The 57,671-nt window shown below is 66.7% G+C and carries 48 protein-coding genes and 1 pseudogene (1 of these 49 running past the window's edge); 40 read left to right on the forward strand and 9 right to left on the reverse strand.

Features of this window, described 5'->3' with window-relative positions:
* From AB4Z27_RS22085 to aceA, 12 genes and pseudogenes are all read left to right on the forward strand, one after another.
* Positions 1-305, forward strand: a pseudogene (locus tag AB4Z27_RS22085) (hypothetical protein); the annotation flags it as partial.
* Positions 306-351: 46 nt separating this feature from the next.
* Positions 352-1,206 carry an EAL domain-containing protein gene (locus tag AB4Z27_RS22090; protein ID WP_092289396.1) on the forward strand — a complete coding sequence of 285 codons (855 nt, stop codon included), beginning with the start codon at positions 352-354 and terminating at the stop codon, positions 1,204-1,206.
* Positions 1,203-1,892 carry an RBBP9/YdeN family alpha/beta hydrolase gene (locus AB4Z27_RS22095; RefSeq protein ID WP_441645267.1) on the forward strand — a complete coding sequence of 230 codons (690 nt, stop codon included), beginning with the start codon at positions 1,203-1,205 and terminating at the stop codon, positions 1,890-1,892. Before AB4Z27_RS22090 ends, AB4Z27_RS22095 begins: the two co-directional genes overlap by 4 nt.
* Before the next feature lie 107 nt (positions 1,893-1,999).
* Positions 2,000-2,932, forward strand: coding sequence for a sulfate ABC transporter permease subunit CysT (cysT, locus tag AB4Z27_RS22100; RefSeq protein WP_092289392.1), 933 nt, complete (start codon positions 2,000-2,002; stop codon positions 2,930-2,932).
* A gap of 1 nt (position 2,933) precedes the next feature.
* Entirely contained in the window at positions 2,934-3,854 is a 921-nt protein-coding gene (cysW, locus tag AB4Z27_RS22105) for a sulfate ABC transporter permease subunit CysW (RefSeq protein ID WP_441593587.1), read from the forward strand.
* Entirely contained in the window at positions 3,851-4,933 is a 1,083-nt protein-coding gene (locus tag AB4Z27_RS22110; protein WP_441645268.1) for a sulfate/molybdate ABC transporter ATP-binding protein, read from the forward strand. Before cysW ends, AB4Z27_RS22110 begins: the two co-directional genes overlap by 4 nt.
* A 36-nt stretch (positions 4,934-4,969) precedes the next feature.
* A complete protein-coding gene (locus AB4Z27_RS22115) occupies positions 4,970-5,917 on the forward strand; it encodes a CysB family HTH-type transcriptional regulator (protein WP_441645269.1) in 948 nt (315 codons plus the stop codon).
* Between the two features lie 324 nt (positions 5,918-6,241).
* On the forward strand, positions 6,242-7,399 hold the full coding sequence (locus AB4Z27_RS22120) for a sensor histidine kinase (RefSeq protein WP_441645270.1): 1,158 nt from the start codon (positions 6,242-6,244) through the stop codon (positions 7,397-7,399).
* 29 nt (positions 7,400-7,428) lie between these two features.
* The gene (locus AB4Z27_RS22125; protein ID WP_092289383.1) at positions 7,429-8,244 is read left to right on the forward strand and encodes a LytR/AlgR family response regulator transcription factor; all 816 of its coding nucleotides are present in this window, start codon (positions 7,429-7,431) and stop codon (positions 8,242-8,244) included.
* 80 nt (positions 8,245-8,324) lie between these two features.
* On the forward strand, positions 8,325-8,741 hold the full coding sequence (locus AB4Z27_RS22130; protein WP_092289381.1) for a gamma-glutamylcyclotransferase family protein: 417 nt from the start codon (positions 8,325-8,327) through the stop codon (positions 8,739-8,741).
* Between the two features lie 120 nt (positions 8,742-8,861).
* Entirely contained in the window at positions 8,862-9,857 is a 996-nt protein-coding gene (locus tag AB4Z27_RS22135) for an alpha/beta fold hydrolase (protein ID WP_441645271.1), read from the forward strand.
* Positions 9,858-10,156: 299 nt separating this feature from the next.
* On the forward strand, positions 10,157-11,452 hold the full coding sequence (gene aceA / locus AB4Z27_RS22140; RefSeq protein ID WP_092289378.1) for an isocitrate lyase: 1,296 nt from the start codon (positions 10,157-10,159) through the stop codon (positions 11,450-11,452).
* Positions 11,453-11,542: 90 nt separating this feature from the next.
* Here aceA and AB4Z27_RS22145 read toward each other — a convergent pair whose 3' ends face one another.
* From AB4Z27_RS22145 to AB4Z27_RS22160, 4 genes are all read right to left on the reverse strand, one after another.
* Positions 11,543-12,226 carry a hypothetical protein gene (locus AB4Z27_RS22145; RefSeq protein ID WP_441645272.1) on the reverse strand — a complete coding sequence of 228 codons (684 nt, stop codon included), beginning with the start codon at positions 12,224-12,226 and terminating at the stop codon, positions 11,543-11,545.
* Between the two features lie 42 nt (positions 12,227-12,268).
* Positions 12,269-13,774 carry a DUF3131 domain-containing protein gene (locus AB4Z27_RS22150; RefSeq protein WP_441645273.1) on the reverse strand — a complete coding sequence of 502 codons (1,506 nt, stop codon included), beginning with the start codon at positions 13,772-13,774 and terminating at the stop codon, positions 12,269-12,271.
* A gap of 331 nt (positions 13,775-14,105) precedes the next feature.
* Positions 14,106-14,540, reverse strand: a complete 435-nt coding sequence (locus AB4Z27_RS22155) for a universal stress protein (protein ID WP_092289374.1) — start codon at positions 14,538-14,540, stop codon at positions 14,106-14,108.
* Between the two features lie 136 nt (positions 14,541-14,676).
* Positions 14,677-15,633 carry a LysR family transcriptional regulator gene (locus AB4Z27_RS22160; protein WP_092289372.1) on the reverse strand — a complete coding sequence of 319 codons (957 nt, stop codon included), beginning with the start codon at positions 15,631-15,633 and terminating at the stop codon, positions 14,677-14,679.
* Positions 15,634-15,788: 155 nt separating this feature from the next.
* Here AB4Z27_RS22160 and AB4Z27_RS22165 point away from each other — a divergent pair, with 155 nt between their 5' ends.
* Positions 15,789-16,490, forward strand: coding sequence for a haloacid dehalogenase type II (locus AB4Z27_RS22165; protein ID WP_441645274.1), 702 nt, complete (start codon positions 15,789-15,791; stop codon positions 16,488-16,490).
* A 49-nt stretch (positions 16,491-16,539) separates the two neighbouring features.
* Positions 16,540-18,126 (forward strand): malate synthase A, encoded by a 1,587-nt coding sequence (gene aceB / locus AB4Z27_RS22170; RefSeq protein ID WP_092289369.1) that lies wholly within the window; start codon positions 16,540-16,542, stop codon positions 18,124-18,126.
* 73 nt (positions 18,127-18,199) lie between these two features.
* On the opposite strand, the gene AB4Z27_RS22175 is transcribed toward aceB, so the two are convergent.
* Entirely contained in the window at positions 18,200-18,610 is a 411-nt protein-coding gene (locus tag AB4Z27_RS22175) for a VOC family protein (protein WP_092289367.1), read from the reverse strand.
* Positions 18,611-18,895: 285 nt separating this feature from the next.
* On the opposite strand from AB4Z27_RS22175, the gene AB4Z27_RS22180 reads away from it, so the two are divergent.
* Positions 18,896-19,366 (forward strand): SRPBCC family protein, encoded by a 471-nt coding sequence (locus AB4Z27_RS22180; protein ID WP_092289366.1) that lies wholly within the window; start codon positions 18,896-18,898, stop codon positions 19,364-19,366.
* The gene (locus AB4Z27_RS22185; protein WP_255370646.1) at positions 19,363-20,820 is read left to right on the forward strand and encodes a DHA2 family efflux MFS transporter permease subunit; all 1,458 of its coding nucleotides are present in this window, start codon (positions 19,363-19,365) and stop codon (positions 20,818-20,820) included. The genes AB4Z27_RS22180 and AB4Z27_RS22185 overlap by 4 nt, the downstream gene beginning before the upstream one ends.
* 7 nt (positions 20,821-20,827) lie before the next feature.
* Here AB4Z27_RS22185 and AB4Z27_RS22190 read toward each other — a convergent pair whose 3' ends face one another.
* Positions 20,828-21,097, reverse strand: a complete 270-nt coding sequence (locus AB4Z27_RS22190) for an acyl-CoA-binding protein (RefSeq protein WP_092289362.1) — start codon at positions 21,095-21,097, stop codon at positions 20,828-20,830.
* A gap of 175 nt (positions 21,098-21,272) precedes the next feature.
* Here AB4Z27_RS22190 and tsaB point away from each other — a divergent pair, with 175 nt between their 5' ends.
* The 6 genes from tsaB to AB4Z27_RS22220 all read left to right on the forward strand — a co-directional run bounded on the left by tsaB (position 21,273) and on the right by AB4Z27_RS22220 (position 30,575).
* On the forward strand, positions 21,273-22,052 hold the full coding sequence (gene tsaB / locus AB4Z27_RS22195) for a tRNA (adenosine(37)-N6)-threonylcarbamoyltransferase complex dimerization subunit type 1 TsaB (RefSeq protein ID WP_092289361.1): 780 nt from the start codon (positions 21,273-21,275) through the stop codon (positions 22,050-22,052).
* Complete coding sequence (gene rimI / locus AB4Z27_RS22200; RefSeq protein WP_369823364.1) at positions 22,049-22,585, forward strand: ribosomal protein S18-alanine N-acetyltransferase; 537 nt, start codon at positions 22,049-22,051, stop codon at positions 22,583-22,585. The genes tsaB and rimI overlap by 4 nt, the downstream gene beginning before the upstream one ends.
* The gene (locus AB4Z27_RS22205) at positions 22,582-23,421 is read left to right on the forward strand and encodes a uracil-DNA glycosylase (protein WP_441645275.1); all 840 of its coding nucleotides are present in this window, start codon (positions 22,582-22,584) and stop codon (positions 23,419-23,421) included. The genes rimI and AB4Z27_RS22205 overlap by 4 nt, the downstream gene beginning before the upstream one ends.
* Positions 23,402-24,535 (forward strand): DUF1853 family protein, encoded by a 1,134-nt coding sequence (locus AB4Z27_RS22210; RefSeq protein WP_441593596.1) that lies wholly within the window; start codon positions 23,402-23,404, stop codon positions 24,533-24,535. The genes AB4Z27_RS22205 and AB4Z27_RS22210 overlap by 20 nt, the downstream gene beginning before the upstream one ends.
* Positions 24,536-24,626: 91 nt before the next feature.
* The gene (locus AB4Z27_RS22215; RefSeq protein WP_441645276.1) at positions 24,627-27,581 is read left to right on the forward strand and encodes a putative mucin/carbohydrate-binding domain-containing protein; all 2,955 of its coding nucleotides are present in this window, start codon (positions 24,627-24,629) and stop codon (positions 27,579-27,581) included.
* Between the two features lie 42 nt (positions 27,582-27,623).
* Complete coding sequence (locus AB4Z27_RS22220) at positions 27,624-30,575, forward strand: putative mucin/carbohydrate-binding domain-containing protein (protein ID WP_441645277.1); 2,952 nt, start codon at positions 27,624-27,626, stop codon at positions 30,573-30,575.
* A gap of 60 nt (positions 30,576-30,635) precedes the next feature.
* Here AB4Z27_RS22220 and lplT read toward each other — a convergent pair whose 3' ends face one another.
* Positions 30,636-31,955 (reverse strand): lysophospholipid transporter LplT, encoded by a 1,320-nt coding sequence (lplT, locus tag AB4Z27_RS22225; protein WP_092289351.1) that lies wholly within the window; start codon positions 31,953-31,955, stop codon positions 30,636-30,638.
* 485 nt (positions 31,956-32,440) lie between these two features.
* On the opposite strand from lplT, the gene alr reads away from it, so the two are divergent.
* The 6 genes from alr (at position 32,441) to AB4Z27_RS22255 (ending at position 39,567) form a co-directional block, all read left to right on the forward strand.
* The gene (gene alr, locus AB4Z27_RS22230) at positions 32,441-33,550 is read left to right on the forward strand and encodes an alanine racemase (RefSeq protein WP_092289349.1); all 1,110 of its coding nucleotides are present in this window, start codon (positions 32,441-32,443) and stop codon (positions 33,548-33,550) included.
* Positions 33,551-33,596: 46 nt separating this feature from the next.
* A complete protein-coding gene (gene radA / locus AB4Z27_RS22235) occupies positions 33,597-34,964 on the forward strand; it encodes a DNA repair protein RadA (protein WP_092289347.1) in 1,368 nt (455 codons plus the stop codon).
* A 25-nt stretch (positions 34,965-34,989) separates the two neighbouring features.
* Positions 34,990-35,769, forward strand: coding sequence for a GntR family transcriptional regulator (locus AB4Z27_RS22240; protein WP_441645278.1), 780 nt, complete (start codon positions 34,990-34,992; stop codon positions 35,767-35,769).
* A gap of 215 nt (positions 35,770-35,984) precedes the next feature.
* Positions 35,985-37,553, forward strand: a complete 1,569-nt coding sequence (locus AB4Z27_RS22245) for a gamma-glutamyltransferase family protein (protein WP_441645288.1) — start codon at positions 35,985-35,987, stop codon at positions 37,551-37,553.
* A 103-nt stretch (positions 37,554-37,656) separates the two neighbouring features.
* The gene (gene oxlT / locus AB4Z27_RS22250) at positions 37,657-38,952 is read left to right on the forward strand and encodes an oxalate/formate MFS antiporter (RefSeq protein ID WP_441593598.1); all 1,296 of its coding nucleotides are present in this window, start codon (positions 37,657-37,659) and stop codon (positions 38,950-38,952) included.
* 129 nt (positions 38,953-39,081) lie between these two features.
* Complete coding sequence (locus AB4Z27_RS22255; protein WP_092289341.1) at positions 39,082-39,567, forward strand: disulfide bond formation protein B; 486 nt, start codon at positions 39,082-39,084, stop codon at positions 39,565-39,567.
* Between the two features lie 511 nt (positions 39,568-40,078).
* Here AB4Z27_RS22255 and AB4Z27_RS22260 read toward each other — a convergent pair.
* A complete protein-coding gene (locus AB4Z27_RS22260; protein WP_441645279.1) occupies positions 40,079-40,438 on the reverse strand; it encodes a Rap1a/Tai family immunity protein in 360 nt (119 codons plus the stop codon).
* Positions 40,439-40,589: 151 nt separating this feature from the next.
* Positions 40,590-42,524 (reverse strand): ATP-binding cassette domain-containing protein, encoded by a 1,935-nt coding sequence (locus AB4Z27_RS22265; protein WP_092289339.1) that lies wholly within the window; start codon positions 42,522-42,524, stop codon positions 40,590-40,592.
* A 279-nt stretch (positions 42,525-42,803) separates the two neighbouring features.
* On the opposite strand from AB4Z27_RS22265, the gene AB4Z27_RS22270 reads away from it, so the two are divergent.
* The 12 genes from AB4Z27_RS22270 to AB4Z27_RS22325 all read left to right on the forward strand — a co-directional run.
* Positions 42,804-43,718, forward strand: coding sequence for a MurR/RpiR family transcriptional regulator (locus AB4Z27_RS22270; RefSeq protein WP_441593600.1), 915 nt, complete (start codon positions 42,804-42,806; stop codon positions 43,716-43,718).
* 8 nt (positions 43,719-43,726) lie between these two features.
* Complete coding sequence (locus AB4Z27_RS22275) at positions 43,727-44,701, forward strand: isoaspartyl peptidase/L-asparaginase family protein (RefSeq protein ID WP_092289336.1); 975 nt, start codon at positions 43,727-43,729, stop codon at positions 44,699-44,701.
* 89 nt (positions 44,702-44,790) lie between these two features.
* On the forward strand, positions 44,791-46,683 hold the full coding sequence (locus tag AB4Z27_RS22280; protein WP_441645280.1) for a dipeptide ABC transporter ATP-binding protein: 1,893 nt from the start codon (positions 44,791-44,793) through the stop codon (positions 46,681-46,683).
* Between the two features lie 66 nt (positions 46,684-46,749).
* Positions 46,750-48,306 (forward strand): glutathione ABC transporter substrate-binding protein GsiB, encoded by a 1,557-nt coding sequence (gene gsiB / locus AB4Z27_RS22285; RefSeq protein ID WP_092289332.1) that lies wholly within the window; start codon positions 46,750-46,752, stop codon positions 48,304-48,306.
* A gap of 193 nt (positions 48,307-48,499) precedes the next feature.
* Positions 48,500-49,420, forward strand: a complete 921-nt coding sequence (gsiC, locus tag AB4Z27_RS22290; RefSeq protein WP_092289330.1) for a glutathione ABC transporter permease GsiC — start codon at positions 48,500-48,502, stop codon at positions 49,418-49,420.
* Positions 49,421-49,429: 9 nt separating this feature from the next.
* Complete coding sequence (gsiD, locus tag AB4Z27_RS22295; RefSeq protein WP_092289329.1) at positions 49,430-50,335, forward strand: glutathione ABC transporter permease GsiD; 906 nt, start codon at positions 49,430-49,432, stop codon at positions 50,333-50,335.
* Between the two features lie 7 nt (positions 50,336-50,342).
* Positions 50,343-51,371: a DmpA family aminopeptidase gene (locus AB4Z27_RS22300; RefSeq protein WP_441645281.1), complete on the forward strand. Its 1,029-nt coding sequence runs from the start codon at positions 50,343-50,345 to the stop codon at positions 51,369-51,371.
* A gap of 1 nt (position 51,372) precedes the next feature.
* On the forward strand, positions 51,373-52,200 hold the full coding sequence (locus tag AB4Z27_RS22305; protein WP_092289325.1) for a M55 family metallopeptidase: 828 nt from the start codon (positions 51,373-51,375) through the stop codon (positions 52,198-52,200).
* Between the two features lie 70 nt (positions 52,201-52,270).
* Positions 52,271-53,017 carry a hypothetical protein gene (locus tag AB4Z27_RS22310; protein WP_092289323.1) on the forward strand — a complete coding sequence of 249 codons (747 nt, stop codon included), beginning with the start codon at positions 52,271-52,273 and terminating at the stop codon, positions 53,015-53,017.
* Positions 53,018-53,435: 418 nt separating this feature from the next.
* Positions 53,436-55,826, forward strand: coding sequence for a filamentous hemagglutinin N-terminal domain-containing protein (locus AB4Z27_RS22315; RefSeq protein WP_441645282.1), 2,391 nt, complete (start codon positions 53,436-53,438; stop codon positions 55,824-55,826).
* Positions 55,811-57,565, forward strand: a complete 1,755-nt coding sequence (locus AB4Z27_RS22320) for a ShlB/FhaC/HecB family hemolysin secretion/activation protein (protein ID WP_441645283.1) — start codon at positions 55,811-55,813, stop codon at positions 57,563-57,565. The genes AB4Z27_RS22315 and AB4Z27_RS22320 overlap by 16 nt, the downstream gene beginning before the upstream one ends.
* Positions 57,566-57,576: 11 nt before the next feature.
* Positions 57,577-57,671 carry the beginning of a peptidyl-prolyl cis-trans isomerase gene (locus tag AB4Z27_RS22325; protein WP_441645284.1) on the forward strand. The gene runs 712 nt beyond the window's last position, so only the first 95 of its 807 coding nucleotides appear in the window; its start codon is at positions 57,577-57,579; its stop codon lies beyond the right edge, outside the window.

The following is a 57,671-nucleotide window of genomic DNA, read 5'->3' on the forward strand; positions in this document are numbered from 1 at the left end:
CTTCACGGCACTGCTGGTTACGCACGATGTGTCCGAGGCGCTTCACGGCACTGCTGGTTACGCACGATGTGTCCGAGGCGATTGCGCTGGCCGACCGCGTGGTGCTGATCGAGGACGGCCGCATCGCGCTGGACCAGCGCGTGGACCTGCCCCGGCCCCGCCAACGCGGCGCGGCGGCGTTTGCGGAACGGGAGGCGGCGGTGCTCGACCGCGTGATGCGGAAGGCAGAGCCGGCCGCGGACACGCCCGCCGACCCACAAACCTCGCAGAATCTTCATGCCCCGTTGGCGGAGGAGCTTCTATGATGATCCATCAGGCCATCCACACACCGGCGTTGCCGGCGGAGCTGCCATGACCCTTTCGACGCAAGCCCTGTCTTCGTCGGCCAGCCCGCTGGCCACCTATCTCGACACCCTGCCGCGTGAGCCGGTGCCGGGGCGCGAGCTGTGGCGCGATGCGCGCGGGCAGGTGCAGGGCCAGTACTTCAACTGCTCGCTGACCAGCGCGTTCGAGCCGCTGGTGACGCTGGCGGCGCGCGAGGTGGTGGCCCATGAGGGCTCCATCCGCACCTATGCCGAGGACGGCGTGGGGCTGGCGGCGTGGAAGCTGTTCGCGATGGCGGCGGACGATGCCTCGCTGGTCTCGCTGGACCGCCTGTCGCGGCTGGTGCACGCCATCAACTACTTCGCGGCCGATGGTTCCCATCAGCTTGTCTTGAATGTTCACAATCGGCTGCTGGCCGCCGTGGCGGACGACCACGGCGCGGCGTTCCGGCGCGCGCTGGAGTCCTTGGGGCTGCCGATCGACCGTTTCGTGATCCAGGTGCCGGCTAGCGCCAATGACGACCTGCCGCTGCTGCTGCACGTGGTGGGCAACTACCGGCGCAACGGCTTCAAGGTGAGCCTGCAGGCATCGGACCCGGCCGAGGCCGGTGCGCTGATGGCGCACGCGCTGCCGGACTGGCTCAAGCTCGACATGCGCCGCACCTGGACCGACCGCCAGCTATCCGGCCTCCGTGCGAGCGCCGATACCGCCGGCGTGACGCTGATCGGCCGCCGGCTGCAGGACGACGTGGCCGTGGCGCGGCTGCAGGACGCGGGCATCGCGCTGGGGCAGGGCGTGGCTGTGGCCGGGGAGCCGGTGTCGGCACGTCACTTGCATGCAACGGAACATTCATCGACTGCCGCGCCAAGGGAGCCCGCATGACTGCATCGATCGCTTCGTTGTCTGCGTTGTTGCCGGATAGCAAGGCCGCGCCGCGCCTGGCGGTGCCGCGCGGCTTGCAGATCCTGACCGTGCCCGGGCTCCACGGCAGCGGGCCGGCCCACTGGCAGAGCCGTTGGGAAGCGAAGTTTCCGGAYTGGCAGCGCATCGATCAGCATGATTGGGGGCGCCCCAGCCTGCCGCTCTGGGCGGAACGGGTCTCGGAAGGCATCTCGCGCGCCCAGCGCGTGGCGCCGCGCGGGGCGGTACTCGTCGCGCACAGTTTCGGGTGCCTGGCCACGCTGCGCCAGGCGGTGCTGGACCCGGCCGGCGTGGCGGGCGTGCTGCTGGTGGCCCCGGCCGACCCGGACAAATTCGGCGTGGCCTCGCTGCTACCGACCTCCCGGCTGCCGTTTCCGACGATTCTCGTCGCCAGCCGCAACGATCCATGGATGCACCAGCGCACCGCCTTCTGCTGGGGCACGCTGTGGGGCAGCGAGCTGGTCGATGCCGGTCATCTCGGTCATATCAATGCCGATTCGGGGTTGGACGAGTGGCCAGAAGGGCAGGCCTTACTCGCCACTTTGCTGCAAAGAATTGAGTCCGATGGACAAATTTCGGCTTCAGGTGACGGGTCAGACACCTGGGAGGCCTCCGCCGAGGTCAGTCCGACCTTCCCTTATATTTAAAACGATTAAAGAAATTCGTAAAGATTCGTTCTGTTTATAAGGGCGTATCTGCAAAATTTGTCTCGTACACCGGCGCCTTATGCGCCGGCTTCATAAGACGAGACGACATGCCCCCATCGATCACCCTGGCGGCCCCCGCGCCCACCGACGCGCCGCGTCGGCCGGCCCGCTCCGGCACGCAACGGTTTACCGTGCTGCCCGGCTTCGGCCTGTCCCTGGGTTTCACCATCTTCTATCTGACGCTGATCGTCCTGATCCCGCTGTCGGCCACGTTCCTGAAGACGTTCACGATGACGTGGGACGCGTTCTGGACCACGGTGACCGCGCCGCGCGTGGTGGCGTCCTATCAGTTGAGCTTTGGCGCCTCGCTGGTGGCGGCCATCATCAATACCGTGTTCGGACTGGTGGTGGCGTGGGTGCTGGTGCGCTACCGCTTTCCGGGCAAGCGCCTGATCGACGCGCTGGTGGACCTGCCGTTCGCACTGCCCACCGCCGTGGCCGGTATCGCGCTGACGGCGCTGTTCGCGGGCAATGGCTGGATCGGCAAGTATCTGGAGCCCCTCGGCATCAAGGTGGCGTTTACGCCACTTGGTGTGGTGGTGGCGCTGACCTTCATCGGCCTGCCGTTCGTCGTGCGCACGGTGCAGCCGGTGCTGGAAGACGTGGAGCGTGAGCTTGAGGAAGCCGCTGCCAGCCTGGGCGCCTCCCGGCTCCAGACCTTCTGGCGCGTGATCCTGCCGGCCATCCTGCCGGCGCTGCTGACCGGCTTCGCGCTGTCGTTCGCCCGGGCCACGGGCGAGTACGGCTCGGTGGTGTTCATCTCCGGCAACATGCCGATGGTGTCCGAGATTGCCCCGCTGATGATTTATTCGAAGCTGGAGCAGTACGACTACGCCGGCGCCACCGCCGTGGCGGTGGTGATGCTGGTGATCTCGTTCGGGCTGCTGCTGTTGATCAACCTGTTGCAGGCGTGGACGCGCCGTTCCCAGTCGGGCCGCCGCGCTGCTGCGCTGCCTGACGGCAATCCGGAGGCGAACTGACATGGCCGGCGCAATTTCCCGACTCGGCGCCAACACCGGCGCCCCGCACCGCCACGACGCCACCGGCGAAGCCCCGTGGGTGCGCTACACCCTGATCACAGTGGCGGTGCTGTTCCTCGGCCTGTTCCTGTTCATCCCGCTGGCTTCGGTGTTCTACGAGGCGCTGAAGAAGGGCGTCGATACCTACTTCGCCGCGCTCGTGGAGCCGGACGCCGTTTCGGCGATCCAGCTCACGCTGCTGGTGGCCGTCATCGCCGTGCCGCTGAACGTGGTGTTCGGCGTGGCCGCCGCCTGGGCCATCGCCAAGTTCGAATTCCGGGGCAAGCAGCTGCTGACCACGCTGATCGACCTGCCGTTCTCGGTCTCGCCGGTTATCTCGGGCCTGATCTACGTGCTGATGTTCGGCGCGCAGGGCTGGTTCGGCCCGTGGCTGGAGGCGCACGATATCAAGATCATGTTCGCGGTGCCGGGCATCGTGCTGGCGACGATCTTCGTCACCTTCCCGTTCGTGGCGCGCGAGCTGATTCCGCTGATGCAGGCCCAGGGCAGCGAGGAAGAGGAGGCCGCCATCGTGCTGGGCGCCTCCGGCTGGCAGACCTTCCGCCATATCACGCTGCCGAACATCCGCTGGGGGCTGCTGTATGGCGTGATCCTGTGCAATGCGCGGGCGATGGGCGAGTTCGGCGCGGTGTCGGTGGTCTCGGGCCATATCCGCGGCCTGACCAACACCATGCCGCTGCACGTGGAAATTCTTTACAACGAGTACAACTTCGCGGCCGCGTTCGCGGTGGCGTCGCTGCTGACGCTGCTGGCGCTGGTCACGCTGGGCATCAAGACGCTGGTGGAACTCCGCGCCAGCAAGGAACATCAGGACGAGGGCGCGAGCCGCCCCGCGCCGACACTGCAAGGGCAGCCATCATGAGCATTCAGGTCAGGAACGTACAGAAGCATTTCGGCGATTTCGTCGCGCTGGACAACGTCTCGCTCGATTTCGACGAAGGCGAGCTGACCGCGCTGCTGGGGCCCTCGGGCTGCGGCAAGACCACGCTGCTGCGCATCATCGCCGGGCTGGAGCGCGCCGATGCGGGCCAGGTGGTGCTGGGCGGGCAGGATGCCTCGGCGCAGCATGTGCGCCAGCGCAACGTCGGCTTCGTCTTCCAGCATTACGCGCTGTTCAAGCACATGAGCGTGTTCGAGAACGTGGCCTTCGGACTGCGCGTGAAGCCGCGCGCCGAGCGGCCTTCGGAGGCGAAGATCCGCGAGAAGGTGAAGTCGCTGCTGGAGCTGGTGCAGCTCGACTGGCTGGCCGACCGCTACCCGGCGCAACTCTCGGGCGGGCAGCGTCAGCGGATTGCGCTGGCCCGCGCGCTGGCCGTGGAGCCGCGCGTGCTGCTGCTCGACGAGCCGTTCGGCGCGCTGGATGCCAAGGTGCGCAAGGAGCTGCGCCGCTGGCTGCGCCGCCTGCACGATGAACTGCACGTGACCAGCGTCTTCGTCACGCACGACCAGGAAGAGGCGCTGGAAGTGGCCGACCAGGTGGTGCTGATGAACCACGGCCGCGTGGAGCAGTTCGGCACGCCCGAGGCGGTCTACAACCATCCGGCCACGCCGTTCGTGTTCGGCTTCCTCGGCAATGTGAACCTGTTCCATGGTCGGCTGGAGGTGGGCGATACCGGCGGGCTGCTGCACACGGGCGATTCGGTGCTGCCCGTGGTGGGCAGCGGCCACGAGACCGCCGGCGACGCGGTGGCCTACGTCCGCCCGCATGACCTGGACGTGGAGCGCTACGCGCCGGGCACCGATGGCATCGCCGTCACGCTGCGCCGCGCGCTGACGCTGGGCCCGGTGGCCCAGCTCGAACTGGAACGCGAGGACAACCAGGACGTGATCGAGGTGGCGCTGCCGCTCGAACGCTTCCKCCATGCGGGCTTCCGGGAAGGCGAGTTGCTGGCGGTGCGTCCGCGCCAGTTGCGCGTCTTCACGGCCGGCACCCGTAACTGATCGCCCCCTATAAACAGAGCACCCAGGAGCGCCCCCATGAACTTCCAGCAACTGAGATCGATCCGCGAGGCGGTGCGCCGTCAGTTCAACCTGACGGAAGTGGCCAATGCGMTCTATACGTCACAACCGGGCGTGTCGCGCCAGATCCGCGAACTCGAGGAAGAACTCGGCGTGGAGATCTTCGAACGCTACGGCAAGCGGCTGACCGGGCTGACCGAGCCGGGCCGCGAGATCGTCCGCATCGTCGAACGGCTATTGCTCGAGGCCGAGAACCTGCGCCAGGCCGGCGATGAGTTCGCGGGCCGCCATACCGGCCGCCTGACCGTGGCCACGACCCACACGCAGGCGCGCTATGCGCTGCCGAAGGTGGTGCAGAGCTTCCGCCGCGAATATCCCCATGTGACGCTGGCGCTGCAGGAGGCGTCGCCGTCCCATATCGTCGAATTGCTGCTGACCGGGCAGGCCGACATCGGCATCGCCACGGAGGCCGTGGCCAACGAGGCCGGGCTGACCTCGTTCGAGGCCTATAGCTGGCAGCACGTGCTGGTGGTCTCGCCCGAGCATCCGCTGACGCGGCTGCCCGAGCCGACGCTGGAGGACATCGCCAATTTCCCGATCATCACCTACGACGCCGGTTTCACCGGGCGCCGCAAGATCGACGGGGCGTTTGCCGATGCCGGTCTCCAGCCGGAAATCGTGCTGACGGCAATGGATGCCGACGTGATCAAGACCTATGCCGAGCTGGACCTGGGCGTGGGGATCATCGCCTCGATGGCCTACGACGCCCGCAAGGACGCCGGCCTGGTGCGGATCTCCGCCGACCATCTGTTCGAGCCGAACACGACCAGCGTGGCCGTGCGGCGRGGCGCCTACCTGCGCGGCTACGCGCACGCGTTCATCAATATGTTCGCGCCGCATCTGTCGCGCGACACGGTGTCCACGGCGCTGGCCGAGAGCGTCAACCGTCCGGCGCTGGCCGCCTGATCCTGCGCGAACGGCTTTCAAACGGCCGTTCGCGGGGTCGCCAACAACAGATCTCCCCAAAATCCTGCCTCCCGGTCGGCCCGGCGCACACTTCGCGCCGTGTGCCGCCGTTTCGTCGCACGATGCTTCCTTCCTCGCCGCGTCCGGCGTAAAGTGCCCTCACGCAGACCGCCTTTTAAGCAAATTGCGATAACAGGCGGATGCATGCTGCAGTGCATCATCAGAATGCCACGCGGCCATTGCCGTGAATCAACGAGGAGGGAAGACCATGCGGCAAATCCATGTCGCCGGGGACGGGTGCGTCATCCTGGCGGACGTCCGCCTATGAAGCGCTGCCTCTCCACCGCGCTGCCATCGCGGCTGAATATCCTTGGCCGCGACCTGCTGTTCGTGCTTTGCATGAACACGGTGATCGCCGTCAGCCTGAACTACGGCTTCCAGACGGGTGGCACCTTCGCGCACAACTTCCTCTATAGCCAGCTGATTGGCCTGTCGATCTGGGTCTTTATCGACGTGCCGCGCGTGCTGATCTGGTGGAACGACCGCCCGCGCCGCTGGCCGTTCATGTGCCTGGCCGTGGTGGCCGTGCCGCTGGGCGTGGTGCTCGGTAGCTGGGCCACGCGCGCGCTGCTGGGGCTGCCGGTCAAGTCGCAGGCCGAGACCGGCGACATGCTGCGCATGTGCCTGGTGGTGGGCATGCTGGCCTCGGCGAGCATGATCTATTTCTACTGGTCGCGCGAGAAGCTGGCCTACCTGGAACGGCAGGCCGCGCTGGACGCGCTCCAGCGCGAAGAATCCGAGAAGCAGCTCGTGCGCGCCCAGCTGATGGCGCTGCAGGCGCAGATCGAACCCCATTTCCTGTTCAACTCGCTGGCCAACCTCGACGGGCTGATCGCCACCGATCCGCGCGCGGCGCGGCAACTGCTGCAGCGGCTGATCGGCTTCCTGCGCATGTCGCTGCAACACACGCGGGCGGAGCAGTGCACGCTGAAGCAGGAGTTCGAGCTGCTGCGCAGCTATCTCGATATCCAGGGCATGCGCTTTGGCGCGCGGCTCGACTTCCAGATCGACCTGCCGCCGGCGCTGGCCGAGGCCGAGATTCCGCCGATGCTGATCCAGCCGCTGGTGGAGAACGCGGTGACGCACGGCATCGAGCCTTGCATGCGGGGCGGCAAGATCACGCTGTCTGCCCGGGAAGCCGGCGACGGCAGCGTGCAGGTCATCATCGCCGATAGCGGCGTGGGCTTCTGCCAGGGCCACAGCAAGGGCTCGGGCATGGGTCTGACCCATGTGCGCGAGCGCCTGGCGCGGATCTTCGGCGCCACAGCCAGCATGCAGATGGAAGAAAACACCCCGCGCGGCGTGGTGGTGCGGGTGACGCTGCCGCTGGTACGGCGGACCGATCCCACGCTCGCCCCCGTGCGCGCTCCCGCGCAAGGTAGCGCGCCGGCCATGGCCGCGCCTGCCGTTTCCAGTTCCTGATTCCTTTCTGCCTCCCCGAGTCCGACCCCATGAGTCCGACCCTGCTGATCGCTGACGACGAACTGCTGCTGGCCCGCGTGCTGGCGTCCGAACTGGCCGGGCTCTGGCCCGAGGCGAATATCGTCGCCGTGGTCCATGACGGCGTGGCGGCGCTCGATGCCGCGCGCGAACATCGGCCCGACGTGGCCTTCCTCGACATCCGCATGCCCGGCATGAGCGGCATGGACGTGGCGCGCGAACTGATCGAGTTCGACGACCCGCCGCTGGTGGTCTTCGTCACCGCCTACGACCAGTTCGCGCTGGAAGCCTTCGAGCGCGCCGCCGTGGACTACGTGCTGAAGCCGGTGCAGCGCGAGCGGCTGGAGGCCACCGTCTGCCGGCTCAAGGCGCGCATGGAGGCSCGGGACAGCAGCCACGAGACCCACGACGTGGGCGCSATGGTCGATGCAGACAAGCTCGCGCAACTGCTGCACCGGCTGGAGTCGCTCGAGAACCAGACCCCGACGCGTTCCGCCGGGCAGTATTTGCGCTTTATCAAGGCGCTGGTGGGGCAGGAGGTCCGCATCATCCCCGTGGACGAAGTGGTCTACCTCGAAGCCACCGACAAGTACGTGAACGTGGTCTCCACCAGCGGCGAGGCGCTGATCCGCACCAGCCTGCGCGAACTGGCGCAGCAGCTGGACCCGGACCGCTTCTGGCAGATCCATCGCGGCACGGTGGTCAATATCGACTGCGTGGCCAGCGCGATCACCCAGTCGCTGGGTCGGCTCTCGCTGCGGCTGCGCGACCGCGAGGAAGTGCTGCCGGTGGCGCGGCAGTACGCGCACCTGTTCAAGCAGATGTAAGGCGGCAGGCCGCCTCAATCCGCCATATTTCCTCTACCATGGCCGCTTCCCGAGTGGCTATTTTCCGAGGAGACGTCCTGATGCCCCGCGTTTTCGTCTACGGTACGCTGCGTGCCGGCGAGGTCAACGACCTGAACCGCGCGGCTGCGCGCCATGGCATTGCCGCGCCGACGCTGATCGGCACGGGCGTGCTGGCGGGCCGGCTGTATGACTTCGGCACCTATCCGGGGCTTGTGCCTGACGCGGCGGCCGGGCCGGTGACCGGCGATCTCTACGACATCCCCGACGCGCTGCTGCCCGTGCTCGACGAGATCGAGGAGGTCTACCCGGGTCAGGCCACGCTGTTCCTGCGCGAATCCTGCATCGTCGACTGCAACGGCGCGCCCATCGAATGTCTGCTGTATCCGGTGGCCGATGCTGCCGTGGCCGGGCTCGCCCGTATCGACAGCGGCGACTGGGTGGCCTACCGCAAGGCCCGCGACGGCGTGGCGGCCTGATCCAGACTTGTCACGTTTCAAACACCGTCGCGCGGCTCGCGGCGGTGCGGCGTTCGGCGTAGCATGGATCGACGATGACAGCACCGGCTGTCATCGCGCCATCCCCGGAGCCTGCCGCCGATGCCTGCCAGCCATCCCCTGCATATAGATATAGAGCGAGACGGGCCGCAGCCGTATCCCTATCCGGCCTGCCAGTTCCACGTCCAGTCCGGCACCGTACGGCTGGCGGCAACGGCGTGGGGCGATCCCGCCAAGCCAGTGGTGGTGCTGGTGCACGGCTACCCGGACAACAGCCACGTCTGGCACGGCGTGGCCGAGGCGCTGGCCGACCGCTTCTATGTGATTGCGTACGACGTGCGCGGCGCTGGGGCCTCGGACGTGCCGCCGCGCGTGGATGACTACCGGCTGGAACGGCTCGCCGATGATTTCATCGCGGTCATCGACGCCGTGGCGCCAGATCGGCGCGTGCATCTGGTCGGCCACGACTGGGGATCGATCCAGGGCTGGGAATTCGTGACCGACCCGCGCCTCTACGGGCGCATCGCGTCGTTCACCTCGTGCTCGGGGCCGTGCCTCGACCATGCCGCCAGCGCGCTGCGCACATCGGAGCGGCGCACGTGGGCGCAGCGGCGCGCCACGCTGCGGCAGGCGCTGGCCTCGTGGTACATCGTCTTCTTCCATATTCCCAAGCTGCCCGAATGGCACTGGCGCCTCTGGCTCGGGCGCGGCTGGACACACTGGCTGCGCCATACCGAGGGGCTGTTCGCGCCGCCCAATCCCACGCAGACCGCCGATGGCATCCATGGCCTGCGGCTCTATCGCGCCAACTTCCGCGCCCGGCTGCGCGCCCCGCGCGAGCGCCGGGCCCATGCGCCGGTGCAGGTCATCGTGCCGACGCTGGACCGCTACTTGCGTCCCGCACTCACCGAGAACCTCGGCAAATGGGTGGCGGACCTCTGGCGCCGGCAGGTGGAGGCCCACCACTGGTTGCCGCTGGCCCAGCCCCGGCGCATGGCGACGATGGTCAGCGAATTTGTCGACCATCTGGAAGGCGCACCGGCGTCGCCGGACCTCGCAAAAGCCCGAGTGTCGTCCTCGGCTGCCAATATTTCATGATGTGGAAAGCTGTTTTGGTGCGCAAAAATACATGGGTGCGCGGCACAACGGGCATTTCTCATCATGAAAGATTGCGTGCCGCATCGTGAAAATTGTTTTTCAACATACTGATTATTAAGGRWTAAAAATCTCTGCCTGACGATGAATGAGCGCTGTTGCGACGCGGGAAGCTTCCCTACACTCTTATATAAGACACATGACCTGAGACGCCAAAATCACGGCGACGCAGGGTGTCACAAGATCCGAAGCCAAGTACCCGAATTTTCGCCAACTACCCATCTGTCATCAGGAGAGTGAACATGACTTCCCGCCAACAACAAATCGACGCCCTGCAAAAAGACTGGGACACCAACCCCCGCTGGAAGGGCATTCAACGTCACTACACCGCCGAAGACGTGGTGCGCCTGCGCGGCTCGGTCCAGATCGAGCACACGCTGGCCCGCCGCGGCGCCGACAAGCTCTGGCACCTGCTGAACACCGAGCCGTTCGTCAACACGCTCGGCGCGCTGACCGGCAACCAGGCCATGCAACAGGTGAAGGCCGGCCTGAAGGCCATCTACCTGTCCGGCTGGCAAGTGGCCGGCGACGCCAACCTGGCCGGCGAGATGTACCCGGACCAGTCGCTGTACCCGGCCAACTCGGTGCCGATGGTGGTCAAGCGCATCAACAACACGTTCCAGCGCGCCGACCAGATCCAGTGGAGCGAAGGCAAGGGTGACACCGACTTCTTCGCCCCGATCGTGGCCGATGCCGAAGCCGGTTTCGGTGGTGTGCTGAATGCGTTCGAACTGATGAAGTCGATGATCGACGCGGGCGCCGCCGGCGTTCACTTCGAAGACCAGCTCGCCTCKGTGAAGAAGTGCGGCCACATGGGTGGCAAGGTGCTCGTGCCGACGCGTGAAGCCGTGGCCAAGCTGACGGCCGCGCGCCTGGCTGCCGACGTCTCGGGCACCCCGACGCTGGTGATCGCCCGGACCGACGCCGAAGCCGCCGACCTGCTGACCTCGGACGTGGACGAGCGCGACCAGCCGTTCCTGACCGGCGAACGCACCGTGGAAGGCTTCTATCGCACCAAGCCGGGCATCGAGCAGTCCATCGCCCGTGCACTGGCCTACGCCGAAGTGGCTGACCTGGTGTGGTGCGAAACCGGCAAGCCGGACCTGGAGTTCGCCAAAAAGTTTGCCGAGGCCGTCCACGCCAAGTTCCCGGGCAAGATGCTGGCCTACAATTGCTCGCCGTCGTTCAACTGGAAGAAGAACCTCGACGACGCCACGATCGCCAAGTTCCAGAAGGAACTGGGCGCGATGGGCTACAAGTTCCAGTTCATCACGCTGGCTGGCTTCCACTCGCTGAACTACTCGATGTTCAACCTGGCCCACGGCTACGCCCGCAACCAGATGAGCGCGTTCGTGGAACTGCAGGAGAACGAGTTCGCCGCGGCCGAGAAGGGCTTCACCGCCGTCAAGCACCAGCGCGAAGTGGGCACCGGTTACTTCGACGCCGTGACGCAGGCCATCGAAGGCGGCCAGTCGTCGACGACCGCGCTGAAGGGCTCGACCGAAGACGAGCAGTTCTTCGACAAGAAGGTGGCCTGATACCTGGCTAGTCGTCGATAAGGCGACAAAACGCCGCGCCGTCCGGTAGGGGACGGCGCGGCGTTTTTCATTCCGGGGACGGCAGCCGGACTAGGGCTGCTGCGCCGGGATGCTGAATTCCTCGATCTCCAGCAGCGGCTGGAGGATGTGGCCCCATTCCTTGTCGACGTAACCACGCAGCTTGCCATCGGTTAGATAGTTGGCCACGGCGCCCAGTGCCAGCGAGTTGTCGAGGTACAGCGCGCAGTTGGATACGACGCCGGTCTGCACGTCGACACTGTCCATCAGGCCGTATGTCGGATGGTTCAGGGTGGGGAAGTTGGCCGTCAGTTTGCGCATGGCGTCGATCACGGCTTCGGGCGATACCACCGGGCCRGCACGGGTGGACTCGCGCTGCCCCACCGGACGGTAGCCGCCAGCCACGGACAGCGGCGGTGCGCCGTACTCGGTGTACCCGCCCGTGGCCGGAATGGTGGCGGGCGAGAAGCCCCAGTAGCCGAACTGGTCGAGCCCATACTGGATCTGCGCCTTGGCCATGTTCGGATGCGAGCGCGCCCAGCTGTTGATGCCCCATTTCTGCTCGTTGATCATGATCGGCACGGCAAAGGTCTCGAACACGGAGCCGCCCCAGGTCGGGATGAAGGACCGGCCGCCGAAGCTGCGCGAGGCCTCGTAGACGCGCACGCCGTCATAGGTGCGGTACTTCGTCTGGTCGATGCTGCGCTCGGACCATTCCGGCACGCGGTCAAGGTGGAAGTACTGGCTGCGCGGCACATTGCCGAGCGCGATGGCCGCATAGCTGATCAGCCACCATTTTTAGCCCTGCTGCGCAGGCTCCGCCGGGATGCTGAATTCCTCGATCTCCAGCAGCGGCTGCAGCATGTGGCCCCATTCCTTGTCCACATAGCCGCGCAGCTTGCCATCGGTCAGGTAGTTGGTCACGGCGCCCAGCGCCCAACCGACGTTGCCGGCGAGCAGGCACTTGGAAACGGTGCCGTTTTCCACGTCGACACTGTCCATCAGGCCGTATTGCGGGTGGTTCAGCGTGGGGAAGTTGTCGAGCAGCTTCTTCATGTTGGCCATCACCGCCTCGGGGTCCTCCTCGATCAACAGCAGGACCGAGTAGAGCGACACCACCGGGCCGGCACGGGTCGCCACGTGTTGCCCGCGCGGGTTGTAGCCGGAGCCGCCCAGCGAAGCCGGCGGCGTGCCGTACTCGGTGTATCCGGCGTTGGCCGGCACGGAAGCGGGCGAAAAGCCCCAGTAGCCAAAGGTGTCGAGGCCGTACTTGATCTGCGTCTTGGCCATGTTCGGATGCGAGCGCCCCCAGCTGTTGGGGCCCCATTTGGATTCGGAAATCACCACGGGCACCGCGAACGATTCGAACACCGAGCCGCCGTTGGTCGGCATGAAATGCCGGCCGTCATAGGAGCGGGTGCCTTCATATACCCGGACGCCCTCGTAGGTGCGGAACTTCGCCGGGTCCTGCGAGCGCTCGGCCCAGGTCGGTACGCGGCCGATGTTGAAATACTGGCTGCGCGGCACGGTTCCGAGGGCGATGCCGACATAGGCCAGCAGCCGTGTCTCGCCGAGCAGGCCGTAGGTCATCCCCGAATATGTCTGCGTCTTGGGATTGAAGGAGATCTCGTATTGCTGTTTTTGCGGATGCACCATGGTCTCGAAGCGCATCTGGCCGAGGATGGCGCCAGCCTGCGCGGCGAGCTCGGGGTACGCCTGTTTGGCCATGGCGAGGCTGACCGCCAGCCAGGCATTCTCGATCGAACCCACATCGCCGGAGGGTATGGCTGTCCGGTTGTCCGTGGTGCCATGGAACAGGCCACCGGGCGCGCCATTCTGCCGGGCTGTTGCTTGCAGCACGGCGAGGGMGTCCAGATGGCGCGCCACGCGCCGCTGGGCTTCGGCGGCGTCCAGCAGGCCAAGATCACGCGCGGCAGTCACGTTCCAGATGAACTGGCCGAGGTTGCCGGTGAACACCCAGCCCACCGGGCTGGCTACGCCTTGCGCGTTCATGCAGGACTTGTTGACCGGCAGCGCGCGGCCAGGGTCCAGCGTTTCGGCGGACTTCCATAGGGCTTCGGCGTATACGCGAGCCTGCGTTTTCAGTACCGAGTCCCGCGTGATCACTTCTGTCTCGGTGGGCGGTCCCGGGTGGGGAATGGGCGGGATCGGCTGCGGCTCGGGCGGGACGGGAACAGGGGCCGGTGGCGTGGGCGCAGGCGCGGGTGGCTCCGGCGTGGGGGGCGTTGGCGCGGGTTCGACGTTGGGCGGCAGCGGGGCCGGGCCCGCCTCGGGTTGGGTCACGGAGATGTCCGTGCCAATCGGTTCCGAATCGTCGCCGCCCCCACCGCAGGCGGCCAGCAGCGCACTGACGCCAAGACAGATTGCTCGGCGGGTCAAGGGGCGGACGTAAAGATCGATTGCCATCATGCTCTTCCCAGTTGGAAATGGATGATGGATTCTCGTCAACGGCGGGGATCAAGAGAATCGTAGTTCGTCCAATTCCTAGGGCCAATCGGCACAATCCTGGCGGAATTGCGATGCGGCGATGACATATGAAGCAACAAGGCCGCGCATGTTGCCGTGCGCGGCCTTGATGTGAACTGACGCGGCGGGATGCCGCTGGTTCAGCGTGTCATCGATAAACGATGACCGGGATGTCGGTGTGAGTCAGGACCTTCTGGGTTTCGCTGCCGAGCAGCAGGCCGGACAGTCCGCGCCGGCCGTGCGAAGCCATGAAGATCACGTCGCAGCCATGGCGTTCGGCCGCGTCGATGATGCCGAGGTAGGGCACCGCGAAGGTGGTCATGTCGGCGTCGAACGGCAGGCCATCGGCCACGGCGGCGGTCTCGATCTCCTTCAGGTAGAGCCGCGCCTGATTCTCGATCCGGTCCCGGAAGGCTTGCGGGGCCTCGACGACAATCTCGCTAAACGGCGTGTAGGGGTATTCCTCCAGACAGACATAGGCGGTGACCCGGGCACCAATCGCCTTGGCCAGCTCCAGGCCGCCATTGATGGCCTTTTTGGAGAGTTCCGACCCGTCGGTGGGCAACAGGATGTGCTTGAACATGCCATACCTCCTTTCACGAATTTAAAGATTTCACGATAAGGYGGGGCAGGCCAGACGGCGCCTGTCTGATTGGATTGTAGTCAGTGTGAAGCAGTCGCCATTGCGGAATATCAATGTTTACAGTGGGTGAAACCACCTATGCCACGGCGGCGGACGCCTCGGCGGCGGCGCTGGTCGGCGCCTGCTCGGCGCGGCGCCAGTAGGCCGGGTTGCCGTAGGTGTGCTTCAGATGGTCGATGAACAGCCGTACGCGCAGCGGCAGGTGCTTGCGCTGGGGGAACACCGCGTGGATGCCGATGGGCGGCGCCTGGAAGTCGTCGAGCACGGTGACAAGCCGGCCGCTGGCGATTTCCTGGCCCACCTCCCACCAGGACCGCCACGCCAGCCCATGGCCTTCGAGGCACCACGCGTGCAGCACGGCGCCGTCGGTGCATTCCATATTGCCGCCCACCTTGACCGTGACCGCGCGCCCATCCTGCTGGAACACCCAGCCGCGCTGCACGTTGGCACTGGCGCCGAAAGCCAGGCAATTGTGGCGTGACAGGTCCTCCGGCAGCTTCGGCGTGCCGGCGCGGGCCAGATAGCCGGGGGAGGCCACCACCACGCGGCGGTTTTCCGCCAGGCGGATCGAGACGAGGCTGGAATCGGGCAGGTCACCGAGGCGGATGGCGCAGTCAAAGCCTTCGTTGACGAGATCGACCACCCGATCGGAGAGGTCGAGCGTAAGCGTCACGTCCGGGTGCGATTCGATGAACAGCGGCACCACCGGCGCCACATGCTTGCGGCCGAAGCCAGCCGGGGCGGTCACCCGCAGGTGGCCGCTGGCCTTGACGCCGCCGGCCGAGACGCTGGCCTCGGCGTTGTGCAGGTCGTTCAGGATGCGCTGGCAGTCCTCGAGGAAGGCGGAGCCTTCGAACGTCAGCGTGATCTTGCGTGTGGTGCGCACCAGCAGCTTCACGCCGAGCCGTTCTTCCAGCGCATCGATGCGACGCCCGATGATCGCCGGCGCCACGCCTTCGGCGGCGGCGGCAGCCGAGAGGCTGCCACGTGACGCGACCGATACAAAAGTCTCCAATTGCTTGAAATGATCCACGAAAGCTCGCCGGTTAATACACAGTCTTGTGCGGATCGGCCAAGATTAGTTGCCCAAAAGTAAAAGATCAAGTGACCCGGTGCGACTTTGCCGCACTGCAACGACTGACTACAATCGGATGCATTCAACGGTGTACAGGCCCATTCAGTCCCTCCATGAACAAGATCCGCGCGGTGGTGTTCGATGCCTACGGCACGCTGTTCGACGTGTATTCGGTCACGGCGCGCGCGGAGCAGTTGTTTCCCGGCAAGGGAGAGGCCCTGGCGCTGTTGTGGCGCGAACGCCAGATCGATTACACGCGGCTGCGCACCATGGCCGCGCCGGACGGCGCGCTGTACAAGCCGTTCTGGGCGCTGACCGTGGATGCGCTGCGCTACGCCGCGGAGCGCCTCGGGCTGAAGCTGGCCGAGGCCACCGAGGCGCAACTGCTCAAGGAGTACGCCTGCCTTTCGGCCTTCCCCGAGAACCTCGGCGCGCTCAAGCGGCTGCGCCGCGCGGGGCTGCCGCTGGGCATCCTGTCGAATGGCAACCCCGAGATGCTCGACATCTCGGTCAAGAGCGCAGGCATGCACGGGTTGTTCGACCAYGTGCTGTCGGTCGATGCGGTGCGCCAGTACAAGACCGCGCCGGCCGCCTACGCGCTGGGGCCGCAGGCCTTCGACCTGCCCGCCGGGGACATCGCCTTCGTGTCCTCGAACGGCTGGGACGCGTGCGGCGCCACCTGGTATGGCTACAAGACTTTCTGGATCAACCGTGCCGGCCACCCGGCGGAGCGCCTGGACGTGGCGCCCACCGGCACCGGGCACGACATGAACGACCTGCTGGCCTTCCTCGCCGCCTCCGGCGTCGCGGTCTGACGGACGGGTCCACCCAACAACACACCATCGCACACACAGGAGAAGACTGATGGCTATCACGCTGCCCGCGGGCATGAAGATTACCGGCGACATCCTGCCGGCCTACGAAGACATCCTCACGCCGGAAGCCCTGGCCCTGGTCGACAAGCTGCATCGCGCCTTCGAGCCGCGCCGCCAGGAACTGCTGGCCGCCCGCGTGGCGCGCGCCAAGCGCCTGGATGCCGGCGAACTCCCGGACTTCCTGCCGGAGACCAAGAGCGTCCGCGAAGGCGAATGGAAGGTGGCACCGGTGCCGCAGGCGCTGGAGTGCCGTCGTGTGGAAATCACCGGTCCGGTGGAAGCCAAGATGGTGATCAACGCCTTCAACTCGGGCGCTGACAGCTACATGACGGACTTCGAGGACTCCAACACCCCGAACTGGCACAACCAGATGCAGGGCCAGGTGAACCTGAAGGCCGCCGTGCGCCGCACGCTGACGCTGGACTCCAACGGCAAGCACTACAAGCTCAACGACAAGATCGCCACGCTGCAGGTGCGCCCGCGCGGCTGGCACCTGGAAGAGAAGCACGTCACCATCGACGGCAAGCGCATCTCGGGCGGCATCTTCGACTTCGCACTGTTCCTGTTCCACAACGCCCGCGAGCAGATCGCGCGTGGCGCCGGCCCGTTCTTCTACCTGCCGAAGATGGAAAGCCACCTGGAGGCCCGCCTCTGGAACGACATCTTCGTGATGGCCCAGAACGAGATTGGCCTGCCGCAGGGCACGGTCAAGGCCACGGTGCTGATCGAGACCATCCTGGCCGCGTTCGAGATGGAGGAAATCCTCTATGAACTGCGCGACCACAGCGCTGGCCTGAACGCCGGCCGCTGGGACTACATCTTCTCRTGCATCAAGAAGTTCAAGGTGGACAAGGACTTCTGCCTGGCAGACCGCGCCAAGGTCACGATGACCGCGCCGTTCATGCGCGCCTACGCGCTGCTGCTGCTGAAGACCTGCCACAAGCGCGGTGCGCCCGCGATTGGCGGCATGAGCGCCCTGATCCCGATCAAGAACGATCCGGAAAAGAACGCCATCGCCATGGAAGGCATCATCAGCGACAAGCGCCGTGACGCTACCGATGGCTACGACGGCGGCTGGGTGGCCCACCCGGGTCTGGTCGCGCCGGCGATGAAGGAATTTGTGGAAGTGCTCGGCGACAAGCCGAACCAGTTCGAGAAGCAGCGTCCGGACGTGAACGTGAAGGGCGCCGACCTGCTCGACTTCAAGCCCGAGGCCCCGATCACCGAGCACGGCCTGCGCATGAACATCAACGTGGGCATCCATTACCTGGGCGCCTGGCTGGCCGGCAACGGCTGCGTGCCGATCCACAACCTGATGGAAGATGCCGCCACGGCCGAGATCTCGCGCTCGCAGGTCTGGCAATGGATCCGCTCGCCGAAGGGCAAGCTGGAAGACGGCCGCAAGGTGACCGCCGAGCTGGTGCGCGCGCTGATTCCGGAAGAACTGGCCAAGGTGAAGGCACTCGTGGGTGGCGATACCAGCACTTATGATCGCGCCGCGCAGATCTTCGAGGAAATGTCGACGTCGGAAGACTTCGCCGAATTCCTGACGCTGCCGCTGTACGAGGAAGTCTGAGTTTCTTCAGGCTTGCAATGAAAAACCCCACGGTTCGCGCCGTGGGGTTTTTTGTTTGTGGCTGGCTCGTGGGTCAGGGGCCCGCCACGGCGCCGTAGCCCCGGCCCCGCCATTCGATGAAGCACAGGCCATGGCCGAACGGGTCGGACAGGCGGGCCTGCCGGCCCCAGTCGAAGTCCTGCGGCCAGTCCTCGATCTCGGCGCCGGCGCCCAGCGCGCGCTCGATGGCCGCTTCGAGGTTTTCCACCACGAAGTCCAGGTGCACGGGGGTCCAGTGCCGCGCGTAGTCGCGCCGCGCATCGGCCCGCGCCGTGGCCACCGTGCCGGCCTCCTTGGCCAGCAGGTAGATCGGCGCGCAGGCGCCGTGCATTTCCGCCACGCTGTTGTCGAACAGCCGGCGGCCCAGCCGCAATCCCAGTCCTGCTTCGTAGAAGCCGATGCCGTGTTCGAGGTCATCGACGTCGATATTGATCAGCAACTCCATGCCAGCCTCCTGCTTCATGAGCGTTCTCGGGCGTGGCGGCGGCCAGTGTCGGTTCGTGCTTTTCCRCTTCTGTCCGCTCCTGACGGCTCCTGACGCCTTCCTTGCCCGGGCCAGCATTGTGCGCCGGCACTCCTGACAATAGCTGTCAGGAGTGATGCCAGTCCGGACAGGATCATCGATGCGCTGCATGGCGGCTATGAGATGACTCTGAAAASGAAAGCGCGGACCGCCGCGGCGCGCAAGGAGCCTTCATAATATGGACATTCACGAGATTGGAGAGTCAAGTTGCGTTTTGAACACCTGGTGGAGATCAATGACCCAGGCAATCCCACGCTGGAGCCGCTGACCGCTGAACAGCTGTGGCAGGGCCTGGTGCTGCGGGCCGAGTCGCCCGAGTTGTTCGTCCTGGGGCTGGAGCGCGCCGAGGTATTGGCGCGGGGCGATGGCTGGCTGGACCGCGTGCTGCATTTCGGAAAGACGTCGATACAGGACCGCGTGGTATTCGAGCCACGGCGCGCGGTGCGCTATGAGACTGCGGCCACGGCCGAGCATGCCGGCGGCAGGCTGTCGATGAGCATCGAGACCCCCGCGCCGGGCGCGCTGCTGGTGCGTTTCATCTATGAAACGACCCTGCCCGACACGGATGACAGCGGCGACGACCGCTATGCGGAGATCGTCAAGTCGGCATACCACGAGGCGGACCTCGACACGGTGCGCAAGATCCGGGAGATCGCTCACACCGGGCGGCTCGGGTGACGGGCTCGCAGCCGGCCGGCGGGCCGACACGCGCCGTGCTGCGCGCCCGCTATGGCGAGCGCCTGCGCTGGCTGATCCTGGTCACGCTGATGCTGGGCACGATGTCGTCCATCGTGTCCTCGACCATCGTCAACGTGGCCGTGCCGGACCTGAGCCGGCATTTCCACCTTGGCCAGGAGCGCGCGCAGTGGGTGGCGGCCAGTTTCATGATCGCCATGACGCTGTCGATGCTGCTCACGCCGTGGCTGCTGAACCGATTCGGGCTGCGCCGCACCTTCGTCGGCAGCCTGTTGCTGCTGGGCGCGGGCGGGCTGATTGGCGGGTTTTCGCCCACCTTCGGCGTGATGCTGGCCATGCGCGTGGCCGAGGGCATCGCGGCCGGCATCATGCAGCCGCTGCCCAATATTTTCATCCTGCGCGTGTTCGAAGAACGCGAGCAGGGCAAGGCGCTGAGTCTGTTCGGCTTCGGCGTGGTGCTGGCGCCAGCCATCGGCCCAAGCGTGGGCGGCTTCCTCGTGGAGACCTTCGGCTGGCGCTCGATCTTCTTCGTGGTGGTGCCGCTGACCCTCATCGGCCTGTGGATGGCGCGCCGCTATATGGCCGTGGACTCGGCGATGATCGGCGAGCGGAAGGCACTCGACTGGCGCGGGCTGGCGCTGGCCGGCGTGGCCACCGTGACGCTGCTCAACGGGCTGGTGGAAATGCGCGAGAACGTGCCGGCCGGACTGGCGCTGGCCGGGCTGGGCGTCTTGCTGCTGGCGGGCTTCGTGGTCTGGCAGCTGCGCGCGCCCGAGCCGCTGATGGATATGCGGCTCTACAGCTACCGCCAGTTCTCGGCCGGGGCCGTGGTGGCGTTTATCTATGGCGCCGGGCTGTTCGGTTCCACCTACCTGCTGCCGGTCTACATGCAGATGGCGCTGGCCTATACGCCGTCGCAGGCGGGCATCGTGCTGATGCCGGCCGGCATTGTGCTGGCGGTGACGATTGCGGTGGCGGGGCGGCTGACCAACTACATCTTGCCGCACCGGCAGGTGTCGTTCGGGCTGGCGCTGCTGGCGGCGTCGTTCCTGCTGATGGCCACCGGGTCGATGGCCACGCCTTACCTGCTGCTGGTGCTCTATGCGGTGATTGGGCGGATCGGGCTCGGCTCCATCCTGCCGTCGCTGACGCTCGGGTCGATGCGCGGGGTGGATTTCTCGCTGATCGCCCAAGGGTCGAGCTGCATCAATTTCCTGCGGCAGCTTGGCGGGGCGATCGGGGTGAGTCTGGCGGGGGTGGGGCTGCAGTGGCGGCTGGCGGAGCACGGCGCGGTGCTCGGGCCGGGTGGCGATCCGGTCGCCCGGATCGCGGCATTCGATGAGACCTTCCTGGCCGTGGGCGTGGTGATCGCCACGGCGATCCTGGCCGCGTGGCGTATCCGGCCGAAGCCGATGCCGGTCGGGGCAGGGGCCTAGCGGCGGCTTAGCTGGCGGTGCCTGCCAGCAGTTCGCCGACCAGTTCGACGTATTTCTGCTTGGCGTCGTCCTGGCTGGTGCCCTTGAGGGCTTCCCAGGCTTCGAACTTGTAGCGGCCGACGAAGTCGGTCATGCCGGGCTTGTCGCCGTGGGCGTCGCCCTCGGCACCCTGCTTGTAAAGCGCGTAGAGGCGCAGCAGCGTCATATTGTTGGGACGCTCGCTCAGGGTCTTGACGTCGATTAGGGCCTGGTCGAAGCGGGCCTGCAGGTCGCTCATGGTGTCTCCGGGTAATGAGTGGGCGTAGAAGTGCGATGATAGCCGCCGCGCCGCGCCGTTTGCGGCGGAAAAACCGAAGAAGCCYTCGGTCCGCGCGCGGCGGCACGGTCTGTCGCGCACGGTGCCGGCGTGCCTGCCAATACAGCTTTGGCCGCGCTCCGGATACAATCGCGCCATGTCCTGGATTCTTGCTGTCGAGACCTCCACCGAGTGGTGCTCCGTCGCACTGGGGCGCGCCGCCACTGACGGCGCCCTCGAGTGTTTCTCCCGCCATGAGCATACGGGCGCGCGGTCGTCTGCGCGCGTGCTGCCGGCCGTGGCCGAAGTGCTGGCCGAGGCCGGCATCACGCTGGCCGACTGTGCCGCCATCGCGTTTGGCGCCGGCCCCGGCTCGTTCACTGGCCTGCGTACCGCCTGCGGCGTGGCCCAAGGGCTCGCCTTCGGCGCTGATCTGCCGGTAATTCCCATCAATGTATTGACGATGTGCGCGGAAAGCGTCCGATCCGGCACTTCATCGTTGCCGGCGGACACGCGCGTGCTGGTTGCGCTCGACGCCCGCATGGACGAGACCTATGCCGCCACGTTCCGCTGGGACGCCGCCGCAATGGAGTGGTCGATGGAGGGCCCGGTGCAGGTGGGACCGCCCGAAGCCGTGGCGCAGCCCGATGGCGCGTTCTGGCTCGCCGGCAATGGTTCGACCGTGTTTGGCGAACGGCTCCAGGTGGCCGCGCAGGCCGGCCGCGTAATGCCCGAAGCCATGCCGGACGCCCGCGCCGCGGTGGCCATCGGCCTGCGGGCGCTGGCGCGCGGCGAGACCATCGACGCTGCCGACGCCATGCCGATCTATGTGCGCAACAAGGTTGCCCACACCATCGTGGAGCGCGAGGCGATTGCCGCCGAGAAAGCTGATAAAGCCGCCAAGGCCGCGAAGGCCGCCGCAGGGGAGGCCGCGTGAGCGCCGCGCTGCTGCCCGAGTCGCCCCAATGGCCGGCCGTGCCGGTCATGCCCGAGCTGGGCGATGGCTGGACGCTCGGCCGCATGAGCGCGCTGGACCTGCACGCCGTGGCCGATATCGAGCAGCGCGCCTACAGCCATCCCTGGACGCGCGGCAATTTTGAGAATTCCCTGAAATCGGGCCATATCGGCCTGACGCTCCGTGATCCAGCCAATACGCTGGTCGGCTATGCCGTGTTGATGCCGGTGGTCGACGAAATGCACCTGCTCAATATCACCGTGGACCCGCGCCGGCAGCGGCAGGGCCATGGCCGGCTGCTGCTGGCTGTGGCGCTGGCCACCGCCCATGCCCACAACCTCGGCACCATGCTGCTGGAAGTGCGCCCGTCCAATGTGGGCGCGCTGACGCTGTACGAGGAAGCCGGGTTTGCCGAGATCGGCCGCCGCAAGGGCTACTATCCGGCCACGGCCAAGGGGCGCGAAGACGCGCTCGTGCTGCGCCGGGCCTGGCACGAAGGCAAGGAGTCCGCATGAATCGCCGCGCGCAGTTCCTCGAAGTGCTCGGCATCCCGTCGGAATGGGTGCCGCGCCGGTTGGCTGGGGCGCCTGTAGAGGCCGAAGCCGACGTCGAGGTCGAAATCGAGGTCGCCACGGTAGCCGTGGCCGAAATCGAACCCGAAGTCGACGTGGTGATGACCACCCCGGCCGCCACCCCGCGCCCCGTGGTGATCGAAGCCCTGTCGCCGCCGCCGCAACCCGCCGTGCAGGATGAGGCCGCTCTGGCCCGGGACGCCGCCATCGCCGCCATGGACTGGGCGGCGCTGGAAGCCGCCGTGGCCGAGTGCACCGCCTGCGGCCTGAGCGACACCCGCACCAATACGGTCGTCGGCGTGGGCGACCGCCGCGCCGAATGGATGCTAGTGGGCGAGGCCCCGGGCGAGAATGAAGACCTCCAGGGCGAGCCGTTCGTCGGCCAGGCCGGCAAGCTGCTCGACAACATGCTCGGCGCGCTGGGCCTTGCGCGCGACCGCAATGTCTTTATCGCCAATGTGCTGAAGTGCCGCCCGCCCGGCAATCGCAATCCGGAGCCGGAGGAGGTGGCGCACTGCGAGCCGTTCCTGCGCCGCCAGATCGCGCTGATCCGGCCGAAGGTGATCGTGGTGCTGGGGCGTTTCGCGGCGCAGTCGCTGCTGCGCTCGACGACGCCCATCGGCAAGCTGCGCGGCACCGTGCACCGGTACGAGGGGATTCCCGTGGTGGTGACCTATCATCCGGCCTACCTGCTGCGCACGCTGACCGACAAGGCGCGCGCATGGGAAGACCTGTGTCTGGCCCGCGAGGTACACGACCGTGCGGGAGCTGAAGCCTGATCCCGCGCAGGCCATCCGCCCGGGCGGGCCGGTAGCAGCCGGCGCCGACGGGCCGGCGCCCCTGTGGCGCACCGCCGCGTCCCAGCGGGTGCGCGATCTCGCGTGGTGCTCGCTCTCGCCGCCGCTGCTCTCGCACCTGCCGGCTGGCTACGGCGCCGGCGCCGCGTTGGCCTACTGGCCGCCCGGCGCGCAGGCCGCGTGGCAGCGCTGGCTKGAGCGCGCCGACCCCGCCACACTTCCCGAAACCATCGCCGAACTGAGCGGCCACCCGGACCCCACGGGTAGCCGCAGCCTGCGCCTGGGCCGCCATGCCGAGCGGCTGCTCCACTTCGCGTTGCATCGGGCCGATGGGATCGAACTCGTCGCCGCCAATGTGCCGATCCGGCGCGCCAACGGCCATGGCATCCAGACGCTGGGCGAACTGGACGTGATCTGGCGCGATCCCGCCAGCGCGCAGACCGTGCACTGGGAGATGGCGGCCAAGTTCTACCTGATGGTGGATGGACAGCCGGGCACGCCACCCGACCGCCGCAACTTCGTCGGCCCCAATCTCGTCGATCGGTTAGGGGACAAGCTCGACCATATCGTCGGCCGTCAGCTGCCGCTGGGCCGCGCGGCCGAAGCGCAGGCGGTGCTCACCCATCCCATCGACCGCAGCGAGGTCTACCTGCTGGGCTGGCTGTTCTATCGCGATGGCCGCCTGCCGGCCGGGCTCGATACGCTGGGCATCGCGCCCGATCACCTGCACGGCTGGTGGTCCACGCTGGAGGACTGGGCCGCGCGGGCGCAGGCCCACCCGGCGGCGGCCACCACGCGCTGGTGCCGGCTGCCGCGCGCGGACTGGCTCTCGGGCGCGCGGGTGCCCGAGTCGCAGACGGAGTCCGCCGCCGCGTTGCACACCGCGCTGGCGCAACGCTTTGCCGATCCGCACCAGGCGCATAGCTGGCGGCGTGAAGCCCCGGTGATGGTCTGCGAACTGGCGCCCGCCGGGCCCGAGCAGCCCGGCATCTGGCAGGAACGCTCGCGCGGCTTCGTGGTGCCGCCGGGGTGGCAGGCGCGCGCCGCCGAGCGGGCCACTGCCGACAAATCCCCTCCCGCACCCGCCTCTCGCTAATCCATTCCGGCCTCCGCACCGCACCGCGATACTTCCCCTCACGCTGCATCGAAACGTCCGATCCGGACGTCGCGACGAAGGGGGATGGCAGATGTCGGACATCGAGAAGGTCAAGACGCTCCACTGGCTCACGGACCCCGAGTGGTTCCACAAGGCCGGACTCGACAAGGGTCTCGGCCATGACCGCCAGCATCTCGGCGTGGTCCTGGCGGCGGGCGGCGAGCTGACGATCAGCCAGATCGACATGGATTTCATGGGCGAGCTGACACTGCGCCTGCTCAACAGCGACGGCCGCACCGAGCGCGTGTTCAGTTTCGGCGAAATGCCACTTACGATCACGGCGCACACCGCCTCGGTGCCGTTTATCGAGACCCCGTACCTCGGCGGCGGCACACCGCCCACGGTCTGGTACACCTGCTCGCCAACCAGCAAGACGCTCCCCGTGTTCGAAGCTGGCGGTGCGGAATCCCCATTTTTTGCGACGTGGGACCAGCAGGCGGCCGAATTCGCGCTGATCCAGTCGCGCTACGTCCGGATGCTGGTGCCCGAGGCCGACAAGCCCATGCTCAGGACCTTGCCGGGCGGCCTCGCCGCACTGACGGCGTACTACGACAACGTGGTTTCCACCTTCAACGCGCTGTGTGGCATAGCGTTCGATCCCGAACGGGCGACGGATCTCAACATCCGCAACCAGTTCTTCATCAAGGCCGATGCGGAGGGCAGCGGCAGCGCCTACTACGGCCCCGCGTGGGCCGCATCCACCTCGGCGTCCATGACGGCGGACTGGTTCGCCGGCCTGCGCACCAATTGGACCCCGCTGGAAACRCTGRGCCACGCCTACCTCGGCACCTTCATGGCGGCTGGCTCGGTCAGCTTTCTCGAGGTCTGGAACAAGCTGTATGCCGCCACCTGGCAGGACAACGCGCTGGGCGCCGCGGTGCACACCGATGGCTGGCTCTATCAGGACGAGGTGGCCCTGTTCAGCGGCGTGATCGGCCGGATCACGAGYGGTACGCCGCTGCAGGAGTGGAGCATGCGCGAGAAGCTCTACTTTTTGATGCTGCTCAAGTACAAGGCTGGCAACACGGCGTTTGCCAGCTTCAACCGGCAATACCGGACCTATGCCAACGCGCTGCCGTTGCCGCCGATCGCGCCGCCCGTGATCGACATGATGGCCGAGGTTTATGCCGCCGAGGCCGGGGTGGATGTGGCGCCATTCATCGGCATGGTGGGCGCCAGGATGGCGTCGGTGCGGACGGTGCTCAATATGTTCAGCGACGCGCGCGCGGTGTACCCGCTCTATGCGCTGGTCAGCGCGGCCAGCCTGGGCCCGGCGCAGGAGGCGCTCCATGCGGCGTCGCCGCTGCAACTGGTGGACCCGGCGGAGATGCGCCGTACTGGCCTGCGCGGCAGCGTGACGCTGCAGTTTGCCATCGACCAGTTCGTGCAGATCTACGACGAACCGCTGTTCGTGATGGAAGGGCCGAGGGAGGTGTCCTCGGCACGCATCATCGCCACCGGGGTGACGTTCGCCGATTTGCCGGTTGGCGTGTACACGTTGCGCCCACCCACCGGCAAGAATCGTAAATATGCGATTGACTCGGCCTACCTGATTGTGAAGGAGGGCACCAGCACGCAGGCGCTGGCCTATCTCTTCAAGCAGGCGTCCGCCATCGTCACGCAGACCTTCATGCTGTTGGGGGCGGATAACGGCCTGTACGGCACGATCCGCGTGGACGCGCCCACGCGCCAGATCATCGTGGACCTGTTGAGCAACCCCAATACCGCGTTCATGGATACCGTCTACATCGGCGTCACGATCCGGACGGCCGATGGCGATCCGGTCTATCAGCGGGAYTTCCACGGCAACCACCCAGCCCCGGAGCATGCCGACATTCCGTTCGAGGTCGGCTATCGGATCGAGGTGCGCCATGAGGAGCCATCGCGGCTGCGGGTGCTGCCGGCCGCCCCCGGACTGATTCGGCCGCAGGCGACCAACGACTTCGTGATCACGGCGCACGGGCTCGAGAACCTGCAGGCGATGAACAGTCCGGTGGCGGACCTGTCGTTGCGCATTGCGGAAGCGGCGGCACTGGTGCGGGAGCGCCTGCCGATTGCCACGGCGCCCTATGCCACGGTCAAGGATGACATCTACCTGGCCGTGATGGCGCTGCCGGAGCCGGCGCGCGCCCAGGCGGTGGCCGACTACGCCGACGTGATGTCCCTGCAGAACACGGCGCCGGGCACCAATATCGGAAACAATTTCGTCGTCTCGCTGAAGGGCATCAGCAATTGGACGTTCTTCACCATGACGCTCGACCTGGTTCGTCTCGAAGTGCGCTTCCAGACCTTCAGCGGCAAGCCGCACAGCTATTTTGGGAGTACTTACGGCTACGTCAGCTTTCGCGACGCGGACGGCCAGGAATTGTTCTCCTATGACTTCATCGGCGACCTGACCGTGACCGCCATGGTCCGCACGTTTCCGCTGTCCCGCTACGGTGGCGAGCAGTTCTACTCGTTCAAGGAGGAACTGGGTCAGCGCTACACCATCGAGAACAGGATGCAGGGCGTCACGTGGAACGGGTTGGCCAATACGATGCTGGACCTGCCCGGCAACGGCGTGGTGATGACGGCCACGGCATCGGAAATCTCTCAAACGCCGTCCGTGCGGGGCAACATGTTCACGTGGAATCTGCTCGGTAATGCGGATCAGCCGGTCGCCACGCTGGAACTGGACCTGGTGATCAATGTGCTGAGACTGACGCTACACGCTGCCGTGCCGAATCCCGGCGTGCCGGCGGTCTATATCAGCATCGGCGTGGCAAACCGCTACGGCGATCCCGTCTATGACATCGCCATGCCGGGGAATGCCGCGGTGTCCGCCGATAACCAGTTCTTCCCGCTGCAGAAGGGCTATACGGTCACGGTCTTCCACCAGGACCCCACGCGCTCCCAACTGATCAACGCAGAGACGTCGGCGCGGACCACCGTGGCGGCCACGGCGCGCTACCAGACCATGCCGCGCGGCTTGCGGGCGGTGGCGTGACGCGCCGTCGCCTCCGATTGCATCCTTCACGAGGTATCCAAGATGGCGGAAATCCTACAGACCAAGTCCGTGTACACGCTTCAGGATCCGGGATGGATTCGCAAGGCGGGGTTGCGGAAAGGGCTTGATCACGACAAGCAGGCGCTCGGCATCATCCTGCCGACTGGTGCCACGCTCCGGCTCCGGCAAGTATCGCCCGACTTCACTTCGTCGGTAATGGTGACATGCGCCAGCGACGGCACGATCCCGGCGCAGTGGGTGGGAGTGGGTAATGCGTGGGTCAATGTCACCATGAACGCGGTGCGCGTCCCGTTTGTCGTGACGCCCTATGTGGCAGGCACCCCTCTGATCGAGTTTGCCTTCCCCTCGACGAGCAAAATGCTGCCGATCTATCGGGCGGGCAATGCCGAGGCGCCATTCTTTGCCACCTGGGACGCGCAGGATGCCGAGTTTGGCCTGATCGAGGGCGACTATATGTACATGCTGGTGCCGGCGCGGGACAAGGCCGTGCTGCGGGCCTATCCCGGCGGTCTCAATGCGCTGGGTGCGTACTACCAGGACATGTTGACCTCCTTCAATGCCCTGATGGGGGTGTCATTCCAACCCCAGCGGCCCACGGATCTCAACGTCAGGAACCACTACTACCTGGCGGCCGATGACATCGCATCGGATGCCGAACCTGCCTACTATGGCCTACGCGTGGCCGCCACGACGTCGGCGTCGGTCGCGCCGGTCTGGCTCGACAACCTGCCGACCAGCTGGAATGCGCCCAATGTCATCGCTGGCGGCTATCAGCGCCGCTTTTCCGAGCAGAATGTGGCCGATCCGGATTCCGTATGGGGCAATGTTTTTGCGGCCACCTGGCAGGACTTCGTGATGGGCGCCAACGTCTACACCCAGGGTTGGCTCTACCAAGGGGCGCCGGCGTTCTTCGCGAGCGTGATGGCGCTGCTCCGCAGCGGCACGCGGTATGAGTCCTGGGATGTCCGGGCGCAGGTCTATCTGGTGATGCTGCTGAAGTACAAGGCTGGCGATGCCTCGATCACCCGCCTGAACCAGCAGGATCGGATCCATATGAACACGTCGCCCTCGCCGGCGGTGCGGCCGGCCGGGTTCGATGAGATGGCTGCCGCCAGCGCCGAACGTTGCGATGTGGATGTTGCGCCATTTCTCGCGCTGGCCGGCGCGCCGGTGACGCCGCTGCGCGCCATGCTCAACGCCTTCAGCCACGCCCGCGCGGTCTATCCGCTCAGCGAACTGGTCACGGCGGAGACGCTGCCGACAGTGCAATCCGCGCTGCATCTCGACTCGCCGCTGCGCCTGGTCGATACCGTGGAGCTGCAGGGTACCGGCGTCACGGGCAGCCTTTCCCTGCGGTTCGTGATCGACGAATTCAAGCAGATCTACGGCGAACCGCTGGTGCTGATGGAGGGCGCCCGGGAGGTGCTCCACGTTCCGGTCCGCGCGCCGGAAATGATCCTGGACAACCTGCCGATTGGCGCTTATACGATCCGGCCACCGACGGGCAAGAACCGCAAATACCTGGTGGATGCCGACTATCTGGTCGTCAAGGAACAGACGGCCAGCCAGTCGCTGACATACACCTTCAAGCAGGGGTCGGGCACGATTTCCCAGACGCTGGTGCTGCTCGGTTCCTCTCGCGATGTAAGCGGGACAATCCGCGTCGACTTCACCACCATGCAGGTGCGCATCGATATCAAGGCCCAGCCGCTCGATGCCTTGGGCACGGGGTTCTACGCCGCGATCGGGGTGAAGAACGGCGTGGGAGCCTACGTCCTTGCATGCGAGATTAGCGGCCAGGCCGCGGCGCCGTTTCACCGCGCCGCGGCCTTCGAGATCGGCTATCAGCTTGAGGTGCACGTGGCGTATGCCAACCTGCTGGCCGTCGAGCCCCCCACGCCCGGCTTGCTCCTGGACCAGCAGAGTCACTTGCTGACGATCACGGCGCTGGGTCTGCAGAACGCGGCGGCCAGCAACGATCCCGAAGCGGACCTGCAGGCGCGCATCGCCGCTGGCGCGACGATCGTGCGCGACCACCTGCCGATGGCTCATGCGCCCTACGCGCAGTTGAAAGATGACCTCTACCTGGCGGTCATGGCGCTGCCGCCGGCGGCCCGCACCGCGGCGCGGCGCGAGTACATGGACGTRATGTCCACCTTCAACTTCGAACCGGATGCCTACGTTGGCAACCTCTTCACCCTCAAGATGAAGGGCATCAGCGACTTCCAGTTCTGTACCGTGACGATCGACCTGGCGGCGCGGGAGATCCGCTTTCAGATCATTGGCGGGAAGCCGCACTATTACTTCTCAGATACCTACGGCTATGTCAGTTTCTCCGACGTCACCGGCAATGAATTGTTCTCATATGACTGTATCGGCACATTGAATTCGACCGCCATGAACGTGATCTTCCCGTTGTCCCCCTATGGCGGCGAGCGGTATTACTCGTTCAAGGAGGAGGCGAACATTGGCCGCTATCCGATCGAAAACGTGATGCAGGGGCAGGTCAAGGCCGGGGTAAAGAACATGGTGGCCGAGGTGCTTGCCGATGGCCTCATCACCTATGCGTCAGCATCCGAGATCGCGGTGGTGCCGACCGTGCGCGGGAACATGTTCCTGTGGTCGCTGTTCGACGGTGCTGGCAATCCGGTGGCGACGCTGAACCTCAGCCTGGTCTTCAATACGCTGACGGTTTCCGTTTCCGCCGGGACGCACGAAGGGGGATTGCGCGTCAGCGTGCATGTGGAGGATAAGTATCAGCAGGTGGTCTACGACCTGGATGTCCATGGCGGGGCGCCGGTGGCCCCCGAGACTTCCACCTTCTCGTTGCAGAAGGGCTATACSGTCACGGTGTTCCACAGCGATCCGACCCGTTCCCAGTTGGTCAACACGGAAACCAATGCACGGACCGTGGTCGGCGAGACCGCGCGCTACCAGACCATGGCGCGCGGCCTGAAGGCGCTGCCAGCATGAAAAACGCCCCGCCGGCGCAGGYCGGGCGGGGCGTTTCCTGTTTCGCTGCCCGCGCGCGGGTCAGTGGTGCTTGTCCTCGCCGATCATCGCCAGCGAGTTGTGCATCTTGATGTTGTGCTTGTGCAGGCGCATGACCAGCAGCATGGTGGCCGAGATGAACAGGCCCAGCGCCACGATCACGAAGCCGATCGGCACATTCAGCTTGATGAGCAGCGCGTAGAGGCACAGCATCAGCAGAACTGAAACATTTTCGTTGAAGTTCTGGACGGCGATCGAGTGCCCGGCGGACAGCAGCACGTGCCCGCGATGCTGGAGCAGGGCGTTCATCGGCACCACGAAGTAGCCCGACATGGCTCCGACGATCATCAGGAACACATAGGCGATGGCCATGTAGAGCGGCATGGGATAACCCAGCACGTTCAGCATCACGGCCGGCATGGCGTCCTTGGTGTAGAAGGCCATGATCATGACGGTGATCCCCATCGCCACGCCGAACGGCAGCACCGACAGCGAGCGGCGCAGCGGGATCCGGGCGGCGGCCATGATCGCGCCGACCGCCACGCCCACCGCCACCACGGCCTGGAGCAGGGCGCCCTGGGACAGGTTCAGCCCCAGCGACTTCTCCGCCCACTTGAGCACGATGAACTGCAAGGTGGCGCCCACGCCCCAGAACAGCGTGGTCACGGCCAGCGAGATCTGGCCCAGCTTGTCGCGCCACAGCGCGATGAAGCAGTCGCCGAACTCGGCAATCAGCTTCACCGGGTTCTTTTCCTGTTGCGGGTAGCGCGCGCCGGTCTCCGGGATAAACACGTTGAACACCGACGCCACGACGTAGAAGAACATGATCACCACCATGGCCGCCTCGGCCGGGGTGTTGATGCCGGTGTCCACGTAGGGGATGTCGAAGCGGAGCAGGATGTCCGAGATATGGACCGAGATCAGCGCGCCGCCCACCACGGTGCCGAGGATGATCGAACTCACCGTGAGCCCCTCGATCCAGCCGTTGGCCATCACCAGCTTCTCGGGCGGCAGCAGCTCGGTCAGGATGCCGTACTTGGCCGGCGAGTACGCGGCGGCGCCGAAGCCCACCACGCCGTACGCCAGCAGCGGGTGCAGCCCGAACATCATGATCGCGCAGCCGACGATCTTGATGGCGTTGGTGATCAGCATGACCTTGCCCTTGGGCATGGAGTCCGCGAAGGCCCCCACGAAGGCCGCCAGCACCACATAGGACAGCACGAAGAACAGCTTCAGCAGCGGGGTCATCCACTGCGGGGAATGCAATTCGGTGAGAAGGGCGATGGCGGCGATGAGCAGCGCATTGTCGGCCAGCGACGAAAAGAACTGCGCGGCCATGATCGTGTAGAAACCCTTCTTCATACCTTCGACTTTGTCTCCATCGCGGACGCCCGGCGCGGCGGGCAGGGGCACGCCGACCGGCAACATCGCGGCTTGTAGGGAACCTGGCGCGACGGCCTTGTCAAAGTGGGGCGGTTGCGCAACTTTCGCGCGCCTTTCGGCTTGCCTGACCGTCATTGACATATTGCTTCTCTTTTAAAACATGGCCGGAGCGTCCGGCTTTATATCACGAAACCACGACATTTCAGCACTCCGGCGGACCCGCGTTTTGACAGGAACCCGCCTTCCGGATTCCCTGAGGTGGGCGCCGGTTGTGTTCAAATATCGCCTGCGCGATGTTGCCCCGCATGTGCCGGCCGCTCCGTATTCCAGCGCACTTTCGCGTCATGCGCGTGGCGGTGCCGGCACAGTGTATGCAACATCAACGCCCGATTGCAGCGGGTTGCCGTCCGGGTCTTCCCTGATCCGGTGCATGCCGGGACGCAACCTGCACCCTTAGCCAGACCATGCCAAGACCCATACACGCAGTCATCCACCAGCCCGCGCTGGCCAACAACCTGGACGTGGTGCGCCGCTACGCGCCCCAATCCCACATCTGGGCGGTGGTCAAGGCCAACGCCTACGGCCACGGTATCCGGCGCGCCTTTGCGGGCATGCGCGGCACCGACGGCTTCGGGCTCCTCGACCTCAACGAGGCCGTGCTGCTCCGCGAACTCGGGTGGCAGGGGCCGATCCTCTTGCTAGAGGGATTCTTCCAACCGCAGGATGTTCCCCTGTTGGAACAATATCGCCTCACGACAGCCATTCATTGCGAGGAACAACTGCGCATGCTCGAGGTGGCCCGGCCCCGGGGGCCGCTGGCGATCCAGCTCAAGCTCAACACCGGCATGAACCGGCTCGGCTTCCGGCCGGAGGCCTATCGGACCGCCTGGGAACGTGCGCGCGGACTCTCCTGTGTGGGCAGTATCGTGCACATGACGCATTTCTCGGATGCCGACAGCGCGCGGGGCATCGCGCACCAGATCGAGGCCTTCGACACCACCACGGCCAATTTGCCGGGCGAAGCCAGCCTGTCCAACTCGGCCGCCGTGCTCTGGCACCCGCAGGCGCACCGCGCCTGGGTGCGGCCGGGGGTGATCCTGTACGGCGCGTCGCCCACGGGCGTGGCGGCGGATATCGCTGATACCGGCCTGCAGCCGGCCATGTCGCTGCACAGCGAACTGATCGCCGTCCAGGACCTGCAGCCGGGCGATACGGTCGGCTATGGGTCGATGTTCACGGCCGACCGCGCGATGCGCATCGGCATCGTGGCCTGCGGCTATGCCGATGGCTACCCGCGCCACGCGGCCGGCTGGGGCGACCGCCCCGCGCCGGTGCTGGTYGATGGCACGCGCACCACGCTGGTCGGCCGGGTCTCGATGGACATGGTCTGCGTGGATCTCACGCCCTGCCCGAAGGCCCGTGTCGGCACATCGGTCACGCTCTGGGGCCAGGGCCTGCCGATCGACGAGGTGGCGGCGGCCAGCGGCACCGTCGGCTATGAGCTGATGTGCGCGCTGGCGATGCGCGTACCCTGCACGGTGGCCACGCTGACCACGGCCGACGCCCCGGCCTGACCCGCGCCTGACCGCCGCTRACCCTCTCCCAGAACAAGGACGCCGTTTGGCCAAGACCAAGACTGTCTATTCCTGCACCGAGTGCGGCGGCACCACGCCGCGCTGGGCCGGGCAGTGCCCGCAGTGCAACGCCTGGAACACGCTCGTGGAATCCGTGGCGGATTCCGGGTCCAGCGCCGCCCGGCGCTTCCAGCCGCTGGCCAACTCGGCCGTGGTGCGCAAGCTGTCCGAGATCGACGCGGCTGACGTGCCGCGCTTCACCACCGGCATCGATGAGTTCGACCGCGTGCTCGGCGGCGGGCTGGTCTCGGGCGGCGTGGTGCTGATTGGCGGCGACCCCGGCATCGGCAAGTCCACGCTGCTGCTCCAGACGCTGGCCAACCTGGCCGGCCAGCGGCGCGTGCTCTATGTGAGCGGCGAGGAGTCCGGCGCCCAGATCGCCCTGCGTGCCCAACGGCTGGGCGTGGATGCCCCCGCACTGGGCCTGCTGCCCGAGATCCAGCTCGAGAAAATCCAGGCCACGCTGGAGGCCGAGCAGCCCGAAGTGGCCGTGATCGACTCGATCCAGACCCTGTATTCGGAGGCGCTGACCTCGGCGCCCGGCTCGGTGGCGCAGGTGCGCGAGTGCGCGGCGCAACTGACGCGCATCGCCAAAAGCACCGGCATCACCATCATCCTGGTCGGCCATGTGACCAAGGAGGGCAGCCTGGCCGGGCCGCGCGTGCTGGAGCACATCGTCGATACGGTGCTGTACTTCGAAGGGGACACCCATTCGTCGCACCGGCTGATCCGCGCCTTCAAGAACCGCTTCGGTGCGGTCAACGAACTGGGTGTTTTTGCGATGACCGAGCGCGGCCTGCGCGGCATCAGCAATCCTTCGGCGCTGTTCCTCTCGCAGCACGAGGAATCGGTGGCGGGCTCGTGCGTGCTGGTCACGCAGGAGGGCACCCGGCCGCTGCTGGTAGAGGTGCAGGCGCTGGTCGATACCGCCAACGTGCCCAATCCGCGCCGGCTGGCGGTGGGGCTGGAGCAGAACCGGCTGGCGATGCTGCTGGCCGTGCTGCACCGGCACGCGGGCATTGCCTGCTTCGATCAGGACGTGTTCCTGAACGCCGTGGGCGGAGTCAAGATCACCGAGCCGGCCGCCGATCTGGCGGTGCTGCTGTCGATCCATTCGTCGATGCGCAACAAGCCGCTGCCGCGCGGGCTGGTCGTGTTCGGCGAAGTGGGGCTGGCTGGCGAGATCCGCCCGAGCCCGCGCGGGCAGGAGCGGCTCAAGGAAGCCGCCAAGCTCGGCTTCACGATGGCGGTGATCCCGAAGGCCAACGCGCCGAAGCAGAAGATCGAGGGTATCGAGGTGATTCCCGTGGATCGCCTCGAACAAGCCATCGACCGCGTGCGGCACCTGGACTGACGGGCCAAGGCCGGGGGGAACGAGCATGGCAGACGCAGCAGACACCCTCGATGGCAGCGCCAGCCTGGCCAAGGCCAAGCGCTCCCAGGCCGCCTATCAGGCGCTGCGCGACGACATCTTCGCCTTCCGCCTCCTGCCCGGCGATCGGTTCACCGAGAACGATGTGGCGGAGCGGCTGGGCATCTCCCGCACGCCCGTGCGCGAGGCGCTGCACCGCCTGCAGGGCGATGGGCTGGTGCGCGGCTACTACCGCAACGGCTGGGAAGTGGTGCCGCTGGATCTGGCCCGCTTCGAAGCGCTCTACGAGTTGCGCACCCTGCTGGAGACCCACGCGRTAACGCGGCTGTGCCGGCCCGAGGCCCCGCATCAGGCGGCCCTCGCGGCGCTGGTGCGGCAGCTTGGCGCGATCTGGCGCGTGCCCGTCGCCSGGCGGCTGGCCGATGGCAACGCCGTGGCGCAACTGGACGAGGCCTTCCACCTTGCCATCGTCGATGCGGCCGGCAATCCCGAGTCGGCGGCGGTCCACCAGCAGGTGACGGACCGCATCCGCATCATCCGCCGGCTCGACTTCGCCTTCGGCACGCGGATTTCGCTGACGTACGACGAACATTCGGCCATTCTCGACGCCCTGGAAGCCGCCGATGGCGCCCGCGCCGTGGCGCTGCTCTCCACCCATATCGAAGATGGCCGTGCCGAGGTCAGCCGGCTGACCACCGAGCGGCTCGAGCAAGCCCGCACCAGCCTTGTGCGCCCSGCGCCGGCCCAGACCCCGAACGCACCCGTCCGGCGCAGGCGCTTCGGCTGACTCCCGCCTTTCCCATTCCGCTTTCCACGTGASCATCCACCCGCCAGCCCCGTGCTGACGCGGGCTTGAGACGTTTCTTATTAGGCGAGCGTGCCCGGGCGCACGTGGTGGCACGCCTATTGCGATCCTTCTGCACAGGAAATTTATGTATACATAAATCGCAGGAGTCGCGGAGCGTGGCATTTCATCTCAATCCGATCCGGGGTAGCCGGGGCATGGCCGTGGCGCCGCACGCGCTGGCGTCGCAGAGTGCGCTGGCCGTGCTGCGCGAGGGCGGCAACGCCGTCGAGGCGATGGTCGCCGCCGCCGCCACCATCGCCGTGGTCTATCCCCATATGAATAGCATCGGCGGCGACAGCTTCTGGCTGATCTCCCGCCCCGGCGAGGCGCCGCGCGCCCTGGACGCCTGCGGCGCAGCGGCCGGCGATGCCACCATCGCGCGCTATCGGGAGGCCGGCTTCCAGGCCATTCCCACGCGCGGCGGCATGGCGGCGAACACCGTCGCCGGCACGGTGTCCGGCTGGCAKGCGGCGCTGGCGTGGTCGCACGACGCGCTGGGCGGGCGCCTGCCGCTCTCGCGGCTGCTGGCCGATGCCATCGACTATGCCCGCGTGGGCGTGCCGGTCACGCAGAGCCAGTCGGCCTGCGTGGCCGCCAAGGCCGCAGAACTGGCCGATGTGCCGGGCTTCGCTGAGACATTTCTGATCGACGGACGCGCTCCGGCGGCGGGCACGCGCTTCCGCCATCCGCGTCTGGGCGCCACGCTGGAGCAACTGGCGCAGGCCGGGCTCGATGACTTCTATCAGGGCGATCTGGCACAGATGCTGGCCCGCGAACTCGGCAACGCGGGCAGTCCGCTGACGYTGGCCGACCTGCGCGCGCACCGCGCCACTTGGAAAGCGCCCCTGGCGCTGGCCCATTCACGCGGCACGGTCTACAACATGCCGCCGCCCACGCAGGGGCTGGTGTCGCTGCTGATCCTCGGTCAGCTGGACCGCCTGCTGGCGCCCGGCATGGACCCGCTCGGCCCGGACTTCGTCCATGCCTGCGTGGAGGCCACCAAGCAGGCGTTCCACGTGCGCGACCGGCATATCACCGATCCCGCCTATATGGAGATCGATCCACAGGACCTGCTGGCGCCGCCGTGGCTCGATGCCGCCGCCGCGCGCATCCGCCCGGACGCGGTGCTGCCGTGGGGGCAGGGCATGGGGCCGGCGGACACGGTCTGGATGGGCGTGATCGATGGTAGCGGCGTGGCGGTGAGCTTTATCCAGAGCATTTATCACGAGTTCGGCAGCGGCATCGTGCTACCGGGCACCGGCGTGAACTGGCAGAACCGGGGCTGCAGCTTTTCGCTCGATCCGACTGCGCGCAACCCGCTGATGCCGGGGCGCAAGCCATTCCACACGCTGAATCCGGCCATGGCGCGCCTGAACGACGGCCGCACGCTGGTCTACGGAAACATGGGCGGCGACGGCCAGCCGCAGTCGCAGAGCGCGGTGTTCTCGCGGATCGTCCATTTCGGCATGAACCCGCAGGCCGCCATCGACGCACCGCGCTGGCTGCTCGGCCGCACCTGGGGCCAGACCAGCGACACCCTCAAGCTCGAATCGCGCTTTCCCGATGCCACGCAGCAGGCGCTGCACCGCCTGGGTCATGACGTGGAGGTGCTGGGGCCATACGACGAAACCATGGGCCACGCCGGCGCCATCGTGCTGCAGGCCGATGGCCTCTACCAGGGCGGCAGCGATCCGCGTAGCGATGGCGGCGTGGCGGCCTGGTAGGGCGGGGGTCGCAATTTACTGAGTTCCAACCTGCGCGAGCCCGCCATGACGAATGCGTGGCCGCGTGTCTTCCTCGAAGTTCCTGTCTCAAGGAGTGGTGCAAATGCGTACCGTTGCTGATAACGCGGCCCTCGGCGTGCCGCAGGCCATGCCGCTGGCGCGCACGCGCTGGCTGCAACTGTTGCTGGGTCTCGTCTGCATGATGGCGATTTCCAGTCCGCAGTATGTCTGGACCCTGTTTACCAAGCCGCTGGCGGCCAAGCTGGGGGTGCCGCTCTCGGAGTTGCAGGTCACCTTCTCGCTGCTGATCGTGCTGCAGACGTTCTTYTCGCCGTTCCAGGGCGCGCTGATCGAGCGCTTCGGGCCACGCCGGCTGATCGCGGCCGGCACGGTGATGGCCGGGCTGTCGTGGGTGCTGGCCGCCTCGGCCCAGAGCGTGGGCATGCTGTACCTGACCTATGGCGTGGTCGGCGGCCTGGGCACGGGCATCGTCTATATCGGCGTGGTGGGGCAGATGGTGCGCTGGTTCCCGGACCGGCGCGGGTTTGCCGTCGGCATGGTCGCGGCCGGCTACGGCATGGGCGCCATCGTCACCACCTTCCCGATTGCTTCGGCCCTGGCCGGCAAGGGGCTGGAGACCACGCTGTGGCAGTTCGGCCTGATTTTCGCGGTGATCGGCTTCCTGGCTTCGCAGGGGCTGCGCGCCCCGGCGCCGGGCGAGCGGCTGCCGGTGCGCGCGTCGTACACGCCGTCCAACGTGGTGGACGTGCCGACCCGTCAGATGCTCAAGATGCCGCTGTTCTGGCTGCTGTTCCTGATGATGACGATGATGTCCACGTCAGGGCTGATGGTCACCTCGCAGATGGCCGCCTTCGCCAAGGACTTCGGGGTGTCCAACGCGGTGGTCTTCGGCATGGCCGCGCTACCGCTGGCGCTGACCATCGACCGGCTCACCAACGGGCTGACGCGACCGATGTTCGGCTGGATTTCCGACCGCTGGGGTCGTGAAAATACGATGTGCTTCGCCTTCGCGCTGGAGGCCGTGGCGATGACGCTGTGGCTGCTCACGCGCGAGAACGCGGTGCTGTTCGTGCTGCTCTCGGGCGTGGTGTTCCTGGGCTGGGGCGAGATCTTCTCGCTGTTCCCGTCCACGCTGACCGATACCTTCGGCACCAAATTCGCCACCACCAACTACGGCTGGCTCTATATCTCGCAGGGGATCGGCTCGATTTTCGGCGGCCCGCTGGCGGCGCTGATGCATGAGCGCATGGGGAGCTGGATGCCGGTGTTCGGCGTGGCCATCACGCTGGACATCGTCACGGCGGCGCTGGCCATCGCGGTGCTCAAGCCGTGGCGCCGGCGCTATCTGGCGGGCACTTCGGCAGCCGCGGCAGCCTGACCGCGGGCGCTGCGTCAATCCGCCGCTGCGGATTGACAGCGCAATGGCGGGATATCAAGGGGCCGCTGGCAACGGCGGACGGAAAATGGGTAATAATTCGGCTCGACGCCTCTTCCGTCCCGGACCCCCATGCAAGCCAATTCCCGTGCCTACTTCCTGCTGATCGCCGTGCTCTCGTTCGCGATGCTCGGCGCCGCGCTCTACTTCCAGTTCGTGGAGGGCTACCAGCCGTGTCCGCTCTGCATCATGCAGCGCTTCGCCTTCGTCGGCATCGGCCTGTTTTCCCTGCTGGCCGCGCTGGCCCAGAACACGCGCACGCTGTGGCAGGGGCTGGGCATGCTGTCCGGCGTGGCCGGGATCGCGGTGGCGGGGTATCACGTCTCCCTGCTGCTGAACCCGAAGTCCTCGTGCGGCATCGATCCGCTGGAAAACTGGGTCAACGCACTGCCCACCGCGCGCCTGCTGCCCCAGGTGTTCTTCTCGGACGGCCTGTGCACCGCGCCGCTGCCCCCCCTGTTCGGCATCTCGATCCCGGCATGGTCACTGATCTGGCTGGTGATTCTGACGGTGACGCTGGCGGTGGGGCTGATCCGGCGGGAGAAGAATTACCGGTGAGATTGGGGAAGGGCTGGCGGGTGCCAGCCCGTTGCCATTGCTGAGAAGGTTACGGCAGAGGCCAGAACCATMTTGTTGATGCATTCCAGAAACAACCCGATCCGCATATCTGTGGTGCGCTGACCACGAGGTCGATATGCCCACCCCGGTCGTTCATATAGCCCGGAATACTCCMAAACGCGATAATCCCGCGCCGGCTTCCTATAGATTGGACCGCGTCAGCGCGGGCAAATTTCTCTGGGGAGCCGAGGTACCCGGGCTCCGCTAGCATTTTCGCGAGTGGCTTGCCCGGGTTCGATGAGTTTCCCTTTGTATTTGCCTTTTTTGATGGCAAATCTGCCTCGAAGGGAAACGCCACACCTGATGAGCGCCAGACTCACTCTGACGGCACAAGTATTTACATACTCGGGCTTTGAAATCAGATCTTCCCAGCCGAGCTCAGAGTAGAGCGCGTGCCTTGGAACCGTCTCTGCGCTTGGATAGTGACTCTTCAAAATCGAGAACAAAGGTCTCATCTTGCGTTCCTCGTTGGAGGGCAAGGGAACTTCTTCTTAAGCGCGCTGACAACGAGAGGCGCGGCGTTCGTTCTCCGATTTTCGGGGCGCAGACCCCGGAGCTGTTCAAGAACATCCGAGTCGATTTCAATGGTCTTGACCCTGGTGGTGTCGCASCAGTCTTTGCCGACCGAAGCGTCCGCCACGCCGGCAAGGTAGCCTGAGAGAAACTCATTATTGCGCTCTGTCCAGGGCGCGGCTGCACTCTTGTTAAAGCGCTCTACCAGCTCTTCGCCGGTCATGCGCGGGACTGGGCCCGCYGCCAGACATGCGCTGGCAGAAAAGGACAGGCCTACGATCAAAGCAATTGTTCGCATGATTCTCCTTCCATCAGTGCTCGCTCCCGAAGTGGGATCGAGCAGCCGCCGCCCAAATCGATGAGAAGCGGAGGAGGAAGCGTGTGGCAATTGGCGATGAGCGCGGCTGACGCCGGTCAAACGGCACTTCGATTCGCCAATTTCCGAGTCGTCACGCGATCTGTTCGATCTGTTCCTGCAGTTCCAGCCAGCGCTCCTCCAGCTGTTCCAGTTCGCTGGTGACTTCGCCCTGGCGCTTCAGCATTTCCATCAGCCTGGCCTTGTTGGTTTCGGCGTAGCTGGTCTCGTCGGCCATGAAGGCGTCGATGGCGGTTTTGTCGGTGTGGAGCGCGGCCATGCGCTTTTCGACTTTTTCGAGTTCCTTGGTCAGCGGCTTGCGCAGGACGGAGAGACGCTGGCGCTCGTCGGCGTCGGCGCGGCGCTGGTCCTTGCGGTTGACGTTGGCGCCGGCGTCCGCCGCGGCTTCGGAGGCGTGCGCGGCCGTGGCGGCGTTGCGCTTGGCGGCGGCTTGCTGGAGCAGCCAGTCACGGTAGTCGTCCAGGTCGCCATCGAATGGACGGATGGTGCCGTCCGCCACCAGCATGAACTGGTCCGAGGTGGCGCGCAGCAGGTGCCGGTCGTGGGAGACCAGGATCAGGGTGCCTTCGAACTGGGCCAGCGCCATGGTCAGGGCCTCGCGGGTGTCGAGGTCCAGGTGGTTGGTCGGCTCGTCCAGCAGCAGGAAGTTGGGCTTCTGCCAGACGATCAGCGACAGCGCCAGCCGGGCCTTTTCGCCACCCGAGAACGGTTCGATCGGCGCGGTCGCCATGTCGCCCCGGAAGTTGAAGCTGCCCAGGAAGTCGCGCAGCTCCTGCTCGCGCACGTCCGGCGCCAGCCGCGCCAGATGCTGGAGCGGGGAATCGTGGTCGCGCAGGGTTTCGAGCTGATGCTGGGCGAAATAGCCGATCACCAGCCCCTTGCCCAGCCGCAGCGTGCCGTTCATCGGCGCCTGCGTGCCGGCCAGCGTCTTGACCAGCGTGGACTTGCCTTGACCGTTGGCGCCAAGCAGGCCGATGCGCTGGCCGTTCTGGATCGACATCGCCAGGTTGTGCAGGATGGTCACGGGCGGCTCGGCCTCGGCGTACCCGCAATCCACCCCCTCGAGCACCATCATCGGGTTCGGCGCCGAATCGGGCTCGCGGAACTCGAAGGCAAAACCGGCCGCCACGTGCACCGGCGCCAGCCGCTCCATCTTCTCGAGCGCCTTGACGCGGCTCTGCGCCTGGCGCGCTTTGGTCGCCTTAGCCTTGAAGCGGTTGATGAACGATTCCAGATGCGCGATTTCTTTCTGCTGGCGCGCGTAGGCTGACGACTGCAGCGCCATCTGCTGGAGCCGCAGGGTCTCGAACTGGGTGTAATTGCCGCCRTAACGGCGCAACTGCTGGTTCTCGATATGGACCGTGACGTTGCAGATCGCGTCGAGGAACTCGCGATCGTGGGAAATCATCACCAGCGTGCCCGGGTAGCGCGCCAGCCAGTCCTCCAGCCAGACGATGGCGTCCAGATCCAGGTGGTTGGTCGGTTCGTCGAGCAGCAGCAGGTCGGACGGGCACATCAGCGCCTGGGCCAGGTTCAGGCGCATGCGCCAGCCGCCCGAGAACGACGCCACGGGCTGCGTCACCTGCGGCAACGTGAAGCCCAGGCCCAGCAGCAGCGCTTCGGCGCGGGCCGGCGCGGTGTAGCCGTCGGCATCGGCGAAGGCGGCGTGGGCCTCGCCCTCGGCGCTGCCGTCGCCGCTGGCCTGGGCGGCGGCGATGCGCGCTTCGATCTCGCGCAGCCGGGTGTCGCCATCGATCACATAGTCCACCGCGGAGCGGTCAACCGCCGGGGTTTCCTGCGCCACGTGCGCGATACGCCACTGCGCGGGCACGAAGACATCGCCGCCATCCGGGTGCAGCTCGCCCCGCAGCATGCCGAACAGCGTGGACTTGCCGCTGCCGTTGGCGCCGACAAGGCCGACGCGCTCGGCTGGGTTGAGCGTCACGCTGGTGTGGTCGAACAGCACCTTGGTGCCGCGCTGGAGGACTAGCTGGTCGATTCGGATCACGAGGACTGGGAGATAAGGCGAAGAACACGCCCGGAGGCGGGCAGGCCGGCATTGTAGCGCGCCCGGTGGCCGGTCTTGCGGGCGCCAGCCGGCCCCGGGCCCCATGTCCGCATCCATGTATTCAGGGATTTCCCCTAATTCGTCACTTCCAGGTTCTCCTGGTACGGGGTTTGCGTGTAAATTTATTTACATAGACCGCCGCACCGGGAAAGTGCCTTTTCATCAAAGGACTTTCCGGGATGGTGCGCGCGGCGCCCTGAACCGGTTCTTTCCCCAGACATGCCCGAAGGCCAGTCGATTTCCGAACGCATCGCCCGCAGCCTGCCCACGCTGACGCCCGCGCACCAGCGCATGGCGCAGTACGTGCTGGACAACCTGTTCCGCGCGGCGACCATGCGCATCGACGAATTCGCGACGGCCGTGGATGTGTCCGTGGCCACGGCCAACCGCTTTGCCCGGGCGCTCGGCTTCGAAGGCTATCCGCAGTTCCGCGCCGAACTCGTGCGCGGCTTCGAGGCCACGCTGGCCCCGGTGGAGCGCCTGCGCGACGAACTGGCCCGCCCGACGACGGTGGCCGAGGTCTTCGCCGCCGCGCTGGACGACGGCGCGCGCAACCTCGAAGCCACGCGCCGCGCGCTCGATGCCGAGGCCTGCGAGCGGGCCGTCGATGCCATCCTCGCCGCCGAGCGCGTCTATGTGATGGGCTTCGGCGCGAGCGGCTTCCTGGCCGGCCTGCTCCAGCACGGGCTGGAGATGCACTGCCGCATGGTGACGTCGGTGTCGACGGTGGGCGGCGCGTCGCACGCGGCGCGGCAACTGTTCAAGCTCCAGCCGCAAGACCTGGTCATCGCCATCGCCTTTCCCCGATATGTGACGGACAGCATGGTGCTGGCCAAGCGCGTGAAGGCCCATCGCGGCAGGCTGCTGGCGCTGACGGATGGCCCGACCTCGCCGCTGGCACCGCTGGCCGATATCGCGCTGTATGCCAACGCCGGCAATCGTCTTTCCGCGAATTCCGATGCCACGGTGCTCGCGCTGATCGAAGCGCTGTGCGGTGCCGTGGCCTATCGCTCGGCGCGCTCCGTCAAGGCGGCGGCCGAGATGACCGAATTCCTGCTCCCCTGGCTCTACGACGCACCCGGTGCGGGCCAGCGCGAGCGGGGCACCTCGAAATCTTCCGAATCTACTGAGTGAAAGCTGTCATGACCCAGGCTGTCATTGCCATCCACGGCGGCGCCGGCACGATTACCCGTGCCGCCATGGATGCCAACCGTGAACGCGAATACATCGCTGCGCTGGAGCAGGTGCTGCTGGCCGGCCAACGCGTGCTGGCCGAGGGCGGCAGCGCGCTCGACGCCGTGACCGAAGCGGTGCGCCTGCTTGAGGACTGCCCGCTGTTCAACGCCGGCAAGGGCGCCGTGCTGACCCACGCCGGGACGTTCGAGCTGGACGCCGCCGTGATGGACGGCGCCACGCGCAACGCTGGCGCCGTGGCCTGCGTGACGCGCGTGCGCAACCCGGTGCTGGCCGCGCGGGCCGTGCTGGAGCACAGCGAGCACGTGCTGTTCGCCGCCGACGGCGCCGAGGCGTTTGCCGAGGCGCAGGGGCTCGAACTCGTCTCCCCCGACTATTACTTCACGCAGGCCCGCCACGACCAGTGGCAGCGCGCGCAGGCGAGCACCGGCATGGCCTTGCTCGACCACGACGCGGCGGCGCTGGCAGCGAAGGCGGCGCAAGCTGGCACCGATCCGATCGATCCGGACAAGAAGTTCGGCACGGTGGGCGCGGTGGCTTGCGACGCCCAGGGCAACCTGGCTGCCGCCACCTCTACCGGCGGCGTGACCAACAAGCAGGTGGGCCGCGTGGGCGATACGCCCGTGTTCGGCGCCGGCTGCTATGCCGATGACGTGGCGGCCGTGTCCGCCACCGGCACCGGCGAGATGTTCATCCGCACCGTGGCCGCGCACGATGTGTCCGCGCAGATGCGCTACGCCGGGCTGTCGCTGGAAGAATCGGCGCGCCGCGTGGTGATGGAGAAGCTGGTCGCCATTCAGGGCCGGGGCGGCCTGATTGCCGTGGATCGGCAGGGCAACGTCACGCTGCCGTTCAACACCGAGGGCATGTACCGCGGCGTGGCGCGCGTGGGCGAGCCTGTCAGCGTGCTGATCTACGGTTGATCGTCGTCAGCCCGCAGCCCCGCAAATTCGAAGTCTTTCGTAGCAAATCGCAGTAGAACGCAGCAATCGCAGCACATCGGACAAGTCGCATGGCCAACACCTCTACGCATCGAAACCTCGTACTTCCCCCTGAACGCGTCGTCGCGGTGGACAACCTGTCCGTCCGCTTCGCCACCTCGGAGCGGACCGTCGAGGCCGTGCGCAACCTCTCTTTCCACGTCGATCGCGGCGAGACGCTGGCCGTGGTGGGCGAGTCCGGCTCGGGCAAGTCGGTCACGTCGCTGGCGCTGATGCGGCTGGTGGAGCATGGCGGCGGCAAGATCGCCAACGGCAGCATGCTGCTGCGCCGGCGCGGCGGCGAGGTGCTGGACCTGGCTCGCGCGCCCGACGCCGCCCTGCGTTCCGTGCGCGGCTCGGACGTGGCGATGATCTTCCAGGAGCCGATGACCTCGCTGAACCCGGTATTCCCGGTGGGCGAGCAGATCGCCGAATCGATCCGGCTGCATCAGGGCAAGAACAAGGCTGCCGCGCGCGCCGAGGCGCTGCGCATGCTCGAACTCGTACGCATTCCCGAGGCGCGCCGCGTGCTGGACCGCTATCCGCACCAGCTCTCCGGCGGCATGCGCCAGCGCGTGATGATTGCCATGGCGCTGTCGTGCAAGCCGGCGCTGCTGATTGCCGATGAGCCGACCACRGCGCTGGACGTGACCATCCAGGCCGAAATCCTGCAACTGATCCGCAACCTCCAGTCCGAGATGGACATGGGCGTGGTCTTCATCACCCACGACATGGGCGTGGTGGCCGAAGTGGCCGACCGCGTGCTGGTGATGTATCGGGGCGAGAAGGTCGAGGARGGCACCTCCGACGAGGTCTTCCACGCGCCGGCYCACCCGTACACGCGCGCGCTGCTCTCCGCCGTGCCGAAGCTCGGGGCGATGTCCGGCAAGGATCTGCCGGCCAAGTTCCCGCTGGTGCAGGTGAACGACGTGGCCGCGCCCGAGGCCGAAGTGCCGCAGGACACCGTCCACGCCGGCGCCGAGCCGATCCTGCGCGTGCGCGATCTGGTCACCCGCTTCGACGTCCCGGGCGGCCTGTTCGGCCGGGTCACGCGCCGCGTGCATGCGGTGGAGCAGGTCAGCTTCGACCTGTACCCGGGCGAGACGCTGGCGCTGGTGGGCGAATCGGGCTGCGGCAAGTCCACCACGGGCCGCTCGCTGCTGCGTCTGGTGGATGCCCAGAGCGGCACGATCGAGTTCGCCGGCCAGAACATCAGCCAGATGCAGGGCCCGGCGCTGCAGGCGCTGCGCCGCAATATCCAGTTCATCTTCCAGGACCCGTTCGCCTCGCTCGATCCGCGCGTGCCGGTGGGTTACTCGATCATGGAGCCGCTGCTGGTGCACAAGGTGGCCAGCGGCCGCGAAGCCGAAGCCCGCGTGGCGTGGCTGCTCGAAAAGGTGGGCCTGACGCCCGCCCACGCCTCGCGCTATCCGCACGAGTTCTCGGGCGGCCAACGCCAGCGCATCTGTATTGCACGGGCGCTGGCGCTGAACCCCAAGGTGGTGGTGGCCGACGAATCGGTGTCCGCCCTCGATGTGTCGATTCAGGCACAAATCGTGAACCTGATGCTCGACCTCCAGCGCGAGCTGGGCGTCGCCTTCCTGTTCATCTCCCACGATATGGCCGTGGTGGAGCGCGTGAGCCATCGCGTGGCCGTGATGTATCTGGGCCAGATCGTCGAGATCGGCCCGCGCCGCGCGATTTTCGAGAATCCGCAGCAYCCGTATACGAAGAAGCTGATGTCGGCGGTGCCGATTGCCGATCCGGCGCGCCGCCATGTGAAGCGCGAGCCGCTTTCTGATGAAATCCCCAGCCCGATCCGTGCAGTGGGCGACGAGCCGGTGGTGCAGCCACTGGTGGCGGTGGCCGGCAGCGGCGCGCACGGGCACTTCGTGGCCCGGCACCCGGTTGGCGGCGCGTATTGAGCCTTTATCAAGTCTTGAGTCTAGTCATCACGCAGTACTGATTTTTTCCAACAGGAGAAGAGAAATATGTCTACCCGTATGGTTTCGCCGCGCCTGATCGCCGGCGCCGTGGCGATGAGCGCGATTGGCATGCTGGGCGCCAGCCCGGCGTTCGCGGCCAAGGACGCCGTGATGGCCGTGTACTCGACGTTCACCACGCTCGATCCGTACGATGCCAACGACACGCTGTCGCAGGCAGCCGTGAAGTCGTTCTACCAGGGCCTGTTCGGCTTCGACAAGGACCTGAAGCTGGTCAACGTGCTGGCTGACAGCTACGACGTGACCAAGGACGGCCTGGTCTACACGATCAAGCTCAAGAAGGGCATCAAGTTCCACGACGGCACCACCTTCGACGCCACCGCCGTCAAGGCCAACCTGGACCGCGTGACCGATCCGGCCAACAAGCTCAAGCGCTACACGCTGTTCAACCGCGTGGCCAAGACCGAGGTGGTGGACCCGGCCACGGTCAAGATCACGCTGAAGGAGCAGTTCTCGCCGTTCATCAACGTGCTGGCCCACCCGTCGGCCGTGATGATCAGCCCGACCGCGCTGAAGAAGTACGGCAAGGAAATCGCCTTCCACCCGGTGGGCACSGGYCCGTTCGAGTTCGTCGAATGGAAGCAGACCGACTACCTGAAGGGCAAGAAGTTTGCCGGCTACTGGAAGACGGGCTACCCRAAGATCGACACCATCACCTGGAAGCCGGTGGTGGACAACAACACCCGCTCGGCCGTGATGCAGACGGGCGAGGCGGACTTCGCGTTCAGCATTCCGTTCGAGCAGGCCGCCGTGCTGAAGGCCAGCCCGAAGGTGGACCTGATCGACGGTCCGTCGATCATCCAGCGCTATGTGTCGTTCAACACCCAGGTCAAGCCGTTCAATGACCCGAAGGTGCGCCAGGCCATCAACTACGCCATCAACAAGGAAGCGCTGGCCAAGGTGGCCTTCGCCGGCTACGCCGTGCCGGCCCAGGGCGTGGTGCCGCCGGGCGTGGACTTCGCCGAGAAGCTGGGCCCGTGGCCGTATGACCCGGCCAAGGCGCGCGAGCTGCTGAAGGAAGCCGGCTACCCGAACGGCTTCGAGACCACGCTGTGGTCGGCCTACAACCACACCACGGCGCAGAAGGTGATCCAGTTCGTGCAGCAGCAGCTGCAACAGGTGGGCATCAAGGCGCAGGTGCAGGCCCTGGAAGCCGGCCAGCGCGTGGAGCGCGTGGAGTCGGTGCAGAAGCCTGAGGACGCCGGCGTGCGCCTGTACTACGTGGGCTGGTCGTCGTCGACGGGCGAGTCGGACTGGGCGCTGCGCCCGCTGCTGGCCTCGGAATCGATGCCGCCGAAGCTGCTGAACACGGCGTACTACAAGAACGACCAGGTCGATGCGGACATCGCCGGCGCGCTGCGCACGACGGACCGCGCCGAGAAGGCCAGGCTGTACAAGGACGCCCAGGAACGGATCTGGAAGGATGCCCCGTGGGCGTTCCTGATCACGGAGAAGGTGCTGTTCGCGCGTTCCAAGCGCCTGAGCGGCGCCTACGTGATGCCTGACGGCTCGTTCAACTTCGACGAGATCGACATCAAGCAGTAAGCGTTTTGCGCCCCTCTCCCGCTTGCGGGGGAGGGGCGCAAATATAAAGACGGCGCCACCAAGCGCCGCCGAAGTGGTAGCTGTAGTCGCGGTAAGTCGTCCTTACAGTCGTACGCAGTAAGCCGTGTTGGCCGCCCGCCCGAGATGCGGGGGCATGGGCGGGTGGCCCGCGGTCTCAATTCCTGGTAGCCAGATGCTGAATTACTTCCTCAAACGATTCCTGGGCGTGATCCCGACACTGCTGCTCGTGGCAGTGCTGGTGTTCCTGTTCGTCCACATGCTGCCCGGTGACCCGGCGCGGCTGGCCGCCGGCCCTGAAGCCGACATGGCCACCGTCGAACTGGTGCGCAAGGACCTGGGGCTGGATCGCCCGATGCCCGAGCAGTTCGTGCGCTTCTTCACCAACGCGCTGCAGGGGGAATTCGGCACCTCGCTGCGCACCAAGCGCCCGGTCTCCGAGGAGATTGGCGAGCGCTTCCTGCCCACGCTGTACCTGACGCTCTCGTCGATGGTCTGGGCAGTCATCTTCGGCATGGCCATCGGCATTGGCTCGGCGGTGTGGCGCAACAAATGGCCGGACCGGCTCGGCATGACGCTGGCGGTGTCGGGCATCTCGTTCCCGGCCTTCGCGCTCGGCATGCTGCTGATGGAGGTCTTCTCGGTGCAACTGGGCTGGCTGCCGTCGATTGGCGCCGATAGCTGGAAGCACTACATCCTGCCCTCGCTGACGCTGGGCGCCGCCGTGGCCGCCGTGATGGCGCGCTTCACGCGGGCCTCGTTCATCGAGGTGCTGCAGGAAGATTTCGTGCGTACCGCCCGGGCCAAGGGCGTGCGCGAGACCGTGGTGGTCATCAAGCACACGCTGCGCAACGCGATGATCCCGGTCGTGACGATGATGGGCCTGCAGTTCGGCTTCCTGCTGGGCGGCTCCATCCTGGTCGAGAAGGTGTTCAACTGGCCCGGCCTGGGCCGCCTGCTGGTGGACGCCGTGGAAATGCGCGACTACCCGGTCATCCAGGCCGAGGTGCTGCTGTTCTCGCTCGAATTCATCCTGATCAACCTGGTGGTGGACATGCTCTACACCGTGATCAATCCCACCATCCGCTACAAGTAAGAGGCCGGCATGACTGAGCTTTCCACGCCCGCCGCGGCAGCATCCCCCAGTACCGCCCCGGAGGCCGTCCGCACGCCCTGGACCGAGTTCTGGCGCAAGTTCCGCAAGCAGCACCTGGCCCTGGTGGCCGGCGCCTTCGTGCTGATGCTGGTGGTGATTGCGGTGYTGGCGCCGTACATCGTCCCCTACGACCCCGAGAACTTCTTCGACTACGACGCGCTGAACGCCGGGCCGTCCGCCGCCCACTGGATGGGGGTGGACTCGCTCGGCCGCGACATCTTCAGCCGCATCCTGGCCGGCACGCGCATCTCGCTGGCGGCCGGCTTCTTCTCGGTCATCATCGGCGCCATCATCGGCACCGTGCTGGGSCTGATGGCGGGCTACTACGAGGGCTGGTGGGACCGCATCGTGACGCGCCTGTCGGACGTGCTGTTCGCGTTCCCGGGCATCCTGCTTGCGATCGGCATCGTGGCCATCCTCGGCAATGGCATGACCAACGTGATCTTCGCCGTGGCCGTGTTCAGCGTGCCGGCGTTCGCGCGGCTGGTGCGCGGCAACACGCTGATGCTCAAGGGGCTGACCTATGTGGAGGCGGCCAGGAGTATCGGGGCGTCCGACTGGACCATCCTGATGCGGCACATCCTGCCGGGTACGGTGTCGTCCATCGTGGTGTATTTCTCGATGCGGATCGGCACGTCGATTATCACGGCCGCCGGGCTGTCGTTCCTGGGCCTCGGCGCCCAGCCGCCCACCCCGGAATGGGGCGCGATGCTCAACGAGGCGCGCGCCGACATGGTCACCGCGCCGCACGTGGCCATCTTCCCGAGCCTGGCCATCTTCCTGACCGTGCTGGCGTTCAACCTGCTCGGCGACGGGCTGCGCGACGCCCTCGATCCGAAGATCGACCGCCGGTGATGCCCGCATGACCGCCAACGCGCCCCCCGTGGTCGGCAACCTGCCGGCCGGCTCCCGCAACGCGATCACCGATGTGCCGGGCGTGAGCGTCGGCCATCGCACGCTGGCGGACGGCGCCTGCCAGACCGGCGTGACCGTGATCCGCCCGCACGCCGGCAACGTCTACACCCACAAGGTGCCGGCGGCGGCTGTGGTGCTCAATGGCTTCGGCAAGAGCATCGGGCTGGTGCAGGTGGAGGAACTGGGCGTGCTGGAGACGCCCATCGCGCTGACCAACACGTTCAGCGTGGGGACCGTGGCGCAGGCGCAGATCCGCGCGGCGATTGCGGAGAACCCCGAGATCGGGCGCGGCTGGCCCACGGTCAATCCGCTGGTTTTCGAATGCAATGACGGCTACCTGAACGATATCCAGGCGATGGCGGTGCAGGAAGCCGACTACGCCGGGGCRCTGGCGACTGCCGGGGCCGAGGTGGAGGAGGGCGCCGTGGGCGCCGGGCGCGGGATGTCGTCGTTCGGGGTGAAGGGTGGCATCGGCACGGCGTCACGTCTGGCGGGTGGGTATACCGTCGGCGCGATGGTGCTGTCGAACTTCGGCACGGCCGAGTCGCTGATCTATGCGGGCCAGGCCGTGGGTTCCAGGCTGGCCGAGCGTCTGGCTGCCAAGACCGAGACGGAGAAGGGCTCGATCATCATGGTCGTGGCCACCGAKGCGCCGCTCGACGCCCGGCAGCTTCGGCGCCTGGCGCTGCGCGCCGGCACCGGCCTCGCGCGTACCGGGTCGGTCTTCGGCCATGGCTCCGGCGACATCGCGCTGGCCTTTTCCACGGCCTACACCGTGCCCCATCTGGCCGATGTGCCGATGCCTGCCGTGCCGATGGTCCACGAATCGCGGCTCGACCCGCTGTTCCGGGCCGCCGCCGACAGCGTGGAGCAGGCCATCGTCCACGCCCTCTGGCATGCCGAGCCAGTGACCGGCCGCGACGGCCACCACCGCGCGGCGCTGCGCGAGCTGCTGCCGGATCTCTCCGAGACCTGATATGAAGATTCTGATTTCCGCCGATATCGAAGGCGTGGCGGGCGTATTCCACACCGAGCAGACGCGCGCCGGCAATGGCGAGTACGAGCGCGCCCGCGCCTGGATGACGGCCGAGGCGAACGCGGCGGTGCAGGGCGCCTTCGCGGGCGGCGCCACCGAGGTGCTGGTCAACGACTCGCACGGCGGCTTCCGCAACCTGCTGCCGGACCAGATCGACCCGCGTGCGCAACTGGTGCTCGGCAAGCCGCGCTACCTGAGCATGATGGCCGGCGTGGAGCACGACTGCGACGGCGTGTTCATGATCGGCTATCACAGCCGCGCACAGGGCCGGGGCGTGCTGGCGCACACCATCAACAGCAGCGCCTTCGCACGGGTCTGGTTCAACGGGCTGGAGCTGGGCGAGGCGGGCATCTATGCCGCACTGGCCGGCGAGTTCGACGTGCCCGTGCTGCTGGCCAGCGGCGACGACGTGTTCATCGCCGAAACCCAGCCGCTGATGCCCTGGGTGCGCTACGTGCAGACCAAGACGGCGGGCGGGCAGGGCAGCGGCACCACGCTGTCACCGACGGCCGCGCGCGATGCCATCGCCCACGCGGCGGAGGCCGTGACGCGCAATGCCATCGCCCATCCCGAGGCCCGCTGCCTGGAACTGGCCGGCCCGGTCAACTGCCGGCTGCAAACCATGTCCTCCGCCTACGCCGACCTGTTCTGCCAGTGGCCGACCTTCGAGCGCGTGGACGGCGTGACGCTGGCCTTCACGGCGCCCACCGTGCAGGCCGCCGTGCGCATGCTGAACTGCTGCTCGGCCATGGCCTTCATGCTGAAGTAACGATAAATGGTGGCGGCGGGGCGGGCGGTGCGACAATAGCGCCCGTTCCCCGGATTTACCCCTCGTCACCATGAAGCAGGCCCCGCCCGGCGGCTGGATTCCCGTTCGCAAGGATTTCGTCGATCCCGCCAACACCCGCTGCCACGCGCGCGGCGCCAAGGGCGGCCGCCACCACGGCTTTCCCGAGGGCCACGCCTATATCCTGCGCGGGCCGGATGGCCACGAATACCCCTTCGGCGCCGACTGTGCCCGCGCCGCGCTGCCCGAGCCGGCCTGGCTTGAACAGGTGCCCGACTACACCGAGCGCGACGCCGTGCCGCGCCTCCCCGATTTCACCGACATCCCGCCCCCGCGCCGCAGCCGCAAGGCCACCGCCGCCGAGCAGGAACTCGCCCGCCGCAACGCCGCCACGCGCTACGTGGTGCTACGCATGGAGAAGGTGGCCGCCGTGCCGCGCGTACAGCCCACGGTGCGCTTCCCGGCGCTGGAAGACCTCTACCAGCAGATCGCCCAGGGCGGGGCGCTCTCCAACGCSCARGTGACSCGCGTGCTGGCCATCGAACGCAGYGCCGCCACGCCAGCCAAGCTCCGCATGCTGAACCTGCTCGACGTCTACACGGCCCACGTGAAGCTGGAACGCCTGATCGCCGCCTCGAACAACCTCGACAACATCCGCTTCCTGCGCAGCCTCCACGACTGGCTGGCGCGCCACCTCGTGCTATCCACGGCCCAGCTGGACGCGGCAGGGGTCGTTATGCATCCCCAYGCRTTCCGGTCGGCCTGGCCGAGYGGGGGTGGGGAGGGGGAGTTGTTCTAGGGGGGCAGGCGCGGCTCTGCAAATCCCACGATTGAGGGGGGTACCTCCCTCGTCGGTGGGGGAGGGGCGGCGTGGGCGCTCGGACGTCTTTCGACAAGGTGCAATCCCCCGCATCGACAGATAACGGCACGCCGCACATCATCCTTAACCTCATGTCGTGATGTAACTGGCGTCAGGCGTGAGATGTGGGGTGTTCACGCATTGCTGTGCGCGGTGCGGCTTGAATTTAATCCTGCTTACTTCTCCCTTAAAAATTACGAAATCGCCTCAAATTGCAACGTTGCACTCCGCCCACGACGCGGGTGCTTTTAGCCGATCGGCTATTTGAGGCAGATCCCGCCTTTGTTATCTTCCGGCCCCGATARCCGCTGCGTTCGTCACATGCGCAGCACAGGATAAGAAAGAAGGGAGCAGGTCGTTGTATCGAGTACGGGGGAATTTTGCCTGGCTGCCGCGTGGGGTGGCCGGATGGGTCACGGGTCTGAGCCAGTTCGCACTGGCCGCGCACTGCCTTGCCGCCGGCGTTGTGCCGGACGGCGGCACTGCCACCACGGCCGTCACGGGCGCCAATGGCCGCATCACGGTCGGCGTGGCCGGCGCCGTGGGCGGCGTTTCCACCAATACCTACCGCGAATTCAACGTGCCGCGTGCCGGGGTCGATCTCGACAACGCGGCGGCGCGCGCACGCACCATCCTCAACCAGGTCACCGGCACCAATCCGTCCCTGCTCGAGGGCCAGCTCAGCGTGCTGGGCCCCCGCGCGAACGTCGTGATCGCCAATCCCAACGGCATCAGCGTCAACGGCATGGTGGTGCGGAACATGGGCAACCTGGCGCTGACCACGGGGCAGGTCACGTTCAACGATTTCACGGTCAACGGACAGTTGCAGCGCAACCTCGTGCTGAATACGCGTCAGGGCGCCATCGACATTGGCCCCGGCGGGCTGTCCGGCACGCTGCTGAACCTGGGGCTGATCGCCAAGCAATTGCGCATCGCCGGCAAGGTCGAGAACCTGTATGCGGATGCCAACGCGCGCGTCCGCGCAGTGGTGGGTGACAGCCATGCCGAGATCGACGCCAGCGTTTCCCCAACCGACAACCTGTCCCCCTGGATTGCCTACAGCGCGCCGTCCGCCACCCCGGCGAATGGCATTGCGCTCGATATCACGGCCGCAGGCAGCCTGATGGCTGGCCGGATCGAACTGATGGTGACGGACCAGGGCGCCGGCGTGCGGCATGCTGGCGCGGCCTATGCGACCGCCGGCGATTTCGTTGTGTCGGGGAGCGGCGACCTGCGGCTCGCATCGGGCCGTATCGAGGCCAATCGCGACGTGGTGGTAGCCAGCGGTGGCTTGCGGGGCACGGGAACGGTGGAGGCGGGGCGGCATGTGTCGGTGGCTTCAGACCGGGTGGAGTTGGCCAATGCCGCGATCCGGGCCGGCTCCAAGGGAGCCGGGGACATCGTGATCGGCGCCAGCGGCCAGGTCCATACCGAACCGGTACGGCTGGCCGATACGACGCTCGATGCCAGCGGCGGCATCGGCCTTTTTGACGCGGGCACGGCCATGCAATTGACCGGCACGCGCGCCTCGGCAGGCGGGCACCTGATCGTCGGCGCCCATGACGTGGCACTCGATGGAACGGTGCTGACGTCCGTGGGCGGCGCCGCCAACATCGACGCCGCCGGGCGTTTTGCCCTGCGTGACAGCGACATCCTGGCCGCCACCGACATCAGGCTGCACGCCGGATCGATCGAACTCGAGTCGGCAGCACGTCAGTCCACCGTCGTCGCCCGCAGCGGTGGCGTGCTCGTGCAGGCCGATGGCGACATGGTCAACCTGGGCGCGCTGGTGCAGGGCCAGACGCGCATTCAGGATACGGCGGCGTCCCTCGGCGCGGTCACGGTGCAAACCGGAGGCTCGCTCCGCAACGAATCGACGCCCGATTCCCTCGCCATCCTCTTCGGCGTCAACGACGACGTCGTGGTGCGCGCCGGCGGCGACGTCATCAACCGCCACGCGCGGATGCTGTCCAACGCCCGGCTCGAAGTGACCGCCGCCGGCGACCTCGTCAACGCCATCACCAAGTCCGATGGCGCCAACGCCGAACAGCCCGTTATCGGCGCCTCCTCCGGGCGGCGCTGGCTGGTGCTGTCGAAGCGCGGCAATACCTTCGATATCGACTACGGGACGGTAGACCGCCCGGACCAGACCGCCTACCTGCTTTCCGAGACCGGCACCACGCTGAGTGGGCGCAATGTGATCAATACCGGGGGCAACATCTACGCCAACAACGGATCGATCGTTATCAAGGCGGCCGACACGTTCCGGACMGAAGGCGTCACCAGCGGCGCCGCGCACCTCTCGCGCACGTGCATGATCGTGTGCCGGACTTCGGCGTCCTCGACGACGACYGTCAGCGGYGGGCTGCTGTCCGCCGRCGGCGATATCGACATCACGGCGGGCCGCGTGGCCGAGAACATCGGCGGGCGCGTGCTGGCGGTGGGCGACCTCACGGTCAACGCGCCGCTCACCTATGCCACTGGTGTTACCGGCTACACGGCGATCGCCCGGGACCGCGGTTTCAAGGTGTTCTTCGGTGACACCTGGGCGCGGCTCTATGCCATGGACGTGGGCGGAAGCTGGATGGCCACGGGCCGCACGCGCCTGAGCGGCGACGCCGTGATCGATGGCGGTAGCCTGGACGGTGACGTGACGGTGGCCGGGAACACCACGGTGGTGCGGCCCCGCCAGCAGGACCCGGTCAGCATCGAAAGCCATGTGGGGCTGACGTCATGGGCATGGCGATGAGCACCCGGCACGCAGTGGCATGGGCGGCAGCCTGGACGGCCGCCACGGCGGCCTGGGCGCAGGCGCTGCCGCCGGGCCCCATCGTTCCGGAAGACCCCGCCCAGCGTTTGCTGCGGGAGCAGCGCCAGCGCGACCTCGAGCACGAGGCGACGCAGCCGCCGGCCCGCATCGACAGTGGCGTCGTGGTGGCGCCCGACGCGCGCGTCGAGGACGTGGCGGAGACTTCGGCCACCTTCGACATCGCACGGATCGATGTGGTGGGCAACACGGTGCTGGCCGATGCCGAAGTCGCGGCCATTACCGCACCTTTCGTCGGCCGGGCGCTTGGCACGAACCGGATCAACCTGCTCCTGCGCCGCTTCACGGAGGCGTTCGTGGCCCGTGGCTACATCACCACGCGCGCCTACCTTGGCGAGCAGAACCTCGCCAGCGGGGTGCTGGTGGTGACCGTCGTGACGGGGAAGGTGGAAGCCCTCCAGCTCAATGGCCGCACGCTCCGGCCTGGCAGCGCGCCACTGTTCGATACGGTGGGTGGCGGCTGGGTGACGGATGCCGGCACGGCCTGGCAGTTTCCGGCGCCAGACGACACCCTGCGCCTGCCCGACCTGGAACAGGGCGTCGACCAGATCAACCGCCTGCGCCGCAATCGCGCGGAAATGCAGATCCTGCCGGGCCAGACCCCGGGCGGGTCGGTCGTGGCGCTGACGAATCCGCCCGGCGACCGCTTCCGGTTCAACGCCGGCGTGGATAACTACGGCAGCCGCAGCACAGGCATCGCCCGCACGCGGCTCGGCATGGATGCGGACAACGCGCTGGGGCTGCAGGAATCGTTCTCGGCCAGCTATGTCGGCACGACCGACACCAATGCCGCCGTGGCCTCGGCGGCGCTGCCATTCGGCTACAACACGTTCAGCTACACGGCATCGCTGTCGGAGTACCAGAACACCATCSGTGATACGGCGTTGCTCTACGGCCGCAGCATCGGTCATACCTTCGGCTGGAACCGCGTGATCACGCGCGGTCAGACCGGCCGGCAGGCGCTCGACTTGACCCTGACGTGGCGCAAGAGCGAGCGCGAAATCAACAACCTGCAACTCGATCCGCAGCGGCTGACCGTGCTGCGCGCCGGCTGGAACGGCCTGTGGCGCTTTGCCGCCAATGGCATGCAGGGCTACGTGACAGCCGACGCCGGGTACTCGCGYGGCCTGACCTCACTGCACGCCACGCGCGATCCGTCCGATATCCGCCAWGACGAGGCGCACGCCCAGTTCAACAAGCTCGATGCCAGCACYACGCTGCAACTGCCGCTCCCGCCGGTGGGCGGCGGGGCGGTGCTCGCGTGGCGCGCCCAACTCTCGGGCCAATGGACCAACGTCGCGCTATTCGGCTCCGAGCAGATCTACGCCGGGGGCATGAGCACCGTGCGCGGCTTCCGGGAAGGCGTGATTGCCGGGGATCGCGGCGCCTATCTGCGCAACGAACTGGCCTGGGCCAATGCGCCCGTCGTGGCCGGCACCCGCATCGAACCCTATCTCTTTCTCGACGGCGGCGAGGCCCAGTACGTGGCCACCCGCCAATGGCAAGCGGTGGCTGGCGCCGGGGCAGGCGTTCGCCTGTCGGCCCAATGGGCCGGCCAGACCCTGAGCGGGGAACTGCTGGCTGGCGCGCCACTGGCCCAGCCCGCGAACCTCGGCCCCAAGCGGACCGTCCTGCTGGCCACGCTGAACTGGATCTACTAGGAACCCAAACCATGCAACCGATTCTCTCCCGCCTCGCTGCCGGCGTCGTTCTGGCATTCGGCCTTCATATTGCCCACGCCGCAACGGTCAATGGCGTGACGATTTC

The sequence above is a fragment of the Cupriavidus sp. KB_39 genome, from assembly GCF_052114485.1.
Classification (GTDB): Bacteria; Pseudomonadota; Gammaproteobacteria; order Burkholderiales; family Burkholderiaceae; genus Cupriavidus.

Bases quoted from the DNA above. Each gene is read 5' to 3' on its own strand.
- AB4Z27_RS22130 (WP_092289381.1), top strand. From the start codon at position 8,325: ATGCCCCGCGTTTTCGTCTACGGTACGCTGCGTGCCGGCGAGGTCAAC.
- cysT (WP_092289392.1), top strand. From the start codon at position 2,000: ATGCCCCCATCGATCACCCTGGCGGCCCCCGCGCCCACCGACGCGCCG.
- AB4Z27_RS22305 (WP_092289325.1), top strand. From the start codon at position 51,373: ATGAAGATTCTGATTTCCGCCGATATCGAAGGCGTGGCGGGCGTATTC.
- lplT (WP_092289351.1), bottom strand. From the start codon at position 31,955: ATGAAGAAGGGTTTCTACACGATCATGGCCGCGCAGTTCTTTTCGTCG.
- AB4Z27_RS22090 (WP_092289396.1), top strand. From the start codon at position 352: ATGACCCTTTCGACGCAAGCCCTGTCTTCGTCGGCCAGCCCGCTGGCC.
- AB4Z27_RS22270 (WP_441593600.1), top strand. From the start codon at position 42,804: ATGCCCGAAGGCCAGTCGATTTCCGAACGCATCGCCCGCAGCCTGCCC.
- gsiC (WP_092289330.1), top strand. From the start codon at position 48,500: ATGCTGAATTACTTCCTCAAACGATTCCTGGGCGTGATCCCGACACTG.
- AB4Z27_RS22255 (WP_092289341.1), top strand. From the start codon at position 39,082: ATGCAAGCCAATTCCCGTGCCTACTTCCTGCTGATCGCCGTGCTCTCG.
- AB4Z27_RS22205 (WP_441645275.1), top strand. From the start codon at position 22,582: ATGAATCGCCGCGCGCAGTTCCTCGAAGTGCTCGGCATCCCGTCGGAA.
- AB4Z27_RS22175 (WP_092289367.1), bottom strand. From the start codon at position 18,610: ATGGAGTTGCTGATCAATATCGACGTCGATGACCTCGAACACGGCATC.
- AB4Z27_RS22135 (WP_441645271.1), top strand. From the start codon at position 8,862: ATGCCTGCCAGCCATCCCCTGCATATAGATATAGAGCGAGACGGGCCG.
- tsaB (WP_092289361.1), top strand. From the start codon at position 21,273: ATGTCCTGGATTCTTGCTGTCGAGACCTCCACCGAGTGGTGCTCCGTC.
- AB4Z27_RS22275 (WP_092289336.1), top strand. From the start codon at position 43,727: ATGACCCAGGCTGTCATTGCCATCCACGGCGGCGCCGGCACGATTACC.
- cysW (WP_441593587.1), top strand. From the start codon at position 2,934: ATGGCCGGCGCAATTTCCCGACTCGGCGCCAACACCGGCGCCCCGCAC.
- AB4Z27_RS22155 (WP_092289374.1), bottom strand. From the start codon at position 14,540: ATGTTCAAGCACATCCTGTTGCCCACCGACGGGTCGGAACTCTCCAAA.
- AB4Z27_RS22190 (WP_092289362.1), bottom strand. From the start codon at position 21,097: ATGAGCGACCTGCAGGCCCGCTTCGACCAGGCCCTAATCGACGTCAAG.
- AB4Z27_RS22120 (WP_441645270.1), top strand. From the start codon at position 6,242: ATGAAGCGCTGCCTCTCCACCGCGCTGCCATCGCGGCTGAATATCCTT.